The following is a 56,967-nucleotide window of genomic DNA, read 5'->3' on the forward strand; positions in this document are numbered from 1 at the left end:
GGGGCTGACCACGCGCAGGTTGCCCGGTCGCTCCGTCACCAGCATGCCCTGCTGACCAGGCAAGAATGCGACAGACCAAGGGTGCTCCAGCCCCTTGACCACGGTGGTCACTTCCACGGTGCCCTCCTCGCTCTTGAATGATTGGGTCGGCGCGCCAGCCGCCGGCGTGGCAAGGGTCAGGGCAGCGCTGGCGCAACATGCGGCCAGGAGTGTTTTACGCAACATGCACAATTCCTTCTGTGGTTTGAAAAGAGAGCGACTGCCTCCAGTACCTAGCGGTTGCCATTTTGGCTGCTCCTGGGTGGCGTAGGAGACTCGATGGTGGGGCGCGGCGAACCCGAGGGCTGGCCGGACCGGGGATAACCATTGCCGATGCCGCCGTTTTCCAGGGTCGGTGGGCGCGGTACCGGCACCGTCGGGTTGTCATGAATCGTCGGCACATTGGACCGCGTGCCCTGCATGCTGTTGGGATTGGCCCGCCGCGTCGGGCTGTTATAGGGATTGTTGTTGCCCGGCAGATTCTGGGCCAGAACCACGGGGCCTCCGCCAGGCGTGGCGGCTTGGGCGGCGGCGGTCAGCAACAGCGTCATGATGGCAATTATCAGCCTGTTCATTCGGACACCTCTTGAGTTCAGGCATATCGAAAACACGCTACGCCGCAGGTTCGCCCTTGTTAAGCGAAATGTCCGGGCGAAGATGTAACGAAGAGTCTCCGAACCAATATGGGAGCGAGCTTGCTCGCGATAGCGGCGGGCCAGCTTGCGTCAATGGCGCCTGCACCGTCGCCATCGCGAGCAAGCTCGCTCCCACAATGGAAACTTTTCCCAAGGCGCGAAGGTCACCAGAAAGACATCCACCGGCAAGGACAACACCACCATGGCACGGGCAATCTGGAAAGGCGCAATCAGTTTCGGGCTGGTCCACATTCCTGTCGCGCTGGTGTCGGCCACCTCGTCCCAGGGTGTGGATTTTGACTGGCTGGACAAACGCAGCATGGACCCGGTGGGCTACAAACGGGTCAACAAGGCCACGGGCAAGGAAGTGACCAAGGACGACATCGTCAAGGGCGTCCAGTACCAGAAAGGCCAGTACGTGCTGCTCAGCGAGGAAGAAATTCGTTCCGCCCACCCCAAGTCCACCCAGACCATCGATATCTTTGCCTTTGTCGACAGCGAGAAGATCCCGTTGCAGAACATCGACACGCCCTACTTTCTCGCCCCCGACAAACGCGGTGGCAAAGTCTATGCCCTGCTGCGCGAAACCCTGGTCAAGACCAACAAGGTCGCCCTGGCCCATGTCGTGCTGCACACCCGCCAGCACCTGGCGGCGCTCATGCCCCTTGAATCGGCGCTGGTACTGGTGATGCTGCGCTGGCCCGCGGAGGTACGCGACCTTGATGTCCTGGAGCTGGGCGACGAGGTGACGAACCCGACCCTGGCCAAGGGTGAGCTGGAAATGGCCAAGCGTCTCGTGGAAGACATGAGCGCCGACTGGGAGCCACAAGAATACCGGGACAGTTTCGAAGACAAAATCATGGAACTGGTGGAGAAAAAGGCCAACGAAGGCCGCCTCGAAGCGGTGGAAACCGACCCGGGCGAAGAACAACGCAAGACCGCCGATGTCATCGACCTCACCGAGTTGCTCAAGCGCAGCCTGGGCAGCAAGGGCAAGGCCACCGACAAATCCGCCGGGAAGCCCCTTGCAAAACCTGCGAAAGCCGGCAAATCCGCTCCTGCCAAAAAAGCCACCAAGGCCTCCCGGGGGTAAACCCTGGCGTGCGCAATACAAGGGAATCTGTCATGGCCAACGCCGAGAGTGAATCTGCTCGTTTGTCCAACGCCAAGTCGGACGCTACGACGGCCCGCAAGGCGCCTCAAAACCGCCTGCCCGAGCGCCTGGCGCCGCAATTGGCCACGCCCGTGGAAGAACCGCCCACCGGCGAATGGCGCTATGAAGTCCAATTCCACGGTTATCGACTGCTGACCCGCATCGAACATGGCGAAGTCCGCTTGTTCAATCGCAATCACCAGGACTGGACCGAGCGACTGAAGCTGCATGCCGACGCCCTGGCCGGGTTGAACCTGGGGGACAGTTGGCTCGACGGCGAACTGGTTCTGCTCGATGAGACCGGCCACGCCGATTTCGCGGCCCTGCGCCAGGCCTTCGACATCAGCCGCACCGTCGACATGGTGTATTTCCTGTTCGATGCGCCGTTCCTCAATGGTGCCGACCTGCGCCAGGCGCCGGTGGAAGAGCGTCGTGCAGCCCTGAAAAAAGCCCTCGGCAACAACGCCAGCAAGCGCCTGCGCTTTTCCGAGTGGTTTTCCGCCAGCCAGCACGACATGTTCGAAAGCGCTATCGCGCTCTCACTGGACAGCGTGGTCGGCAAGCGCCTGGGCAGCCCCTATATGTCCCAGCGAAGCGCCGATTGGGTAAAACTCAAGTGCCGGTTGCGCCAGGCTTTCGTCATCGTCGGGTTCACCCGCCCCCAAGGCAAGCGCAGCGGTTTCGGCGCGCTGTTGCTGGCTGTCAACGGGCCCTCGGGGCTGGTGTACGCCGGTCGGGTCGGGACAGGGTTCAGCCAGGCGCAAATCAAACAATTACACGCGCAACTGTGCGCGCAGCAGCGCGAGACTTCGCCACTGGCGTTGCCACTCGACGGTGTGCGGGGGCGCGGCGTGCAATGGGTCGAGCCCGGCCTGACCTGCGAGGTCGAGTTCACAGAATGGAGCCGCGACAACCAGGTGCGCCAGGCTATTTTCCTGGACTTGTCGAGCACTATGCCGGCCAACAAGGTAGTTCGCGAGCAGCCCCTGCCGATAAAGCCCGCGACGCCAGAACCCAAGCGTCGCAGCAAAGCCCGCGCGGCCAAAGTCGACGGCGTGACAATCACCCACGCCGATCGGGTCATCGACAGTGTCAGCGGTGTGCAAAAGGCCGAGCTGGCGCAGTATTACCTGGACATCGCCCCGTGGATCCTGCCGCACCTCAAGCAGCGGCCGGTCGCGCTGCTGCGGGCACCGGACGGTATCGGCGAAGAGCAGTTCTTTCAAAAACACGCCGATCGCCTGGAGATTCCCCATATCAAACAGCTGGATCCGCGACTGGACCCGGGCCATGCAGCGCTGATGGAAATCGATGACATCCACGCCCTGGTCAGCGCGGCGCAGATGGGCACGGTGGAACTGCACACCTGGACCGCGACCCACGACCGGATCGAGACCCCCGACCTGTTTGTCCTGGACCTGGACCCGGATCCTTCGCTGCCCTGGAGCGCCATGATCGAGGCGACCCACATGACCTTGGCGGTGCTCGACGAGTTGGGTTTGCAGGCTTTTCTCAAGACCAGCGGTGGCAAAGGCATGCATGTGATCGTGCCCTTGGCGAGAAGTGAAGGCTGGGACACCACCAAGGCGTTCGCCAAGGCCATCTCACAGTTCCTGACCCGGCAAATGCCAGAGCGCATCACGGCCACCATGGGACCGAAGTACCGCGTCGGGAAAATATTCGTCGACTACCTGCGCAACGCCCGCGGCGCGAGCACGGTGGCCGCCTACTCGGTGCGCGCCAGGCCCGGCCTGCCGGTCTCGGTGCCGATTGCCCGGGCCGAACTGCAGACCCTGCGCAACGCCCAGCAATGGGACATCTATACCGCCCTGGAACGAGCCAAGGGCTTGAGCGCCGATCCTTGGGAAGGCTACAACCACCGCCAGCGGATCACGGCCAGGATGTGGGAGCAACTGGATGCGCAAAAACCCACCGACTGAATGTAGGAGCTGTCGAGTGCAACGAGGCTGCGATCTTTCCACAACCCATTGAGTCCAGAGCGAACGATCAAGATCAAAAGATCGCAGGCTTCGCCAGCGCCTACATCCAGATAAAGATCACCAGCAAGCCACCAAAGAACGCCCACTTCTGCAGGTAATAAAGCGTGCGGTTGCGTTTTTTCAGGGCCTTGCCCTGCAACCGTATCTTGTAGAGCCTGGAGAACGCCCGGTTCAAGGCACCCGTCCTGTCGCCCGCGTCGTTGGGCGCACCGGCCGCCGCCATCACGGTGCGGCTGAACCAGCGGTTGAACGCGGCTGCCCAGCGAAACTTCATGGGCCGCTCCACGTCGCAGAACAGGATGATGCGATTATGGTCGGTGGAGTTCTCGGCGTAATGAATGAACGTTTCGTCGAAGATCACCGCCTCGCCATCGCGCCAATGATAAGGCTCACCATCGACATTGATGTAGCAACCAGCATCGTTGGGCGTTTCCAGGCCCAGGTGATACCGATAGGACCCGGCGTAGGGGTCGCGGTGCCGGACCAGTTTCGAGCCCGGCGGCAACTCGGCGAACATCGCTGCCTTGATCGAGCCGATGCTCTGCACCAGTTCGGTGGTGCGGGGGCACAGCTTCATGGCCGAAGGATGGCTGTCGCCGTACCACTTCAGGTAGAAACGCTTCCAACCGGTCTTGAAGAACGAGTTGAAACCCACATCGTCGTATTGCTCGGAACGTTTGATCTCCCCCGCGTGCAGCAGGCCCAGGCCTTCGGCACGGATCTCTTGCCAGTGGGCCTGCAACGGGGTCAGGTCCGGGAACTGCGCCGGGCTCAGGAACGGCCTGTTGGGCAGTTTCGAGCACAGGTACAGCAGGCAATTGATCGGCGCGAGAAACGACGAATGATCGCTCAACTGGCGTCCGAACTTATGCCGCACGCGACCGCGCAGATGAACGTAGCCAATGGAGAAGATGTAGAGCGCGACAATGATGAGCTTCACGAAAAACCATCACAATGCTGGAGTGAACAGGTCGTTTCCCCGGGCCAGCCAAGCGGCAAGGGAGATGGCATAGGGTGAGATGGCATTTTAGCCACAGTTTGTAACCGAAAGTTATCCTTCAATTGTGAAAAACTGTCTTGCCCGGGCAATACCCTATCGTTTATGCGGCCAGACCAGTACAATCGCCGCCAACTATTACGCGCCCCCTTTGGTCGATACCGCAAACGCGGCTTCGGCGCACGTCTACCGGGCCAGGCGCTCCGTATTGCTGCTGTCCTCTTATGCCGGATGGACCCTTGCGCTTGCGACCGCGACGCCTTTGCGCGGTCGGGACGTGCGCAAACAGGTACTGAACAGGTACTGCCGCACCCTTAGCTACTCTGAATGTTCCGCAGGATAAACCTTTGATCTCTACAGCTAACATCACGATGCAGTTCGGCGCCAAGCCACTGTTCGAAAACGTCTCTGTCAAATTCGGCGCGGGTAACCGCTACGGTCTGATTGGCGCCAACGGTTGCGGCAAGTCGACCTTCATGAAAATCCTCGGTGGTGACCTCGAGCCGTCCGGCGGCCAGGTCATGCTCGAACCGAACGTGCGCCTGGGTAAACTGCGCCAGGACCAGTTCGCCTACGAAGAATTCACCGTGATCGATACCGTGATCATGGGTCACGAAGAGCTGTGGAAGGTCAAGGCCGAGCGCGATCGCATCTATTCGCTGCCGGAAATGACCGAAGAAGACGGCATGGCCGTGGCCGAGCTGGAAACCGAATTTGCCGAGATGGACGGCTACACAGCCGAATCCCGTGCCGGTGAATTGCTGTTGGGCCTGGGGATTGGCATCGAGCAGCATTTCGGCCCGATGAGCGAAGTGTCGCCAGGCTGGAAGCTGCGTGTATTGCTGGCCCAGGCGCTGTTCTCCGACCCGGAAGTGCTGCTGCTCGACGAACCGACCAACCACCTGGATATCAACACCATCCGCTGGCTGGAAAACGTGCTGACCCAGCGTTCGAGCCTGATGATCATCATCTCCCACGACCGTCACTTCCTGAACAGTGTCTGCACCCACATGGCGGACCTGGACTACGGCGAGCTGCGCCTGTTCCCGGGCAACTACGACGAGTACATGACCGTGGCGACCCAGTCCCGCGAGCAACTGCTGTCGGACAACGCCAAGAAGAAAGCACAGATTTCCGAGCTGCAGTCGTTCGTCAGCCGCTTCTCGGCCAACGCCTCGAAAGCCAAGCAGGCCACCTCTCGCGCCAAGCAGATCGACAAGATCCAGCTGGCCGAGGTCAAGCCTTCTAGCCGTGTCAGCCCGTTCATTCGCTTCGAACAGACCAAGAAACTGCACCGCCAGGCGGTCATTGTCGAACGCATGGCCAAGGGTTTTGATGGCAAGCCGCTGTTCAAGGACTTCAGTTTCACCGTCGAAGCCGGTGAACGCGTGGCGATCATTGGCCCGAACGGTATCGGCAAGACCACCTTGCTACGCACCCTGGTCAATGAACTGGAACCCGATGCCGGTACCGTGAAATGGACCGACGCCGCAGAGCTGGGCTACTACGCCCAGGACCATGCCCACGACTTCGAGGACGACGTCAACCTGTTCGACTGGATGGGCCAGTGGACCCAGGGCGGCGAACAACTGGTTCGTGGCACCTTGGGCCGCATGCTCTTCTCCAACGACGAGATCCTCAAGTCGGTCAAGGTCATTTCCGGTGGTGAGCAAGGCCGCATGCTGTTTGGCAAGCTGATCCTGCAAAAACCCAACGTGCTGGTCATGGACGAACCGACCAACCACTTGGACATGGAATCGATCGAAGCGCTGAACCTGGCGCTGGAAAACTACCCGGGCACGCTGATCTTCGTCAGTCACGACCGTGAGTTCGTCTCCTCCCTGGCCACCCGCATCATCGAGCTGAGCGCCGATGGCGTGGTTGACTTCAGCGGCACCTATGACGACTACCTGCGTAGCCAGGGTGTGGTGTTCTAAGGACAGCCCTTGGCTGTTCGCTGCAAAAGCAAAGCCCTGCCCACTGTGACAGGGCTTTTTGCATTCCAAGGTAAAAACCTGTGGGAGCGAGCTTGCTCGCGATGGCGGCCTGACAGCTGGCCAGGATTTTGTTGACCTGGGTACATATCCATTGTTGTGGTAACGGCGGCTTATGGTTCCGCCCTTACGGCGGGTCACTATTGAGAAGCCCGGAAGCCGGCCCAGTCAAAAGTAACCAAAACGCTCCTGCCCCACCACTCGGTGCCTCGCTTAGGCTCGGCATGTCCTCACTCCGGCATTGCTCCGTGGACCCGCCGCGAAGGGCCATCCATGGCCCAGCGCAGCTATCCCGGTCGTGCACCCATCAGCCCTGTGGGAGCAAAGCTTGCTCGCGAGGCGGCCTTACAGCCGACCTGTTTCTCCCTGGTGAGCCCAATCCCTTGTGGGAACGGGCTTGCTCGCGAAGGGGCCGGTGCATACAACCTCAATTGAAACTGAACATCCGGCTCCCCAAGCACATTTAGTTAGCCTGCTTTCTTTTATCCCCTCCTCGCGCCATGATGAGGCTCTCTTACCGCTGCCCGCGAACGAGCCCTATGCCCACGCCCTCACCTGCCTCCAGCTCCCTGTCGGTCACCCTGCAGATCGTCTCCATCGTTTTCTACACCTTCATCGCCTTCCTCTGCATCGGCCTGCCCATTGCCGTGCTGCCGGGTTATGTCCACGAACAACTGGGCTTCAGCGCGGTGGTGGCCGGGTTGACCATCGGTTCACAGTACTTGGCGACCCTGCTCAGCCGCCCCATGGCCGGGCGGCTGTCGGACAGCGTCGGCACCAAGCGGGCAATCGTCTATGGGCTGTCGGGGATTGTGCTCAGCGGCGTACTGACTCTGCTCTCGACCTTGCTGCAAAGCTTTCCCCTACCCAGCCTGTTGATTCTGATTGTTGGGCGCTTGCTGCTCGGCGTGGCCCAAGGGCTGATTGGCGTGGGCACCATCAGTTGGTGCATGGGCCAAGTGGGTGTGGAGCACACCGCCCGCTCGATTTCCTGGAACGGCATCGCTTCGTACGGAGCCATCGCCATCGGCGCCCCGCTGGGCGTGGTGATGGTCGGTGAGCTGGGGTTCGCCAGCCTGGGCGTCGCCTTGTCGCTGCTGGCCGGGGCGGCGCTGTTGATCATTCGTAACAAGCCGTCGGTGCCGGTCATTCGCGGCGAGCGCTTGCCTTTCTGGGCGGTGTTTGGACGCATTGCGCCGTTCGGGGCGGGCCTGAGCCTGGCGTCGATCGGCTACGGCACGCTCACCACATTCATCACGCTGTTCTATATCAGTCGCGGCTGGACCGGCGCGGCCTGGTGCCTGACAGTCTTCGGTGTCTGCTTCATCCTGGCGCGGTTGTTGTTCATTTCCAGCATCGCCCGTTTCGGGGGTTTCAACTCGGCCATTGCCTGCATGAGCATCGAAACCCTTGGGCTGGTATTGCTGTGGCTGGCGCCGTCCACCGCGTTCGCCCTGGTCGGTGCCGGGCTGGCTGGTTTCGGGCTATCGTTGGTATACCCGGCGCTGGGGGTGGAGGCCATCAAGCAAGTGCCTAATACCAGCCGGGGGGCCGGCTTGAGCGCCTATGCGGTGTTCTTTGACCTGGCGCTGGCGATTGCCGGTCCGCTGATGGGGGCGGTGGCGTTGAACCTGGGCTATTCGTCGATCTTCTTCTGTGCTGCCTTGTTGTCCCTTACCGGGCTGGGTCTGACTCTGCTGCTGCGTCGCCGAGCCGTAAGCGCACCTTATTGATCGTAATACTGAAGGTCCGGTATTTACTTGTTCTTGTGTGTATATCCGTTATTTAGGTAACGGCGGCTTAGGGTTCCGCTCTGACAGCGGGTCACTTTTGGAAGAGCGCCAAAAGTAACCAAAAACGCTTTGCCCCACCACTCGGCACCTCGCCTAGGCTCGGTGTGCCCTCACTCCGGCATTGCTCCGTGGGCCCGCCGCGAAGGGCCATCCATGGCCCAGCGCGGCTACCTCGGCATCCATGCCGAGGTGCCCACTCCACAATGCCTGCGTTCGGCCAGCGTGGTTAACGGGGCGTCGAGATCAAAATCCAAAGCAAAGCAAGAGCGCGACACGTCCAGCATCTATGTAGCTGAGCCACCGCCATCGCGAGCAAGCCCGCTCCCACAGGAGAAACGCGATCACCCAGAACCAGGTCGGCTGTTAGGCCGCCTCGCGTTGGACGTTGATCTCGGCGCCCCGTTAACCACGCTGGCTGAACGAAGGCATGCCGAGCCTAAGCGAGGCACCGAGTGGTGGGGCAGAAGCGTTTTGGTTACTTTTGACTGGGCCGGCTTCCGGGCTTCTCAAAAGTGACCCGCCGTCAGGGCGGAACCCTAAGCCGCCGTTACCGCAGAAATGGATATACACACCATCCTTACGTAAAAACCATGCCCCTCGGAACAGAAGATCAGAATCTCCGGGAACGCTTAAGTGAACAGCTTATTGATCAGCCGTCCTCATCCCCGCCCGGGTTGGCTTGCCCAAGGCCTCGCCGAAGAAACGGCTGGCCTCGGAGATCATGGTGCGGTGGATGTCCTTGCGATCGACACCGTCAGCATCCGTGCACAGCGCCGGCATCGCGGCGATCTGTTCGTCGGTGCACGGTGCCAGGAAAACAAAATGCCCCGCGCCGGCCAGGGTCTTGAAGTCCGGTGCAGTGGGCAGCTTGCGGGCCAGCGCGGCGGCATTCTTGTCGAAGGCCACGAGTTTGTCGCCATCGCCGCTGTACAGCAGCACCGGCACGTGGACATCGGCCAGGGTATGACGGCCAAACTTCAGGCTCAATGGCGCCATCAACAACAATGCCCTGACCCTGGGATCAGCCACTGGTTGCAGGTCATCGCGGTCAACGATCAGTTCGCCTTGGGTATTGCAGGCGTCTCGGTCATCCGGTCGCTCCACGCAGTAGCGGCGCAGACGATTGAGGTCCGGCGTCGCACCGGACAGGATCAACGCGGTTTCGCCGCCGGCCGAATAGCCGATCACCCCGACCTGCCCGGCGTTGACGAACGGCGAGAGCATCGGGTCATTGAGCGTGGCGGTGATGGCTTCGGAAATCTGGATCGGCCGCCCGTACAGGTTGCTCAGGGTGCCAAGCCGGCTGTGATCCTGGGCGTTGTCGCCGGGGTGAATCACTGCCACCACGACAAACCCCTTGCGTGCCAGGGAGGTGGCCAGGTCATGCAGGGCCAGCGGCGTACCGGTATTGCCATGGGACAGCATCAGCAGCGGAAAGCGGCCGATGGCGATCTGGGCGTCTGGCGCGGCATCGATCTGGTAGCCACCCAGCAGGCTGGGCTGTTCCCGGTCGGTGGACGGATAAAAGGCGATGGCGTGCATCGGCTGCTGATCCAGCGGATCGAGAAAGCTCAGCTCATGGAAACCGGCGCTCCAATGCGGATGCGGCCCCGGTGCGGCCTGCACTGAACCGAGACTGGCAAACAAGCAAAGCAGCAGCGCTGCACCAAAACGCGTCATCGAATCTTCCACCTTCACCAGCGCACGGGAAGGCCCCGTCGCTCGCCGTCTTGGCCGTGCATAACCTGCGCCATAAAACCCGGCGCCGAATGCAGCAAAACCCTGCATCCCGGCCATCCAATGACGACGAGAATACAGGGTTTTACGAAGGTTGCCCCAATAGCTTTGGAGCCTTTACGCAAGCCTTACGCAGCGGCGAACTGTTCGCCGATCTGCGCCTGGGCTTCGTTCATGCCCTTATTGCGCATGTCGTCGCCCTTGGCCAGCCCTTCTGCACGAACGAATTCGATGTCGGTGATACCAAGGAAGCCGAACATCACTTTCAGGTAATCTTCATGACCCGCGCCACTAGGTTGGCCGGCATGCAAGCCACCCGCCGTGGAGACGATCACCAGTTTCTTGCCACCGCACAGGCCTTCGAAGCCGGCTTCGGTGTAGCGGAACGTCTGGCCAGCGACGGCAATGCGGTCGATCCAGGCCTTGAGTTGAGTCGGAATGCTGAAGTTGTACATCGGCGCAGCGATGACCAGCGCATCCGCCGCCTGGAATTCTGCCATCGTCTCGGCGCTAAGGTCAGCTTCGTGCTTCAGGGCCGCGTCGCGCAACTCGGCGCTGGTGCCAGCGGCGATCAAGGTCTGGGCGGAAAAATGGCTGATGGCGTCAGCGGCCAGGTCGCGATAAGTCACCGTGATGCCTGGCTCGGCGGCTTTCCAGGCTTCAACCACTTCACGGCTCAATTGGCGGGAAGCGGAGTTGTCGCCGAGGATGCTCGAATCGATGTGCAGCAGTTTCATGTCAGTGCTCTCCAAGTGAGGACCGCAACCGGGCGATCAATTGGCGACAATCCTATCGATGAAGCCAATGATCGATAAGTCAGCACAAATGCGATAGTTTGTCCCACTGACAGGACAATCGAGTTCAACATGCAAGACCTCAATGACTTGTACTACTTCGCCAAAGTCGTCGAAGCCGGCGGTTTCGCGGCGGCCGGACGGTTGCTGGGCATTCCCAAGTCACGACTGTCGCGGCGCATCGCCGAGCTGGAAGAACGCCTCGGCGCCCGGTTGCTCCAGCGCACCACCCGCCAATTGAAATTGACCGCGGTCGGCGAACGTTATCTGCGCCATTGCCAGGCCATGTTGCTGGAGGCCGAGATGGCCGACGAAGCGGTGGCGAGCATGTCCAGCGAACCCCGTGGCCGATTGCGGGTGTCGAGCCCGGTGGGGCTGGCCCACCAGTTTCTGCCGGTAGTGATCGAAACCTTCCTGGTGAAATACCCTTTGGTGCAACTGGATATGACCCTGCTCAACCGGCGGGTGGACTTGATCGGCGAAGGCATCGATGTGGCGTTGCGCGTGCGCGACCTGGGGGACGAGGATCCCTTGCTGATGACCCGGCGCCTGCGCCAGGCGCGGCTGATGATGGTTGCCAGCCCGGCCTTTGTCGAAGGACGGCGGATCGAAACCCCGGATGACCTCAAACAGTTGCCGGTGCTGGGGGCATTGGAAGCCGATCGCCAGGTGCACCTGCGCCTGGTCAGCGCAGATGGGCAGCGTGTGGAACTGGGCCTGGAAGCCCGCCTGGGCATTGACGACTTCATTGTGCGCCGCGCCTGTACCCTCGCCGGCCTGGGCTTCACTTTATTGCCGAGCATGTATTGCGAGCAGGAATTGCAGGACGGCACACTGGTGGAACTCTTGCCTGGATGGTCATCGCCCGATGGCTGGCTCCAGGCGGTCTACCCGCATCGGCGCGGCATGCTGCCAGCGGTGCGTGCATGGATCGATCATTTGGTGGAAGCCTTCGAGGGCTGTGGAGATAGAACGATATGAGGTTGAGCGAAGAGGATGTCGCGCAGTTTTGCCTGGGCCTGCCCGGCGCCAGGGAGGACTACAAATGGGGTGGCGTACGGGTATTTTCCATTGCCGGGAACAAGATGTTCGCCCTGCAGGGCCTGCGAGGCGACTCGCTGGCGTTCAAGGTCGACAAGGATCTGTTCCTGGGCCATTGCGACCGGCCGGGCATTCATCCCGCGCCTTACCTGGCGCGGGCCCAGTGGGTCATCATGCAGGTGCCCTACCCGCTGGGTGCCGAAGAGCTGCGTGGTCTGCTGCAACGCTCACACCAATTGGTGGTCAGCAAATTGCCCAAGCGCACGCAGGTGGGCTTGTTGCTCTAGCCATTCAGAACAGATAGCTGCCCAGGAACAATTGGTCGATCCAGAACACCTGGTGCAGCAGCACGATGAACCAGAACACGACCTGAAACGATACTTTGCGGGTCTTGTGGCGAAACAGCTGCTGGGCCAGCAAGGCTCCGGGCCAACCGCCGGCCAGCTCCACCGCATGCAGCACGTTCTCCGGGGTGCGCCAGGTGTCGGCGCGCGCCTTGCGCTTGTCGCTCCAGTACAGCAGGAACGCCACCACGCTGACGACGCCGTAAGCCACCATCGGCACCCACGACACCGCCCGCAGCCCGAACAGGAGCGAACCGAACAACGGCAAGGCACAGAGCAGTGCAAACACCATCAGTTTGAGCCGCAGGTGCTGCACGCTGCCTTCAGCATTGCGCCCGGCGCGTTTGCGGCTGCCTGATTCGTTCATGGCTTGGCAGCGGTCCAGTCTACCCAGCCGAACTGCCAGGTTGCCAGGATCAAGAGGCCGAAGGCGATTCGATACCAGGCGAACACGGCGTAGCTGTGGCTGGCGATGAATCGCAGCAGGCCCTTGACCGCAATCATGGCGAAAATGAACGCCGTGACGAAGCCAATGGCGAACACCGGGAAATCCGCCGGGACGAACAACTCACGGTATTTGTAGCCCGAGTAGACTGCCGCGCCGACCATGGTCGGCATCGCCAGGAAGAACGAAAACTCGGTAGCGGTTTTACGCGACAGCCCGAACAGCAGGCCACCGATGATGGTCGCACCGGAACGGGAGGTGCCTGGGATCATCGCAATGCATTGGGCCAGGCCGACCTTCAGCGCGTCCTTCCAGGATATCTCGTCCACAGTTTCAGCGTGCACCTGGTGCTGGCGCTTCTCGGCCCAGAGCATCACCAGGCCGCCCACCACCAACGCGGTGGCCACCGTGATCGGGTTGAACAGGTAGTGGTGGATCCAGTCGGCTAACAGCACGCCCAAGACCACGGCAGGCAGGAAGGCGATCAGCAGGTTGGCGGTAAAGCGGCGGGCGCTGGGTTGCGTCGGCAGGCCCAGCACCACGTCGAAGATCTTGCGCCGGAACTCCCAGACCACCGCCAGGATCGCGCCGAGCTGGATGATAATGTTGAACGCCATCGCGCGCTCGCCACCGAACTCAAGCAAGTCGGCGACAATGATCTGGTGCCCGGTGCTGGAAATCGGCAGAAACTCCGTCAAGCCTTCCACTACGCCAAGAATCAATGCCGAAAAGGCAGTCCACAAATCCATTCATCCCCCAAAAAAGACGCTGTTCAAGCAGGTCTTATCAATATTCAAGTGTCATGCAGGTACCCCCGCAGCGGGTGCACGATAACCGCGACCTTTCAAAAAAAACCAATGAAAAATGAGAACCGGCTCAGGTTTTGCGCTGCGGGGCCGAAATCCTATCAGACAAGCCCTGATAACGCTGCCGCGTTGTGACTCAGGTCAATTACCGATAGCGGCCGGGCGCTACAGTGCCGGCCGTCGATATGACAAGAATAAAAAACCGGAGTGACAGCGTATGAATAGCTTGCGCAGTGTGTCGATCAGCCGACGCTTGTGGCTCATCCTGGTCGTGGCCATCGTGATGTTGTTCACGCTCGGCGCCTTGATGCTTAAACAGATCCACACCGACCTCTACCAAGCCAAGGTGCAGAAAACCCAGCATGTGGTACAGACCGCCAGCGGCGTGCTGACTTACTACCAAGGCCTGGAAGCTGCCGGTACCCTGACCCGTGACGCCGCGCAGAAGCAGGCCCTCAGCGCCGTGCGTGGCCTGCGCTATAACCAGAGTGACTATTTCTGGATCAACGACCTGACGCCGGTCATGATCATGCACCCGGCCAACCCGAAGCTTGAAGGCCAGAACCTCTCGGCCATCCGCGACCCGAACGGCTATGCGCTGTTCAACGAGATGGTTGCCATCGCCAAGTCCAAGGGCGCCGGCATGATCAACTACCTCTGGCCGAAACCGGGCGCCGAGGCCCCGGTGGGCAAGACCTCCTACGTCCAACTGTTCGAACCCTGGGGCTGGATCATCGGCTCAGGCGTGTACGTGGATGACGTCCAGGCCGAGTTCCAATCCCAGGTAATCAAGGCCTCGGTAGTCGGTTTGATCATCACCCTGCTCATGGGCCTGCTGTTGACCCTGATCGTGCGCAGCATCGTCGGCCCGTTGCAGGAAACGGTCAACGCCATGGCCAACATCGCCAGCGGCGAGAGCGACCTGACCCGCACCCTCGACACCCACGGCCAGGACGAAGTCACGCAACTGGCGCGGCATTTCAACGCCTTTACCGCCAAGCTGCGGCAAGTGGTGACCCAACTGCAAGCTTCGGCCAGTGCGCTGGGGCAATCTTCCAGCGAATTGGGCAACGACGCGGCGCAGGCTCAGGAACGCAGCCAGCAGCAGTCGCAACAAATGGAACTGGTAGCGACCGCGATCAATGAAGTCACCTATGGCGTGCAGGACGTGGCCAAGAACGCCGAGCACGCGGCCAGTGAGATGCGCGACGCCGAATCCCAGGCCCAGCAAGGCCAGGTCAACATCGATGGCAGCTTGCAGCAGATCGACCGCCTGTCCCAGACCATCGACCAGGCAGTGGAAGTGATCCGCACCCTGGCGAGTGAAAGCACCCAGATTGGCAGCGTGCTGGAGGTGATTCGCTCCATTGCCGAGCAGACCAACCTGCTGGCTCTCAACGCCGCGATCGAAGCCGCCCGTGCCGGCGAACAAGGCCGGGGCTTTGCGGTGGTCGCCGATGAAGTGCGGCTGCTGGCCCAGCGTACGCAGAAGTCCACTGCAGAGATCCAGGCGATGATCGAGCGCCTGCAAAGCCATTCCGAAGCTGCCGTGAAAGTCATCAGCGACAGCAGCCGTGCCTCGCAACTGACGATTGAACAAGCCGGCCTGGCCGGTGCCAGCCTCAACGCCATCGGCCAGGCCCTGCGCAATCTCAACAGCCTGAACGCCTCCATCGCCAGCGCCACCCTGCAACAGGCCCATGTGGTGGAAGACATCAACCAGAACGTCACCCAGGCCGCCGGCCTGTCCCACAGCACCGCCATGGCCGCCGAACAATCCAGCCAGGCAAGCACCCGTCTCAAGGCGTTGAGTGAACAGTTGAACGGGTTGCTCACGCAGTTCCGGGTCTGAAGATCGGTAGACCACCCCTGTGGGAGCGAGCCTGCTCGCGAATGCGGTTTGATTTGATCGTTCCCACGCTCCGCGTGGGAATGCATCCCGTGACGCTCTGCGTCACATTCCAGAAGCGGAACGCAGAGCGTCCCTGGCGACATTCCCACGCAGGAGCGTGGGAACGATCGTAATCCCTTGCTCGCGATAGCGACGGTACATTCAACATTGGTATTGGAGCTGTCCACGCCATAGCGTTTACAATCGCCGCCCTCTTCTATTTCCCCAAGGAACCGCCATGTCCGGGCTTGAACTGTTTGCCGCAGCCCTCGGCGTGATCGCCGTCTGGTTGACCGTCAAGCAGAACCCCTGGTGCTGGCCGATCGGCCTGGTCATGGTGTTGCTGTACAGCTGGATTTTTTTCGAGGTGAAGTTGTACTCGGACATGCTGCTGCAGGTTGTCTACGCGGTGCTGCAACTCTACGGTTGGTGGCAATGGACCCGCGCCGGGAACAATCATGATGGACGCCAGGTCAGCCGCCTCGGCGGGTCGTCAGTGCTGTTCGGCCTGGCTATCGGTGCGGCAGGCAGCCTGCTGTTGGGCGCCGCCATGGCCCACTGGACCGATGCCGCCCAGCCCTGGCTCGATGCGGCGCTCACCGGTTTCAGCCTCGTGGCCCAGTGGTGGATGGCGCAAAAACGCGTGCAATGCTGGCCGCTGTGGATTGCCCTGGACGTGATCTTCGTCGGCCTGTTCATCTACAAGGGCTTGCACCTGACAGCGGCGCTCTACGCCCTGTTCACCCTGCTGGCCGTGCAAGGCTGGCGGGAATGGCGCGCCGATCCGGCCCTGCGCGCATGAAGGTAGTGGTGCTGACCGGCCCGGAATCCAGCGGCAAGAGTTGGCTGGCGGCGCAATTGCAGGAACACTTTGGTGGCGTGCGGGTGGATGAGTACGTGCGCCATTTCATGGAGCAGACCCAACGCGATACCTGCCTGGCCGACATCACCGACATCGCCTCCGGCCAACTGGCCTGGGAAGATGAGGCGCGTGCCCGCCGGCCGGCGCTGTTGATCCTCGATACTCACCTGTTGAGCAACATCCTCTGGAGCCAGACCCTGTTCGGCGACTGCCCGGACTGGCTCGAACCGGCCTTGCTGGCCCGCCATTACGACGTGCACCTGCTGCTGAGCCCCGAGCAGGTCGAATGGACCGGCGACGGCTTGCGTTGCCAACCTGAACTGGCTGAACGGCTGGCGTTTTTTGAAGCGATCGAGGCTTGGCTGAGCGGACACCGGCAACCGTTCCAGGTCATTGAAGGCGATTGGGCGCAACGCCAACAGCAAGTGTTCGCCGTCGTTAGCCAGCTGCTTCAAGCCTGATCGCGGGGTGATCTGTTCCATTCTTGAAACAGCGCAGTCGCTCCAAACCCGGATCCAACGCCGCTTCATCAAATTGCCATCAAGACTGTCAAGTTTCTGAAACACCCGCCCAAAAGCCTGGATCCAGAGGCCTGGGACGGTAGGTGACCGGTTGGTCACCATGCACCTTGTCTCAGCGCTGAAACAGGTTCCTTCCCCGGCATGCCCTCCGTAGCTCCAACTCGTTGAAATAAAAAACATTTCAAAATACGGCACGACACCTGCTCTCCACCTTCGCAACGCTGACTAGGGCCAGCGTACCGAAGAAGGAATCAATGCCATGGGGATTTTCGATAGGGGCATAACCTGTCTGCTGTTGATCGGCTGCGCCGCCAGCGCAACGCTCAGTCTGCCAGCGCAGGCCGAGGGCAACGGCGTCATTGTCCTCAACCGTGACGTGCAGCCCATCGCAATTGGTCGCAACGGTGGCAAAGACCCCTACCCGACCACCGTCAATGCCAACCCCTCCGAACGAATCCACCAGGCGACCGCCAGCACCGAACTGAGCGATGGCGAATTTGCCAGCGTGGCCAGCGGCTCGTCGATCCGCAACACCGTCAACCCGAATACCGGCGTGCAAGGCTTGAACGTCGTGACCAACCCCAACGGCATGCCGGGCATGAGTGCCGGTCACGGTGGCGGTAGCGGCGGCGCGATCTCCGGCACCATCAACCGCTCGTTGAGTTCAGGCCTGGCCCCGCTGGGTCGGCTCGCGGGAGGCCAGTGAGATGAAGCCAACCTTGTTTCTCCTCGCCCTGTTCATGCTTTCCCTGCTCAGCTCTTTCAACGTATTTGCCGATTCGGGTGCTGCAGCGGTCAGCAGCGCCAACCTGCAGGATTCCGGCAGCCATTACACCGGCAACTTCAACGTCAACCAGGCGGCCGGTGACCAGACCCAGCAGACCAACACCCGGGCCATCGCCATCGGCAGCCACGCCCAGGCCAGCACGAGCGTGCAGCAACGCGTCGACACGCCGGCCAACCCCTCCATGAATGCCACCGCTCGAATCGGCGGCCACTCCTTTACCAACGGCAACGGTGTGCTGGGCGTCAACCAGTCCGCCGGGGCCAACAACCAGATGGCCAATGTCATGCGGGTGGGCATCAGTGCCCATCCGCAGAGCATTGATGACAGCGCCCTGTCTCAACAGAACGTGGCGTTGCTACCGAACTCAGGAGCAACTGGCGCCCCAACCGGCAGTCGCCAGGTCGTTACCAGCGACCAGGCCTTCACCGGCAGCCGAGGGGTAATTCAAGTGAACCAGAGCGCCGGGGTGGGAAACCGTATGGCTAACACCCTGAGCATCCGAGTCGCTGATTGACCCGGAGGCTACATAAGAAAGTACCGACACTTAACCAACGACACGCAAGGAGAAACACCATGAAACCTACAATGGCACTCAAACCATTGGTTTTCGCTCTCGCCGCGGTCATGACAATGGCGGCACAGGCTGGAGGAAACGGCAACGGGCACGGTGATGATCACGGCCACCACGGTCCCAAAGGCCCAACGTGGGAAGAACAGCTGTCCATCAACGCCAGCGCAATGGCTACCGTGATGGATGAGCAGAACAGCGACGGCAACGAGGTGCTCAACCAGGGCACTAAAAACACCGCCGAAGCTACCGATTCCCTCAATGGCAGCAACGGTAACATGGGGGCGAACATCGCCGCTGGCGACGGAAACCAACAAGACAACGCCGCAGCGCTGGCTACCGCTGACGAAAGCTTCATCTTCGGCTCGGCTGTCGCCGCCTCAAGTGCCACGCAAACCAATACCAACAACTATGTAAAAAACAACTCGACCCACAACAACGCCTCGCTCACCAATGCAGGCAACAACGGCTCCGGCAACATCGGCATCAACGTGACCGCCGGTAACTTCAACCAACAGAAAAACAACCTGGCCATCGCAGTGTCGGGTGGCCGTGTCGCACAGGCCTCTGCCGAGGCCAATCAATCCTCCACCGGCCTTGTGGTCGACAACAAAGGCGTGCGGACCTACAAGACCGACACCCTCACCAGCACCTACAGCGCCTCCGGCACGTTCAAGGCCAAAGGTACCGGTACCGCCGAAGACGATCACGGCGGCTGGGACAACAAAGGCGGCGGCTATGGCGGCGGTCACGATGACGACAAGTTCAAGTTCTCCGCCGTGGGGACCTTCGAGCTGGCCGGCAGCAACACCCAGCAGGTGCTGACCCGCGACGGTTGGAAAAACCCTGTGATCAACAACGCCACCATGACCAACTCCATGAACGGCTTCTCCGGTAACGGCGGCGCCAACGTGTCGGCAGGCGTGGGCAACCAGCAGAGCAACTCGCTGTCCATCGCTGCCGGCTGCAAGGCTTGCATGTAAAAAAGTACCGCTGTAGGGGCGAGTCTGTGGGAGCAAAGCTTGCTCGCGATGAGGTCGTTACATAAAACGCCTCTGTTGGTTGTAAAACCGCTATCGCGAGCAAGCGTTGCGCCCACGGACTCGCTCCCACAGGGGGCTTTTTCCTGGATGCCCACTAGGCGTATTGATCATGCGTGTCACTGCCGTTTCCCTGCTGCTCTGTCTGGCCTGCACGGCCGAAGCAGCGCAGATGCCCGTCGCCGCCCTGCCTGGCGGCATGCTGGTCTACAAACCGGTGCAAAGCGTACGCGAACGCAAATTCAGCGACATCGTCGAACAGAAAACCGATTTCAGTTGCGGCGCCGCCGCGCTGGCCACGGTGCTGCGCCAGGCCTATTGGCTTGACGTCGATGAAGAGCACGTCATCAAAGGCATGTTGGTCAATGCCGACCAGAATCTGGTTCGCACCCAAGGGTTTTCCATGCTGGACATGAAGCGCTACGTGGAAACCATCGGCATGCGTGCCCGAGGCTACCGGATACCGCCAGAGAAACTCGAAGCGGTGACGATTCCGGTGGTGGTCCTGATGGAGATACGCGGCTACAAGCACTTCGTGGTGTTGCAGCGGGCCGACAAGCAATGGGTCTACATCGGCGACCCGGTGCTGGGCCACAAGCGCTACGCCCATGATGAGTTCGTCAAAGGCTGGAACGGCATCGTCTTTGCGATCGTCGGCCCGGGCTATGACAAGACCAATGCGCTACGCAGCCCTCCGCAACCACTGACAGCACGTAACAAGCTGGACGGTTTCAACCCGGTCAGGGATGCGGAACTGATGGATTTCGGCTTCATACAGAGCGACTTTTTTTAATCGCCGACCAACTGCCAACATAAGTACAAAAAGGAGCAGGACGCTCCGGGAGCAGCACATGAAAACCTCACACTGGCTGTCGCTGGCCTGCCTGCTCGCGACCGCCTCGGGCTACGCCCATGCGGGCTTCAAACCCATCGAAGTCAAGGACCAGGAGCTTTCCGAGCTGCGCGGTCGTTATGTCATGCCCGGCCGAGTCATCAGCTTCGGCATCGTCATGAGCAGTACCTGGCGCAACGCCAGCGGCGACTTGATCGGCGCCACCAGCGCCATGCAGATCCAGGCCGCCACCGTCAAACCCGAATTCTATGTCTCCACCATCAAGCAGACCGGTAACGGCAGCGCCCCCGAACAGGGCAGCGGCAATATTACCGGTGGCGCCGGCCTTGGCACGAGCCAGGGCGTGACCCAGAGCGTACGCGCCGCCGGAGACGGCAATACGGCCTACAACAACGTCAACATCAACGTAAAAGAGAGCAACCAGGCCCCGGCACTCGTGCCTTCCCAAGGCCAGTTGCTGACCAAGGGCCAGACCATCAGCGGCAGCAACGCCGCCGGCAGTGTCGCGGTCACCGCCACCGGCAGCGGCGTGCAAATGGCGATCCAGGCCAGCCATAACCAGGGCAGCACCCTGCAACAAGTGGCCCAAGGCGGCTTGCTGCAAAACACCCGTCTGCTGGGAAACAGCAACCTGGTCAACAACATGACGCAGCTCAACGTGGTGCTGAACAACAACGGCCCCAGTGCCGGAGCATTGGACTGCAACCTGACTCAGTTACGTGGTCTTCGAAACCTCGGATATTGATCTACATTGATCTACGTTGATCGCCGATCAATGGGCAAATAAGGACGGCATATTTCATGTATCGATCCGTATCGTTGCGCGCTGTGATGTGTTTAAGCACGTTGTTCCCGGCGGCCGTGTTGCAGGCGGCCCCGGATGCGGACATCGAGGCCCTGAAACAGGAACTTCTTGAGCTCAAGCAACGGTACGAGGTCCAGCAAAAGGCCCTGGCGGTGCTCGAACAGCGGGTTCGCCAAGTGGAGGATCAACCCGCCGCCCCACCGCCCAAACGCCTGGCCAAATCCCCGGCCGACATGAAAGGCAACCAGACCGTGGCCGGCGGCGGTGCGACAACGGCTGGCGGCAGTGGCTATGGGCAATCCCTGGCCGATGATTCCCAGCCGGCCCAGAGCGTCTCCAACCTCTATGACGAGGCCAGCGGCTTCTTCGGCGGCGGTAAATTCAGTTTCGAGACCGGCGTGACCTATTCGCGCTACGACACGCGGCAACTGATCCTCAATGGTTTCCTGGCGCTGGATTCGATTTTCCTGGGCAACATCAACCTCGACCGGATCAAGGCTGACACTTGGACGCTGGACCTCACTGGCCGTTATAACTTCGACAACCGCTGGCAGTTCGACCTCAACGTCCCGGTGGTCTACCGCGAATCCACCTATCAGTCAGGCGGCGCAAACAACGGCGCAGCCGGCGTCACCAGCGAAGAAACCGTGACCCGCGACCCGACCATCGGCGACGTCAACTTCGGCATCGCCTACAAGTTCATGGATGAGTCGATCAATTCCCCGGACGCGGTGGTCACCCTACGGGTCAAGGCCCCCACCGGCAAGGACCCATTCGGCATCAAGCTGCGCCAATCCCAGGCCAACACCAACCTGTTCGTGCCTGACGACCTGCCCACCGGCAACGGCGTATGGTCGATCACGCCAGGGCTTTCGCTGGTCAAGACCTTCGACCCGGCGGTGCTGTTCGGCACCCTCTCCTACACCCATAACCTGGAGGAGTCGTTCGACGACATCAGTTCCACGGTCAACCAGAAGATCCCAGGCAAGGTGCGGATCGGCGACAGCTTCCAGCTCGGCGCGGGCATCGCCTTCGCCTTGAACGAGAAGATGAGCATGTCGTTCTCGGTTTCTGACCTGATCCAAAAGAAAAGCAAGCTCAAACAGGACGGCGGCGACTGGGAATCGGTGGTCTCCAGCGACGCCAACGCCGGCTACTTCAACATCGGCATGACCGTCGCCGCGTCCGACAACCTGACCATCGTGCCCAACCTGTCCATCGGGCTGACCGACGATGCGCCGGATTTCACCTTTAGCCTGAAATTCCCGTACTACTTCTGATGCCCTCAGGGATATGTGATGGGCACATATCCCAAGGGAAATGCAAAACCACTGTGGGAGCGAGCTTGCTCGCGATGAGGCCCTTTCAGTCAGCATTGATACTGAATGAAAGACCGCTATCGCGAGCAAGCTCGCTCCCACAGGGGATGTGCGCAGGTTTTAGTCAGCGGATCTGATGCTTGTGCAGCAGGCGATAGAACGTCGGCCGGGACACGCCCAGCACCCTGGCGGCCACGCTCAGGTTGTCGCTGTGACGGTTGAGCACATCGCTCAGGGCCTGGCGCTCGGCGCGGGTCTTGTAGTCCTCCAGCGTACCCATCGGCACCGCGACGCCCTGGTGGCTGGCCAAGCCAAGGTCCCGGGCTTCGATTTGTCGCCCTTCGGCCAACACCAAACCGCGCCGGACGCGGTTGGCCAGTTCCCGCACATTGCCGGGCCAATCATGCATGCCCATCGCCACCAAGGCATCTTCGCTGAAGCTGCGGGGACGGCGACCGGTTTCCTGGCTGTAGAAATGGGAGAAGTGACTGGCGAGCATCGACAGGTCGCCATGACGCTCGCGCAGCGGCGCCATCACTACTTGCAATACGTTCAAGCGGTAATACAGGTCCTCGCGAAACCGCTTGTGCTCGATGGCCGCCTCAAGGTTCACATGGGTGGCCGCCAAGACCCGCACATCGACCGCGATCGGCTGGCTGCCACCAACCCGCTCAATGTGTTTTTCCTGCAGGAAACGCAGCAGATTGGCCTGCAGCTCCAACGGCAGATCGCCGATTTCATCGAGAAACAACGTGCCTCCATGGGCCGCCTCGATCCGCCCGATCTTGCGTTGGTGAGCCCCGGTGAACGCGCCCTTCTCATGCCCGAACAACTCGGACTGGATCAGGTGCTCCGGGATCGCGCCGCAGTTGATGGCGATGAACGGCTTATTACGCCGGTAAGACTGACAATGCAGGGTGCGCGCCACCAGCTCCTTGCCGGTACCGCTCTCCCCGCGAATCAATACCGGCGACTCGGCGGGCGCCAACTTGCTCAATAATTTGCGCAGTTCGCGAATCGGCTTGCTGTCGCCCAGCAGTTCATGTTCGGGCTGATCGATGTGGATCGAGCCCTGTCCCCGCAGGCGCGCCATGCCAAACGCCCGGCCCAGTGTCACCTGGACCCTGGACACGTCGAACGGCAAGGTATGGAAGTCGAAAAACCACTCGCAGACAAAATCACCGACATTTTGCAGGCGCAACACTTCCTGGTTGAGCACAGCGATCCATTCGGTGCCGCTACGGCTGATCAACTCCTTGACGGCTTCCGGGCGTTCCAGGTGAAAAGGCTGCAATCGCAAAAGACCGACGTCACACGTCCGATCGCCAGCGTGTTCGAGGGCGCAACTGTCCACCTCCCAGCCAATAGTGCGCAGAGCTGGCAACAAGCGATGGCAATCATCGCAGGGATCAACCACGAGCAGACGACGGGACGTACTGGCTTCGATCATGACTGATCCTTGGCGTCAAAATAAGGAAATATGATTAGAAACAGGCGTTTGGCAGACCTGCATGTAACAGTAGCAAGAAGTTGACACACCCTTGTATCAATTGATTATCGGGATCGCTTCAAAGTGGTTATAAGCAGGCGTTTCGTTAGTTATCACAGACCTGTTTGTTTCAGGGTGCTTTCAAACAAAAGCCCAAAAGCCTGGTCTGAAAGAAAATCGAAATTTATTTAAATAATGTGTGACCCGCCTACGGGTTCGGGACATCAGTACAAGTAACCAGCCGCACGGTACGCCCAACCGACGGCACATCATTTGTTTGGGCACACTTAAGAGAAAACGCCATGAACGCCCCGCTCCGTATCAACGAAGCTCTTTTGATTGCCGACCGCGCATTCCGTCCTTTCCAATGCGTGGCCTGGGCTCCACAAGACGGCAACGGTGAACTTAGCCTGACCGTCATCGACCGCACCAATACCCATATTGGCCGCACCCAAATTCCAAGCAGCGCCTATACCGACCCGGTCCAACTGGCCGATCTGTTGAAACAGGCTCGTGCCGAACTGAGCCAGGAAGGCTACACATTGCAATCCTGGTCGATGCCTGAATAACCACAGGTAAAGCCTGTTATCGATTGCAGGCTTGGCTCTGGGTTGTAAAGCCATCGTTATGGCACGAATCGCCGCTGTATCTGTAGAACATGACAGTTGTGCATTGTCACATTCAGGGATTGAATGTTGCCCTCATGCAGTCGTCGCCCTTTCGGGCTGCTCGACACGCAAGGAGAGGCAGGCATGCTCGATCAATTCGCGTTTGTGTCCCCCAGGGCCATGGCCCACGCTGGGCAACTTGATCCAGGCTTTGCCACCAACGGCAAAGCCTGGGTTCATTTCGAAGACAGTACCTCGAGCCTGACCACCGGATTGACCCTCGATCACGCCGGAAAAATCCTGGTGGCAGCCAGGGTCGAGACGGCCCACGGCAGTCGGTTCGGGCTGGCGCGACTCAACCACGACGGTGAGATTGACCCGGACTTCGGCACCCGCGGCTACGTGATCGGCGCGTTTGAACAGGGTTTCGAAGCGACGGCGGGCAAGGTGATCGTGTTGCCCGATGGGCATATCCTGCTGTCCGGCCTGCACTACGAAAGCAACGACCACACCCTTCCCGCCCTGGCGCTGTTCGACCAGCAAGGTTGCGCCGTTCAAAGCTTCGGCAACGCCGGCCGGCACGTCATCAGGCTTTGCGGCAATCTCTCCCAAGGCCTGCGCGACCCCTGGCTACCACCCGGCGTGCCGGGGCTTGAGGCTTGCGACATGCAAGTGCAGGCCGATGGTCGGATCCTTGTGCTCGCCAACCACCACTATCAATTTTCCGATCATGTCGGCGTACTGATCCGACTCTTGCCCGATGGGGCGTTGGATCCTTCGTTCAACGGTCGCGGCTTCGTGATGGTCCGACGCTTGTTGAAAAATACCTGGCTCGGCTGTCTGGTGCTCCAGGCTGACGGTCATATTGTCGTCGGCGGCGCCATCGACTTGCCCCAGCATGGCTTGATTGCCCGTTACGACAGCAGCGGCAAACTCGATGACAGCTTCGGCGAAAATGGCTTCCTGTCCATCCTGGCGCAGGGGCACAGCGTGATGGTCAGCCAAATCGTTCAGGATACGAGCGGTGATCTGCAGGTGTTCGGCAGCAGCCGTGATCCGATGCATAGCCTGTCACTGAAAGTACGCCCCGACGGCAAGCCGGACCGTCATTGCAACCAGGGCCAGTGCCAACTCATGGCGATCGGACGCAATGCCAGTCAGTGGACCGCCGCCCAGCTTCAAGCGGACGGAAAACTGGTGACCGCTGGCGCTACCATCGGTGGTATCGAGGCCGACTTCGTACTTGCCCGACATCTGCCAGACGCCAGCCTCGACCCGGATTTCGGCCAGGGCAAAGGCTGGGTTCGCACTCGACTCGGCTACAGCCTGGACACCGCCACCACCCTGGCTATGCAGGCTGATGGAAGAATCCTGGTGGGCGGTTATTCGCTCCAGGGGCATTATCGAGCGGTGGTTGCGCGGTATTGGGCCTGAGTCGGATTATCGCGGGTGAACGGTATTTATTCTTACTCTTGATATTCCTCATTTCTTACGGCAAGTTGCGCGCTTCTAATTAAAAGGAGCAGCCGATGTCCGGTTCAATGGCTCAGGCTTTCGCGCATAACTTTCTGGGGCATTCCCCGCGCTGGTACAAGGCGTGCATCATCACGTTCCTGATCCTCAATGCCGTGGTGCTGTGGACCCTGGGCCCGGTTGTTGCCGGCTGGATGCTGGTGGTGGAGTTCATCTTCACCCTCGCCATGGCCCTTAAATGCTACCCGCTGATGCCCGGCGGCCTGCTGCTGGTCGAAGCCCTGGTGCTGGGCATGACCACCCCCAAGGCGCTGTACGATGAGCTGCTGCACAACTTCCCGGTGATCCTGCTGCTGATGTTCATGGTGGCAGGCATCTACTTCATGAAGGATCTACTGCTGTTCCTGTTCTCACGCCTGCTCCTGGGCGTGCGCTCCAAGGCGCTGCTGGCCTTGATGTTCTGCTTTCTCTCGGCGTTCCTGTCTGCGTTCCTTGACGCATTGACCGTCACCGCGGTGATCATCAGCGCCGCGGTCGGCTTTTATGCGGTGTATCACCGTGTGGCGTCGGGCAACGATCCGCGCCAGGACAGCAATGTCGATGAAGACCACGATCTGCCGTCGAGTCATCATGAAGATCTCAATCAGTTTCGGGCGTTTCTACGCAGCCTGCTCATGCATGGCGCCGTAGGCACAGCGCTGGGCGGCGTCTGCACCTTGGTAGGAGAACCGCAGAACCTGCTGATCGGCCATGAGATGGACTGGCATTTCATCGACTTCTTCCTGAAAGTCGCGCCGGTGTCGCTGCCGGTGCTGGTGGCCGGGCTGGTGACCTGCGTAGCCCTGGAAAAACTGCGCTGGTTCGGTTACGGCACGCTGCTACCGGACAACGTACGTGCCGTGCTGGCCGACTACGCCGAGCAGGACAATCGTGAACGCACCGCACGCCAACGCGCCGCCCTGATCGTCCAGGGTATTGCCGCGCTGATCCTGATCGTGGGCCTGGCCCTGCACATTGCCGAGGTCGGTCTGATCGGCCTGATGGTCATCGTGTTGATTACCGCCTTCACCGGCATCACCGACGAGCACAGGCTCGGCAATGCGTTCAAGGACGCCATGCCGTTCACCGCGCTGCTGGTGGTGTTCTTTGCGGTGGTGGCGGTCATTCACGACCAGCAGTTGTTCACGCCGCTGATCCAGTGGGTGCTGGGCCTGCCCGCCGACCAGCAGCCCGGCATGCTGTTCATTGCAAATGGCCTGCTGTCGGCCATCAGCGACAACGTGTTCGTGGCAACCATCTACATTACCGAGGTCAAGCAGGCCTTCGTCTCCGGCCACATGAGCCGCGAACAGTTCGAGACCCTGGCGGTGGCCATCAACACCGGCACCAACCTGCCGAGCGTCGCCACACCCAACGGCCAGGCTGCATTCCTGTTCCTGCTGACCTCGGCGATCGCCCCGCTGATTCGCCTGTCCTATGGCCGGATGGTCTGGATGGCCGTGCCCTACACCGTGGTGATGGGTGGCTTGGGCTGGTATGCGGTGACTTACTGGTTGTAAAAAACTTGGAACATCGATGGCAAGGGGATCCCTCTGTGGGAGCAAGGCTTGCCCGCGATGAAGGCGATACGGTCTATCAGGAACCGAGGCGCCTGTTTCGCGAGCAAGCTTTGCTCCCACAGTGGGAATGAATTCCCCTGCCACCAAAGGCCAGGACATCCTATCGCGGCAAGATGTAGCGTTCGATCGCCAGCGCCGCACCGTCGTCAATAACCGCAGCGGTCACGACGTCCGCTTGGCGCCGGATCGCCTCTTCCGCCTGCCCCATGGCAATCGACAATCCCGCGCGATGGAACATCGCCGGGTCGTTGCCACCGTCACCCATGGCCGCCGTCTGCTCCAGCGGCACATCGAGGAAGGCTGCCAGGGTCGACAGCGCTTCTCCTTTGTTCGCCTTCATGGCCGTCACATCCAGGTAGATCGGTTGCGAGCGCGACACCTGGGCCTGGTCCTTGAGCAGCGGATGCAACCGCGCCTCCAACTCCACCAGCAGGTCCGTGTTGGCGCTGGTGGCGACGATCTTGTCGATCCGCTCCAGGTACGGCTCGAAGCTTTCGACCTCTACTGGTGGGTAGCCCAGGCCACGCGTCTCCACCGGCACCATCGGACCGTTGGCGTCGCGCACCAGCCAGTCGCCATCGGCAAATACCCAGACTTCGATGCCGGGCTGATCGGCGTACAGGGCCAGTGTGGCCAGCGCTGCTTCGGGTGGCAGGTAGTGGACGGCAAGAAAGCTGCCATCGGGATGAACCAGCGTGCCGCCATTGAACGCCGCCGTGGGCAGGTCGACACCCAGGGCCTCGATCTGCTGCAACATGGCCCGCGGTGGCCGTCCGGTGGCGAGGCTGAACAGCACACCGGCCTCACGCAATGAGCGAACCGCCTCAATGGTGCGCTGGTTCAGGCTGTGGTCGGGCAACAGCAGTGTGCCGTCCATGTCGCTGAGCAAAAAACGGATGGGATGCTTCACCAGATCACTCATCCGAGGTCGTGCCAGACGCGACTGTCGCGGGTCAGCAAGTCATCGGCGGCCGCCGGGCCATCTTCGCCGGCCTTGTAGGGCTGGAATGCCGCGTCCTGCTGCCAGGCATCGAGGAACGGCTGCACGGCGCGCCAGCCGTTTTCGATGTTGTCAGCGCGCTGGAACAGCGTCTGGTCGCCGGTCAGGCAATCGTAGATCAGGGTTTCGTAACCCGTGGATGGTTGCATTTCGAAGAAATCCTTGTAGGCAAATCCCAATTCGATATTGGCCATGTCGAGTGCCGGCCCCGGCCGCTTGGCCAGCAGGTCGAACCACATGCCTTCATTGGGCTGAATCTGGATTCTCAAGTGCGTAGGTTGCAGTTCGTCGACTTCGGTGTCGCGAAACTGCGCGTAGGGCGCGGGCTTGAAGCAGATGACGATCTCCGTGTCCCGCACGCTCATGCGCTTGCCGGTGCGCAGGTAAAACGGCACGCCGACCCACCGCCAGTTGTCGATCATGACCTTGAGGGCGACGTAGGTCTCGGTGCTGCTGTCGGGCGCCACGTTGGCCTCCTGGCGATAACCTTTCACCGCCTTGCCACCGACTTCACCGGCCGCGTACTGGCCGCGGACCGAGTTGGCCCGGGCCTGCTCCACCGACCAGGGCCGGATCGCCCCGACGACCTTGGCCTTTTCCCCACGCACTGCGTCGGCACCAAACGCCGCTGGCGGCTCCATGGCCACCATCGCCAGCAGTTGGAAAAGATGATTGGGCACCATGTCCCGCAGGGCGCCGGTATGTTCATAAAAACTGCCACGGGTTTCCACGCCGACCGTTTCGGCGGCGGTGATTTGTACGTGGTCGATGTAGTGGTTGTTCCAGAACGCCTCGAACAGGCTGTTGGAGAAACGGCTGACCAGAATGTTCTGCACCGTTTCCTTGCCCAGGTAATGGTCGATGCGATAGATCTGTTTCTCGCTCATGACCTTGAGCAGGCAGGCGTTCAGCGCTTCGGCGGTGTGCAGGTCGGAGCCGAACGGCTTTTCGATCACCACTCGCCGGAAGGCCCCCTCCTGCTCCTGAAGCAGCCCGGCCGCACCAAGGCGGCTGACCACTTCACTGAAAAAGCGCGGCGCGGTCGCCAGGTAGAAAACCGCGTTGCCGGTGCCGCTGGCGGCGATTTTCGCCGCCAGCGCCTGGTAGGTGCTCTCATCGAGGAAATCACCCTGGACGTAGCTGATGCCCCGGGCCAGCTTGGCCCACAGCACCGGATCGAGCGCCCGGTCGGCATCGCCGCCCTTGCTCGCCGCTTCGTTACGGATGAAGTCCTCGAGTTTCTTGGCAAAATCCACATCGCTGATGGCGTTGTGGTCAACCCCGATGATGCGCAGCCCATCGCCCAGCAGACCGTCGCGACTGAGGTGGTAAAGCGCCGGCATCAGCAGACGCTTGACCAGATCGCCATGGGCGCCGAACAGAAACAACGTGGTCGGCGGCGCGGGTTCTGCCTTGGATTTGCTGCCGATCGAGGTCATTTTTTCGGCGTCTCCACGTGGCCGCCGAAGCCGAAGCGCATGGCCGAGAGCATTTTGTCACCGTACGTGCTTTGCTGGCGCGAGCGGAAACGGGCAAACAACGAACTGGACAGGACCGGAACCGGCACCGCTTGCTCGATGGCAGCCTCGATGGTCCAGCGCCCTTCACCGCTGTCGGCGACCTCACCGGAAAAACCATCCAGTTTCGGATCGCTGGCCAACGCGTCGGCGGTCAAGTCCAGCAGCCAGGACGACACCACGCTGCCGCGACGCCAGACTTCAGCGATATCGGCCACGTTCAGGTCGAAGCGCTGCTCCGGTGGCAGGCTTTCGCTGGATTTGGTCTTGAGGATGTCAAAACCCTCGGCAAAGGCCTGCATCATTCCGTATTCGATGCCGTTGTGGATCATCTTCACAAAATGCCCCGAACCGGCCGGGCCAGCGTGGATGTAGCCACGTTCGGCGCGGTCATCGTCGGATTTGCGGTCACGGGTGCGCGGGATGTCGCCCATGCCCGGCGCCAGGCTGTCGAACAGCGGGTCCAGGCGCTTCACCACTTCGGCATCACCACCAATCATCATGCAGTAACCGCGTTCCAGGCCCCAAACGCCGCCGGAGGTGCCGACATCGATGTAGCTCAGGCCTTTTTCCGACAGGGCCTGGGCGCGACGGATGTCGTCCTTGTAGTACGTGTTACCGCCATCAATGATCACATCGCCCGGCTCCAGCAGTTCGCTGAGGACGTTAATGGTGTCTTCGGTGGGTGCGCCGGCCGGCAGCATGACCCAGACCGCCCGAGGCTTCTCCAGCCCGGCGACCAGTGCCGGCAGGTCCGCGACGCCCGTGGCGCCTTCCTGACGCAGGTTTTCGACAAAAGCGGCGTTGCGGTCGTAGACGACGGTGGTGTGCCCATTGAGCATCAGGCGCCGCGCAATATTGCCGCCCATGCGGCCCAGTCCAATGATCCCGAGTTGCATGTGCTGATGCTCCCTACTACAAATAAAGGTGTGTCAAAGATTTAACACTATCGACTAATGGAGGTTAGTCCAGAGCATTGCTGCATAGTTTCCGGGTAATTCGAGCGATCACAAGGGATAACGCTCAAGATCCGGCCGAAGACACAGCGACCATGAAAAATAAAAAAGTTCCAATCACAAGCAAAAGAAATCAGAATCGGCGCCGATAGTAGAGGTGTCGACCAAATACTGGCGACATCTCTATAGTTGATGTACGCCATTTGCGAGGTGAGCAATGGGCCCTGTCGTTACCGCACGTCCTCCCCAAACCCTTTATGTGACCATTCGTCGCGATGAATTGCGCCTACTCAAGGAAGAACGCGATCTACTGCTTGATGAAGTGACGCAACTGCGCATGCAGTTGCAACACGCACAGTTGTCCCACCAGAGCCAGTCCCTGGCTCGGTAACCGCCCCAGAGGCACAGCGCCAGGAAGTGACACTGGCCAAACCGGTGTCATTTCCATGCGAGTCCGCCATGCACACTTGTGGCGAGGAGATCTGTCCCCACAGGGCTGTGGGAGCAAAGCTTGCTCGCGAAACAGGCGCCTCGGTTCCTGAAGGACCACATCGTTTTCATCGCGGGCAAGCCTTGCTTCCACAGACACATCCCCTGCCACAAATAAATCCCTCCCCCCAGGTGCTCGCACCCCGTTATCGATTTGTATTCGAAAAACTCACAAACTTTTCACAACCGACTCGTGATACTCCCCGCCTTTAAGGTTGCTCGGCGTATGCCTGCGGTCACCAATCCGGTGCAGACAGCGTCGTCGACAAAGGCTGGAGCGCTTGATGAGTTTGTTCAAACGCAGCAAAACGACTGCGAAAGGTTTCGACTGGGCCGGGCTTGGCTGGCTGTTTCTGTTCTTCTGGTACTTCTCTGGCATCACCCAACTGCTCATTCTGTTGAGCGACACCTCCGGCTTCACCGGCTTTCGCCAAGCGTTCGTGATGAGCGCGGTGTGGTTGGCGCCCATGCTGCTCTTCCCCGCCCGCACGCGCGTGCTCGCGGCCTTGATCGGCGTGGTGCTGTGGGCCTGCTCCATGGCCAGCCTCGGCTACTTCTTCATTTATCAGCAAGAATTTTCCCAGAGCGTCATCTTCATCATGTTCGAATCGAACGTGTCTGAAGCCGGCGAGTACATGACACAGTATTTTGCCTGGTGGATGGTGGCGGCGTTCCTAGCCCACACCGCCGTCGGCTATTGGCTCTGGACCCGCCTGCGCCCGGTGCACCTGCCCCGGGGCCAGGCCATGGTCGCAGCAGTCGCCATTGTCTTGGCCGTGGTCGGTTATCCGCTGATCAAGCAGACCCAGCGTACCGGCAGCTTTGCCGGTGGCCTGGAGAAATTCGAAGATCGCATCGAGCCTGCGGTGCCGTGGCAGATGGTAGTGGCGTATCGTCGCTATGGTGAGCAGTTGGAGAACATGCAAGGCATGCTCCACAGCGCCAGCAAGATCGCGCCACTGCGCAACCTCAAGGACGCCATGGCCGACCAACCGGCCACTCTGGTGCTGGTGATCGGTGAATCCACCAACCGCCAACGCATGAGCCTCTACGGTTACCCGCGGGAAACCACGCCAGAGCTGGACAAGCTCAAAGGCCAGCTGTCGGTGTTCGACAACGTCATCACCCCGCGCCCCTACACCATCGAAGCGCTGCAGCAAGTGCTGACGTTCGCCGACGAACAGAACCCGGACCTGTACCTGAGCACCCCGTCGCTGGTGAGCATGATGAAACAGGCCGGCTACAAGACCTTCTGGATTACCAACCAGCAGACCATGACCAAGCGCAACACCATGCTCACGACCTTTTCCCAACAGGCCGACGAGCAGGTGTACCTGAACAACAACCGCAACCAGAATGCCGCGCAGTACGATGGCGATGTGATCGAGCCATTCAACAAGGCCTTGGCCGACAGCGCCCCGCGCAAGCTGATCGTGGTGCATCTGCTCGGCACCCACATGAGCTACCAGTACCGGTATCCGCCGACCTTCAACAAGTTCACCGACCGCCAAGGCGTACCGGCAGGCCTGCGTGATGATCAGGTCCCGACCTACAACAGCTACGATAATGCGGTGCTGTACAACGACTTCGTCGTGTCCAGCCTGATCAAGGACTACGCCAAGACCGACCCCAACGGCTTCCTGCTGTACCTGTCGGACCATGGTGAAGACGTGTTCGACTCCTCGGGCCACGGCACCCTGGGCCGTAATGAAGGCAAGCCGACCGCGCCGATGTACACCATCCCCTTCATGGCCTGGGCCTCGCCCAAGTGGCGCGAAAGCCATGACTGGAACTTTGCCGGCGACCTGTCGCGCCCCTACAGTAGCTCGCACCTGATTCACACCTGGGCGGACATGGCTGGCTTGAGTTTTGATGAACTGGACCACAGCAAGAGCCTGGTCAGCGCGGACTTCAAGGCGCGCCCGCTGTTGATTGGCGACCCCTATCAAACCCCACGCAAGGCCCTGATCGACTTCAGCCTGATGCAGCCCAAGGCACCGGCGGCTGCAGTCGTGCAGAAATAACCGAACCCCCTTAGAAGCCCGCTTTTACAGGGGCTTGATCCAGAACTCCATAGGTCCGTGGGCCGGGTCGAACATGCCGGCGGCAAAGCCGAACTTGGCATAGCTGGCCTGGGCCACGGCATTGCCCTCGAGCACTTCCAGGGTAATCTTGCAGCAACCACGCTGGCGGGCGATGTCCTCGACCTTCTGCAGCATCTTCTGGCTCAGCCCGAGCCCACGAAAATCCTTCATCACCGCCACGTCGTGGACGTTCACCAGTGGCCGGCAGGCAAAGGTTGAAAAACCTTCGAAACAATTGACCAGCCCCGCCGGTTCGCCGTTGACGAAAGCCAGCACGCTGAAGGCATGAGGGCGCTTGGCCAGTTCCTCGGGCAGATGCAGCAGCACCTCTGCCGGCAATGGATGCCCCCCGCCCATCGGGTCCTGTGCATAGCCGTTGAGCACATGACAGATCGCTTCGGCGTGAACCGGGTTGGTGTAGCTGGCTTGCAGTACAAGGATGTCCTTGGCTTCTTCCATGACCTTCCATCTCACTTCGTTAGTGCCGCCAGCTCGAAGCCGTCGGCGGGATACAGGTCAGGTTCGCTGACCAAAACGTTGCATTTGCATTTCCTGGAGGCGGCTGAGGGTACGGCGAAACGGGAATTGCAGATAGCCCTCGGTATACAACTCATCCATCGGCACCAGGGCCGAAAGGCACAACGGCACCTTGCGGTCATAACACTCGTCAACCAGGGCGATGAAGCGCCGTACACCATCGTCATGGATCGACAACTGCGGCAATTCGCGATCACCGGCCTCGACCCGTTCGACACCGTCTTCGGTGCCACGGGCAATGCGCCCTTCGCGTTGTTCGGCGCTCAGGCACGGCACGTCACTGAGCAGGATGACGCTGAAGCGGTCGCACAGCGCCATGAAATCCAGCGCCGAGAACGGTTGCTCGCACAGGTCGGAGTAACGGCTCCAGAGCACGGTATCGCTGGCCCGAACCGGTTCAAGCAGGCGATGACCGACCTCGATCGGCGCAGTGCTCGACGCTTGCCCGGTGGTCAACTGGTTGAAGACCTCCCCCAGCGGATCAGGTTGCCCGGGATCGCGCAGCCAATAACGTTGCTGTAACTGACCTGGGTGCTGGCGATGGTCTTGCCAACCGTTCACCGGCACGACCTGCATGTATCGATTGATCGCGGTGATGGTCGGCAGGAAACGCTCGCGGTTGTGGCCGTTGGCATAGAGTTCTTCCGGCGGCAGGTTGGAGGTACTGACCATCACCATGCCCAGCTCGAACATCACCTGGAACAGGCGCCCGAGGATGATTGCATCGCCGATGTCGTTGACGAACAGTTCGTCGAAACACAGCACCCGTACTTCAGCGCTCAACTCCCGGGCCAGGGCCTGCAAGGGATCCGGCGTGCCAGTGAGCTGAAATGAACGCTGATGCACCCACGCCATGAAATGGTGGAAGTGTTGTCGACGGGCCGGCACCTTGAGGCTTTCATAAAAGCGGTCCATCAGCCAGGTCTTGCCACGTCCCACCGGGCCCCAGAGATAAACGCCCTTGATCGACTTGCGACCTTCGTGCAACGCCTTGTGGCATTGCTCCAGTGTCATGATGGCCAGTTCCTGGGCCTCGTCCTGGACGAAGCCGTGGTGTTCGATGGCATGCTGCCAGGCACTCAAGGGGGAGTCGAAAGTCATACGGCCCGGGTCCGGAAAACGAAGGTGGGGAGTATGCCATGGCGGACGACTGCAGGAACCCTGCGTGGATCTGTGGCGTGGGGTTTATCTGTGGGAGCAACATCTTGTGAAAGCATGGCCTGTGGGAGCATGGCCTCTGGAAGCAATGGCCTGTGGGAGCATGGCTTGCCCGCGATAGTCGCGCCGCGGTCCAACAGCCAAACCGCGTTATCGTTCATCGCGGGCAAGCCTTGCTCCCACAGGCCTTGCTCCCACAGACCTGAGTGCAGAACCTAGATCGAGATATCCAACCGACTGATCTTGCCCTGCTCATCGAGCCGGAAGGTGTAGCGTAACTCCAACGGGCTGCCGGGGAATGTCCCGGAGATCAGGTTCTGCACCAGCACCTTGCCAGTGCGTTGCTGCACATTGAGGACTTCCACCCGCGGCTGGAAGCGCTGGGCGGTGTCTTCCATCCATTGGGCGATGGCCTGGGTGCCAACACGGTGCTGGCCTTCATCGAACACGTTGGCATCCTCGGCGAAGAAACGCGTCACCGCCGAACTGTCACGGGCATTGGCGGCCGCGATGTAGCCGGCGATGGCCGGGGCCAGGGAAGAGACGGGATTGGACATGGTACGGCTCCTTGTTTTATCGATCTGGCACTATGCTAGAACAGCGTTGTGTCAGTTTTTGTCAGGAGTGAAACGCCCGGTTTCGTCCAGCTTCATCAGCGCAAACCAGTCGCGCAGCAAGTCGCTGCGTCGGCCCGGATAGCGCTCGCCCTGCTCGGTGGCAGAGGCAATCCGGTCAGTGCGAAAAGTCCGATAGGCGCCGCGCAATTCACACCAGGCCACCACCACCCGCGCTTCATTGAAAAAGCCCAGGGCCAGCGGCCAGATCAAGCGTTGGCTCGGGGTCTTGTTCACATCGGCGTAATCGATATGCAGCTTGGCCTGGGCGCGAATGGCCTGGCGGTACACATTCAGTTCCACCGTGTTCTGCGGATAGCCATAACCCGGTGGACCGGGCAATACCGTGGGGTTGCGCAAGGCGTCTCGCACATCGGGGGCCAGCACTGCGGCGACCTTCGCCAGGGCGTCGGCGGCGGCCTTGCCCAGCACCTCGTCGGCGCGCTGATCGACGTAGCGCAAGCCCAGCACAATGGCCTCGATTTCATCGGCGGTGAACATCAGTGGCGGCAGGAACAGGCCGCTGCGCAAGACATAACCGATACCCGCCTCGCCCTGGATCGGCGCGCCGAGGGAGGTGAGTTCGGCGATGTCGCGGTACAAGGTGCGCTCGGAAACGTTCAGTTCGCCCGCCAATGTCGCAGCGGTGACCGGGCAACGCTTGCCCCGCAAGACTTGCAGCAAAGTGAGCAACCGAGAGGTACGCGACACGATGGACTGTCCGGAAAGAAAAAGTTGACGCAGATTAGCAGAGGCTGGTGTCAGAAACTGTCAGGAGCCATGATCCTTGTTTGGACCCAGAGCAAGGTGGAATCTGCCCCCGCAAGGCTGTGGGAGCAAAGTTTGCTCGCGAAACAGACACCTCGGTTCCTGAAAGACCGCATCGCCTTCGTCGCGGGCAAGCCTTGCTCCCACAGGGTGGTTTGCCGTTGTCATGGGGCCGCTGTGGGTTATCGTACTCAATCGTTTCCGAGTTTTTTCCTTTCTTGAGAGTCTATCCATGCGCAGAATCCTCGGCCTTTCCGTTTTCCTGATACTGCTCAGCCTGAGCGCCTGCGCCCTCTTCCCGCACCGTGACCCGCTGAACATCAACGTAGTCGGCATCGAACCCTTGCCCAACCAGGGCCTGGAGGTGCGTTTCGCCGTGAAACTGCGCGTGCAGAACCCCAACGAAACCGCCATCGACTACAACGGCGTGGCGCTGGACCTGGAGGTCAACGACCGTACGCTGGCAACGGGGGTCAGTGACCAGAGCGGTTCGATCCCGCGCTTTTCCGAGGCGATCCTCAGTGTCCCGGTGAGCATTTCGGCGTTTTCGGTGTTGAGCCAGACCTTGGGCCTGAGCCAGACCCAAGGTCTGGACAACCTGCCCTATGTGCTCAAGGGCAAGCTCGCCGGCGGCGTATTCGGCACCCTGCGCTTCGTCGACCGCGGAACCCTCGACCTGCCGGGTTCCGCCGCCAGCTGGTGAATCATGCCGTGAAGCGCACGCCGGGCTTGGCGCGCTCATCCACCACCAACTCGAACACATCCGGCCTGGCGTAATGCCCCACCACGTCATAGTCGTAGCGCGCCCGCACCAGTTCATCGGTGTCGATTTCGGCGGTGAGTAACCCCGCCGTGTCTTTCAGCGGCCCGGCCAGCACGTCGCCCATGGGCCCGACAATCACGCTGCCACCAGCAATCAACGGCCGCTCGGCCGGCCAGTGCGCAACCTCGATACCCAGGGCCTGCGGCGAAGCCTGGACCTGGCAGGCACTGACCACAAAGCAGCGACCTTCGTGGGCGATATGGCGCATGGTCACCTGCCACATCTCCCGCTCATCCACCGTCGGCGCACACCAGACTTCCACGCCTTTGGCGTACATCGCGGTGCGCAGCAGCGGCATCATGTTTTCCCAGCACACCGCCGCGCCGACCCGACCGACCTGGCTGTCGATCACGGGCAAGGTCGACCCATCGCCCTTGCCCCAGATCAGCCGCTCGGTGCCGGTGGGCATCAACTTGCGGTGCCGGGCTACCAGGCCTGCATCGGGTTCGAAATACAGCGCGGTGCAGTACAGGGTGCTGCCGACACGCTCGATGACGCCCAGCACCAGGCTCGCCCCTGTACGCGCCGACAGCCCGGCCAGCGCTTCGGTTTCAACGCCGGGCACGTCAATGGCATTGGCAAAATAGCGGGCAAACGCCTCGCGCCCCTCCGGCAGCCGGTAACCCAGTTGAGTCCCGAACCCCTCGCCCTTGGGATAGCCACCCAGCAGCGCTTCAGGCATCACCACCAGGCGCGCGCCGGCCTCGCGAATGGCCTCTTCGTAGGAAAGGATCTGTGCCAGGGTCTCGCCCTTGCCGCCAGGCAACGAGCCGATCTGCAGGGCAGCCACAATGGATTTGGGCATGTTTTTTCAACTCCTTGATCATCAGGTGTTGCTGATTCTCAAGCAGCGGCCGATCATGAATAAAGCCCTGAATGCTGCTAAATGATATGAGCCTTATGAATATCGCTGACATCGACCTCAATCTGCTCAAGACCTTCGAAGCCCTGCATGACGAATCCAGCGCCAGCCGCGCCGCCGTGCGCCTGGGCGTGACCCAGTCGGCCATCAGCGCTGCGCTGCGCAGGCTTCGCGGTTTGTATGACGATCAATTATTCGTGCGCACCGGCCGGGGCCTGGCGCCGACGCTGCGGGCCAATCAACTGAAGCCGGTGATCAGCGAAGCATTGGATAAATGCCGCCAGAGCCTGGCGATGGTCGACCCGGATGCCAGCCATTACGAAGGCCGCTCGGTCATCGTCGGCCTGTCGGACGATTTCGAAATTGCCCATGGGCGACGCCTGATCGAAGAAGTGGCCCACCGCGCGCCGGGCCTGCGCTTGATTTTCCGCCAGACCCACAGTCAGATCGTCGGCCGGGCCCTGATGGAGCGCGACCTTGACCTGGCGATCACAGCGGGCGGTTTCGCCCAGCGATTGCTCAGCCGTCAGGTGTTGGGCGAAGGCGATTACGCTTGCCTCCTGGACCCGGCGAGCCTGGCGCAGGGCCAGCAATCCCTCAGCCTGGAGGCGTTCGTGGCCCGTGAACACCTGCTGGTGTCTTCGGGTGGTTTCATCGGCATCACCGACGAAGGGCTGGCCGGGCTTGGCCTGAGTCGGCGAGTCTGCGCCTCGACCACCCACTTTGCCGCGTTGCCGTTCCTGCTCAAGGGCAGTCAGGCCGTGGCGACCATCCCGACCCATGCCGCCCGGGCCATCGCCGACCTCAGCGGCCTGGCCTTGCTGCCCTGCCCCCTGGCCTTGCCCCGCTACCCCATCGAGTTGGGATGGCGAACCCACACGCAAATGGAGCCGACTATGCTCAAGGTTCGCGAGGCCATTACGGCAACATTCGCCTAAGGCTTACTTGTTGGCAGCCATCAGTCGATTGACCTCACTGCGCACCATGTTGGCGTACTCCGGCGGCGACATGCCGTCCAGTTCGGCACGCACCCACTCGGCCCACTTGCCCTTGCGTTTGGAGCGCTCGCCGAACAAGCGGGCGGCATCGCCCTTGGCCTTGCCCAGGTTGTTTTGCCACAGTTCAAAAAGTCGGGATTTTTCGTCTTCCAGCGCGGCGCGCTCGGCCAGGGGCTTGTCAGCCAGATTGAAGCTCATAGGAATTACCTGTTGCGTAAATAGGCGCCATCTTACACCTTGGAGGGAAACGTCTTAACCACGATTTGTGATGGACTGCCCTGCCAGCGCCGAGCGTTGCAACTTTTTAACGGGCACGGCACTCCATTGTTCAATGCCATCATCCACACAAGGAGTACTTCCATGGCCCGTAAAGGCACCGTGCAAGCGAACGGAGAGCAAATCAAGGATCAAGCCTTCAGCGAATTGACGGCTCTGATTGAAGAATCGGAAAAGCTGCTCAAAAGCAGTGCCTCGCTGGTGGGCGAAGAGGCCGAAGACCTGCGAGGCCAGATATCCCAGAAACTGCAACAGGCGCTCGACTCAGTCACCAGCACGCGGGAACGTACCCGTCCCATGGTCGATGCCACTGAGGTCTATATTGGCGGCCACCCCTGGCAGACCGTGGCGATTTCCGCCGGTTTCGGCCTGGTGGTGGGTTTGTTGCTAGGACGGCGTTAAACACCACAAACCAGTCCCCGGACCTCATGTGGGAGCGAGCTTGCTCGCGATGACGGTGAGTCAGGCAACATCTCTGCTGCTGAACCACCGCTATCGCGAGCAAGCTCGCTCCCACAGGAGTTTGTGGATGAGCCTGCCACTTATGAACATCCACAAGGTTTTGCTTTAAGCCACAGGTCCCGCCCGCAGGATCGACACATCCTCCCCGCGATACAGCGCCTCGACCTTCCCCGCCCGCCACTGCAGCACCGCCCGTTGGTTGATCGAGCCTTTGTCAGTGATTTCACCGCGGTCGATGGACGCCGGTTCATCGAGCAAGGCGATCCACTCCACGCGACTGGCGTTGCCGCTGGCTTCGCGGTTCAGGCGTTGCAGCCAGTCGGCGAACCATTGGCGTACCGGCGGGCTGGCGAGGACCTGGGCGTCGCTGGCCTCCCCGCCCAGGCCCGACAAGCGTCGGCATTCAGCAAGCCGTGGGAACACCAGCGCCCCCAGGCACTCGCGATCCGGCGCGGTGATCACCAGGTCCTGGACGTAGGGCGTGCCCTCCAGCACCGCGCGGTTGCGCAACGGCCCGACGCTTACGAATACACCGGAAGACAATTTGAAGTCCTCGGCGATCCGCCCATCGAACATCAGCCCCAGTTGCGGATTGCTGGCATCGGCCAACTTGATCGCATCCCCCGAACAATAGAAACCGTCCTCGTCGAATACCTCGGCAGTTTGCTGCGGCGAGCGCCAGTAGCCGGGCATGATGTGCGGCCCGCGAAAACGCCCTTCGAACTTGCCGTCCACCGGCACCAGCCGGACTTCGCAGCCGGGCGCCGGAAGGCCAATGTAGCCGGCCATGGACAACGGCCCGGTGGTGAAGGTGCAGGACGGCGCCGCCTCGGTCATGCCCAGGCCCGCCATCATGCGGATACGTTCGCCGCAATGCTGTTCGGCGACCTTGTCGAGCCGGTCCCAGGTGCTTTGGGACAAACCCGCTGCCGCAAAGAAGAACAGACTGATGCGCTTGAAGAATCGCTCGCGCAACTCACCGTCCCGCTCCAGGGCGCTAACCAGCTCCTCCCAGCCCTTGGGCACGGTCAGGTAGGCGGTCGGTGAAATTTCCTTGAGGTTGCGCAGGGTTTCGGCGAAGCCCTGGGCGGTGGGTTTGCCGTCGTCCAGGTAGAACGTGCCGCCGTTGTACAACACGATGCCAACATTGTGGCTGCCACCGAACGTGTGGTTCCACGGCAACCAGTCCACCAGCACCGGGGGCGCCTCGCCGAACACCGGAAAGGTCTGCAGCAGCATCTGCTGATTGGCGCAAAGCATACGCTGGGTGGTGATCACCGCCTTGGGCAGTTTGGTGGAGCCTGAGGTAAACAGGAACTTGGCGATGCTGTCCGGGCCAGTGGCGGCGAACGCCTGCTCGGCCTCGGCGCCGCCGGGTTGGGCCAGCAGGCTGGCGAAGCTTGTCCTCGACCGGCCAGCTATCTCGCCACGCACCGTGATCAAGGGCACGTCCGCCGGCAATACGGCAGTGATTGCCCGCTCGAACGGTGCGGCTTCGCTGACAAACACCAGCCCCGGCTGCAACAGATCGCAGACGTGACGCAGCTTGGCGAAATCCTGGGACAGCAATGAATAGGCCGGCGAAACCGGGCAATAGGGAATACCGGCGTACATCGCGCCGAGGGCCATTTGCAGGTGCTCGATGTCGTTGCCGGAGAGCAGCGCCAAGGGTTTCTCGGCCGATAAGCCGTAACCGAGCAGGCTTTGGGCGATGGCCCGGACACTGTCGAGCATTTGGGCATAACTGACACGACACCAGTCACCACCGGCTTCACGGGCGGCGATAAACGTCTGCTCTGGGCGCACCTCGGCCCAGTGCACCAGGCGCTCGAGCAACCGCGCCGGCAGCGGGGCCAGAGGCTCCAGGGAGCGCATGTGCAAGATGCCACGCTCTTCCCGGACTTCGACGGCAGGATGACCAATCGACACCTGGCGATACCGCCTGGCCTCGGGTCGGGAGGACGGTCTGGACTCGAAACTCACGTACATTTCCTCCACCAAGGCACACTCGGGTCGCGATGCGAGCGGAGCGTGGCAGCACTAGGCTGCGGCCTTGTCATTATTATTCTGGCCTGCATCGGGGCGACGGTGTTCAAGGCTCCACCGCCCGCGATGCGACGGGTTTCAGATCGGGTAATGCCGGGGACCGTTCTGCAAGGTCACCCAACGCAGCTGGGTGAAATGCTCGATGGACGCCTTGCCGCCAAAGCTGCCGTAACCACTGGACTTGACCCCGCCAAAGGGCATCTGCGCCTCATCGTGCACGGTCGGCCCGTTGATGTGGCAAATGCCCGACTCGACCCGCTGGGCCAAGGCTAGAGCACGGCTCGTGTCGCGACTGAAGATGGCGGCCGACAGGCCGAACTCGGAATCGTTGGCCAGGCGCAACAGCTCTTCATCGCCGTCACCGCGCAGAAGCACCGCCACCGGCCCGAAAGACTCTTCGCGGTACAAGCGCATCTGCGCAGTGACGCCGTCGAGCAAGGTTGGTTGCAGGATGCTGCCTTCCAACTGCCCACCCGTGACCAGCGTTGCGCCTCTGGCCAAGGCATCGTCGATCAGCCCCTTGATGCGTTGACCGGCACTGACGTCAACCAACGAGCCCAGCACCGAATCAGCAGCCGTCGGATCGCCGGCGCGCAGGGTGGCGATCTTGGCGGTCAAGCGGGCGATGAACTCATCCGCCACACGGGCATCGACGATCAGTCGCTCGGTGGACATGCAGATCTGGCCCTGGTTGAAGTAGGCGCCGAAGGCCGCCGCTTGCACCGCAGCGTCCAGGTCGGCATCGTCCAGCACCAGCAGCGGCGCCTTGCCGCCCAGTTCCAGCAAGGCCGGCTTGAGGTGACGCGCCGACAGTTCGCCGACGATGCGCCCGACATGGGTCGAACCGGTGAAATTGACCCGACGCACCGCCGGGTTGGCGATCAACCGCTCGACAATGGCCGGCGCATCCGCCGGTGCGTTACAGATCACGTTGACCACGCCGTCACCCAGCCCTGCGTCCTGCAACACCTGGCCGATCAGCCGGTGCACCGCCGGGCTTATTTCAGAAGCCTTGAGCACCACGGTGTTACCACAGGCCAGGGGCATGGCGATGGCGCGGGTGGCGAGAATCACCGGAGCGTTCCAGGGCGCGATGCCCAGCACTACGCCGCAAGGCTGACGCAGGGCCATGGCGAAACTGCCAGGCACGTCCGAAGGAATGATTTCGCCATTGATCTGGGTCGTCATGGAAGCGGCTTCGCGCAGCATGTTCGCAGCCAGGTGTACGTTGAAACCGTACCAATTGGCCATGGCACCGGTTTCGCCGGCAGCAGCGACGAATTCACTGCTACGGGCCTGCAACTGCTCGGCTGCACGCAACAGTCGCGTGCGGCGTTCGTTAGGCGCCAATGCGGCCCAGGCGGGAAACGCCGCTTGGGCAGCAGCTACCGCGGCGTCGGCATCTTCCAGGGTGGCGGCGGCCACGCGAGACACCACCTCACCCGTCACCGGGTTGCAGCGTTCGAAGGTCCGGCCGTCACGGGCCGGGCACGACTGGCCGCCAATCAACAGGGGCACGTCCAGCATGGTGATTCCTCTTTATTGTCTTTATCGGGAATGCATCGCAGCGGTGTAACAGTAGCGCCAGCGCGAGGCAGCGAACAGCGGGATGCGGCCCGCCATTCGCCGGTCGATTCAGCGCTTATAGGTTTGCAAGCCAGGCTTGATGCTCTTGTCGTCCAGAAACTGTTTCATGCCCTGCTCGCGGCCACCTTCGGTGTCGAGCAGGCGCGACTGGTCGAGCTTGGCGTACAGGTAATCCTCGTTCTGCTCCCAGGTCAGTTCGCGGCAGCGTTTGAAACCATGCTTGGCGGCCCGCAGCACCACCGGGTTCTTTTCCAGCAGGTTGCGCGCCAGCTCCACCGTGACTTCACGCAGTTGCGCCAAGGGCACGCTTTCGTTGACCAGGCCCATTTCGGCGGCTTTCTGCCCGCCGAACGTCTTGCCCGTCATGATGTAGTACAGCGACTGGCGATGGCCCACGGTGTCGGCCATGGCCTTGCTCACCAGGTTGCCTGGCGGAATGCCCCAGTTGATTTCCGAGAGACCGAAGGTCGCTTCGTCGGCGCAGATCGCCAGGTCGCACGCCACCAGCGGGCTGAAACCGCCACCAAAGCACCAGCCGTTGACCATGGCGATGGTTGGCTTGGCGTACATGCGCAGCAGCTTCCATTGCCATTGCGACGCTTCGCGACGGATTTTTTCCTGGAGGATTTCCGGCCCGGCATCCACTTCGCGGAAATATTCCTTGAGGTCCATGCCGGCGGTCCAGGCATCACCGGCCCCGGTCAGCACCAATACGCCAGCGGCCGGATCCTGCTCCAGCGTCTCGAGCACGTCGATCATCTCGCGGTTGAGGGTCGGGCTCATGGCGTTGCGTTTTTCCGGGCGATTGAGGGTGACCCAGGCGATGCCCTCCTCGATATCGACCTTGACCGTTTTCCAGCGACCTTCGTAATTACTCATGATGCGTGCTCTCTTGTTCTTGGCTGAAGATGATCAAAAACTAAACCGGAAAAATAGTTATGTCAATTAACTATTAATCGATTTATCTGTATTTTTCCGGGTCTGGGTCGGCGGTTACAAATCTCGAATTTGCGCGACCCCATAGCCAGGGCGTCGCAACCCCGGCAAACTGGATAGCCTTGTTAATCACTTACCTTGAGGAAGTTCACTTCGATGGCCAAGTCTTCCAAGCTTGCCGAACCCGCCGAACCCGCCGAGCCCCTGGCCGCCGGTACCGACGCGCAAGCGCCGCTGGACTCCGCGCTGGACGACCTGATCGGTTACGCCCTGCGCCGCGCCCAGTTGAAACTGTTCCAGAACCTGATTGGCCGGCTCGCCGTCCACGATCTGCGCCCTGCCCAGTTCTCGGCGCTGGCGATCATCGACCAGAATCCCGGCCTGATGCAGGCCGACCTGGCCAAGGCCCTGACGATCGAACCGCCGCAAGTGGTGCCGCTACTGAACAAACTGGAAAGTCGGGCCCTGGCCGTGCGTGTGCGGTGCAAGCCGGATAAACGCTCCTACGGGATATTCCTGAGCAAGACTGGCGAAACCTTGCTCAAGGAACTCAAGCAAATCGCCGCACAGAGTGACCTGGATTCCACCGCGACCCTTTCAGGGGCTGAGCGGGAGGAGTTGCTGCGGTTGTTGAAGAAGGTTTACCAGTAGCAAACCTGGCGGTGCTCCCTGTGGCGAGGACGCAAGCTCCGGCTATGTGGGAGCAAAGCTTGCTCGCGACGAAGGCACCTCGATTCCTGAAAAACCGCAGCGCTTCAATCGCGGGCAAGCCTTGCTCCCACAAGAGCAAGCCAGACACCTGGGAACTCACCAGATCGGCACGCTGTACGTCACCAGGAACCGTGTCTGGTTCTCGTCGCGAAACGCCGCCGTACCCGGGAAGTTGTTGCGATAGATCGATTTGCGCGCCAGCAGCCCGACGTTTTTCAGCGGGCCGCTCTGGATCACGTACCCCAGTTCCATCTGGAACTCGCGTTCCTTGCGATCCTCGGCATTGAGGGCCGCCAGTTCGATGTGATCACCACGCACATAACGCAGCCGACTCCGCAGGCCCGGCACGCCCACGGCGGCAAAGTCGTAGTCATGGATCGCCTGCCAGGTGCGTTCCTTGGCATTGAGAAAATCCGAGCTCATGGTCATTTCGCTCAAGCCCATCAACTCGGTGCCGGACACATAAGGCGTGGCCGTATCGCCACTGGAATGCATGTAACCCAGGCTCACGCGATGGCCACCCAGGCGATAGCCGACCAGCGCCGAGACATTGCGGTTATCCACTTTTCCGGCCTTGGCCGCGCCGTCTTCGTCGCTGAAAAAACTGCGCAGGTCGGTGGTCAGGACGCCATCGCCCAAAGGAAGGTTATGCAATAACGCCAGAGTGTTCTGTTGATACAAATCCGCCACTTCGGCGTGGTAAGCCCGCAAGCTGAGGTCTTTGCTGACCTGGTAGTCGCCGCCCACGTACGCCATATGGGAAGAAGTCGCCGCACCGTTGAAACGACGGTTGGGCGAGGCGATGCTCATCGGTTGGTAGTCGGTGGAATCGCGCCGGGCGATGCGATCGATATAACCGGTGTTCAACGTCAAGCCGTCGATGTCCTTGGAACTGAGAGTCGTCCCGCGAAAGGTCTGCGGCAGCAGCCGCGATGGGCTGGCAAAGGCAAACGGCAGGAAGATCGACACATCGCCGGTCTTCACCGTGGTTTGCGCGAAACGCAGCTTGCCGGTCACTCCCAGGCGCGAATACTCATCAGCTGCGCGCTTGTCGCTGCTCGACACCGGCAACAGTTCGGTGCCGCTTCGGTCAGGTGACGAGTCGAGCTTGATGCCCAGCAATCCCCTCACGTCGAGGCCGAACCCAACCGCCCCTGGGGTAAACCCCGACTCGACGTTCATGAACACACCTTGAGCCCACTCCCTGGCCGCGGTCTTGGCGCCGTCGTCCTTGTAGTCGCGGTCCATGTAGTAATTGCGCAGGGTCAGGGTGCCGTGACTGTCGTCGATGAAGCCCTCCGCCCGCAAGGCCGGAGCCCCCAGGCTCAGCCCGAGACAAGCCAGCAGATGAACGAGCGATGAAACAGGGCGCGCCGTCAGGGCGGCCCGGGCAAGGTTTGGCATGTTCGATTCCACTTATTGTTGTTGTTTTATTCGGCCCAACCTTGGTGGTGGGGGCCGTGGGAACCAAGAATGGAAACTGCACGGGCGCTTCGTCAATCAACAATGACCGATAATCGAACATTAATATCATTAACTAATTTACCAACTGACTCGAAGATTCGTACCAAACCACTGATTTTTATAATGATCTGGCCAGTTTATGACTCCCCATTGGCAACCTTCATTTTTTAGTTAGCTTTGTTAATCTTAAATGCACCTACCGGCTATCCTCCGAGCCGGTGTCCCTCACAAAAACAATAAGAGGATTTGCCATGAACCGTCCGGCGCGTCGTGCGACGCTGACCATCGCCTTGTGTTTCATCGTCGCGCTGATCGAGGGTTTCGACCTCCAGTCAGCCGGTACCGCAGCCGCAGGTCTGCGACAGACGTTTGCCCTCGACCCGAAAATGATGGGTTGGGTATTCAGCGCCGGGATCATAGGGCTGTTGCCAGGTGCGTTCTTCGGTGGCTGGATCGCTGATCGCATCGGTCGCAAGAAAATCCTCGTCACCGCTGTCTTGCTGTTCGGCGTGTTTTCCCTCAGCACCGCTTATGTCGAACACTTCTCCAGCCTCTTGCTGGTGCGTTTCATGACCGGCCTGGGCTTGGGCGCCGCCCTGCCCAACCTCATTGCCCTGTGCGCCGAAGCCGTGGGCGAGCAGCGCCGGGGCACGGCTATCAGCGTGATGTATGCCGGCGTTCCGTTGGGTGGTGCATTGGCGGCAGTGGTCGCCATGTTGTTTGGCGAGCACTGGCAGATGACGTTTTTCATCGGTGGGCTCGCGCCCTTGCTGGTGGTCCCGCTGATGCTCCTGTGGCTCCCCGAATCGAGCGTCTTTCGCCAGGCGCAGGATGGCGGCTCATCGCGCGGCTCCACCGCCCAGGCGCTGTTCGGTGAAGGTCGCGGCCGCACCACCTTGGCGCTGTGGCTGAGTTATTTCTTCACCCTGACGGTGATGTACATGTTGCTCAACTGGCTGCCATCGTTGCTGCTGGAGCAGGGCTTCAGCAAACCCCAGGCCGGCCTGGTGCAGATGCTGTTCAACATCGGCGGTGCTCTTGGCTCGTTGCTCGGCGGCCTGTTGCTGGACCGTTGCAATGGCATCAAGGTGGTGCTGTTCGTCTATGCCGGTCTGCTGAGCGCCCTGGCCGGGGTCGGGTTGTCGGTCGGTATCGTGCCGATGGCCATTGCCGGGTTCGCCGCTGGGTTGTTTGTCATGGCTGCGCAATTGGTCCTCTACGCCTTGGCTCCGCCCTCCTACCCTACGACAGTACGTGCGACGGGGGTTGGTGCGGCGGTGGCCATCGGACGCCTGGGGTCGGTGGCCGGGCCTCTGGCTGCAGGGCAGATCCTGGCGGCAGGGGGTGGGACCACGGCCGTATTGCTGGCGACTTCGCCTGGGTTGGTGGTTGCGACGTTGGCTGTTCTTAGTGTGGTTCGTCGTTCGGTCGGGCCGCGGTTGAGGGCTACGAATCCGGTTGTGGAGCATTCCTGACTTGGGGTGAATATCCGTTATTTAGGTCACGGCTGCTTATGGTTCCGCCCTGACGGCGGCTCACTTTTGAAAAGCCCGGAAGCCGGCCCAGTCAAAAGTAAGCAAAACGCTTTTGCCCCCACCACTTGGTGCCTCGCCTAGGCTCGGCATGCCCGAACGAAGGCATTGCTCCGTGGGAGCGAGCTTGCTCGCGATGACGCCAGCACTGCACATCACCACACGCTGACCCAACGCTTTCGCGAGCAGGCTCGCTCCCACAGGGGATTGTGGGGGCTCACAGCATCCGGACACGATACAAGGTCCTTATGGGAGCAACTGTCTTGGATGATTTATTTAGCCATCTTTTCCAGGGACATCTCGCCCCGCAATAAGCGATCTAGACCTTGAACCGCGCCACCGTCTCATGCAGTGACCCGGCCATCTGCGCCAGGTCCTGGCCCGCCGTATCGGTATGCCGGGCGCCCAGCATGACTTGTTCGGACAGGTTGCGAATGCCCACCAGGTTACGATCCACCTCTCGCGCCACCAGCGCCTGCTGTTCCGTGGCGCTGGCGATCATCAGGTTGCGCTCGTTGATCTGCGAGATCGAATGGGCGATTTCATCCAGGGCATCGCCGGAGCGCTGGGCCACTAGCAGCGTGGCTTGCACCAGTTCGCTGTTGTTCTGCATGGAGCTCACCGCATGCCCGCTGTCCAGGCGGATGTTACCGATCATGCCCTCGATTTCCCGAGTCGAATCCTGGGTCCGATGGGCCAACGCCCGGACTTCATCGGCCACCACTGCAAAACCACGCCCGGCATCACCGGCGCGGGCGGCTTCGATGGCGGCGTTCAGTGCCAGGAGATTGGTCTGTTCGGCGATGCTGCGGATCACGTCCAGCACCGAACTGATGTCCTGGACCCGCCCGGCCAATTGCTGGATTCGCCCGGAACTGTCCGTCACACCTTCGGCCAGCGCGGTAATGGAAGCCACCGTTTCCTGGACCTGTTCACGACCGCGCTGGGCCGTTTGCTCGGACACTCGCGAGGCTTCGCTGGTGCTCACCGCATTGCGCGCCACTTCATCCACCGCAGCGGTCATCTGGTTCACGGCCGCGGCAGCCTGTTCGATTTCATGCCCTTGCAACTGCAAGGTGCTGCTGGTCTGGCTGCTCACCGCGCTCAGTTCTTCGGAGGAACTGGCCACCCGATCCACCGAGGCCGCAATGTGCCGGACCATGCTGTTGAGGCTCTGCTGCATGTCGTGCATGTTGCTCATCACGCTGTCATTGGCGCCAACGCCCACGGGCACGCGGATCGTCAGGTCGCCCTGGGCGATGAGATTAAGCAGCCGCGCCGCGTCATTCGGTTCACCGCCCAGGGGACGGGTCACGCTGCGGGTCACCAGGACCGCCACGGTCGTTACCAGGGCCAGGCAAGCCAGCACCAACGCCAACATGTTGCGCCGCGCATCGTTGTAGCGTGCCTGGGCCTGCTGTTCACGTTCGACAAAGACCTTGCCCTGCATCGCCATGATCCCTTCGAGGCTTTTGTACACCTCAAGCTCCGCCGGAATCACCCCTTGCTTGAGCTGCGTCATCGCCTCCTCCGTCGCGCCCTGGCGGATCAACACCTGCACCTGGACGAAAGCCGCCACATAGGCCTCGCGACGCTTTTTCAACTCGGCATACGCGGCCTTGCCTTCAGGCTGATCGAACAACGGCTCCAGCGTGGCGAAGGCCTGGGTAATCCGCTGCCGGGTGGCGTCGATGGATTGCTGGACTTGCGCGTTGTTCTTGTCGATCAACAAGTCCCGGGTATTCCTGGCGTTATCGCGCACGCCCGTGGCGATCACCATGATCGGGTCGATCTTCGGCCAATCCTGCCTGACGATCTGCTCGGCCTGGTCGCGCAGCATCGCCAGGTCGCTCAAGGCGTAAAGCGCCAAGGCGATCAAGGCCAGTGGGGCGATGGCAAAGCCGATCACGATGCGTTGGGCAGTGGTGAATCTGGTCATATCAAATGCTCCCTGTTCAACTACCTGCCGGTTGGCAGCGCATTTGAAAACCTTGAAAAAGTGCGGCCCAGTCATCCCGGGCCGCTGTCGGTCGTTCATCCCGGCGCTCGCTCAACTGCGTAAGACGAACGAGGGGAACAACTCGCGCATGGCGGCCCACAGCTCAGGTTGCAAGGCTTGTGCCGAAACGCTGGAAAGGTGGGGATCGAGCATCCGCGCGGTGCGCACCAGTTGTACGGCGAACCGCGTGACGCCGCGTTCGCTCAAGCGTCGGGCCAGGGTCAGCAACCGCTCGGGGTCGAACAGGTGCCAGTGCACCGTTGTGCGACATTCATAATCCACGCCGCTGGCCAGCAGGTGGTCGAGGCTGCGCCAGTTGGCGGCACCGCTGCCTTCGACCCGGGTCACGTCCAGGGCATCCTCGGGCAAGGCCTTGACGTCGAAACCCACCCAGTCGGCAAGCCCGACCACTTTGGCGAAGGCCGCCGGCTTGATGCCGGCGCTGTGCAGGCCGATGCGAAAGCCCATCTGCCGCACTTGCTCCATGGCCGGCGCCAGGCCGTCCTGCAAGGTTGGCTCGCCGCCGCTGAACACCACGGCGTCGAGCAGATCCTGACGGCGTTGCAGGAACGCCAATACCCGGCACCAATCCACCTCCTCGCTACCGCGCGGCGGGATCAGTTGCGGGTTATGGCAATAACGACAACGCCAGGCACAGCCCTGGCAAAACAGCACGCACGCCAGTTGGCCCGGATAATCGAGTGTGGTCAGGGGCACCATGCCCCCGACCCGTAGCACTCGACTCATGGACGCCCGGCCGCGCGTTCGGTGAAGTGCACCCGCTCACGGTGCTCGGACTGCTTGCCTGGGTTGAAGGCCGCCACCGGACGGTGATAACCCATCACTCGGGTCCAGACTTCGCAACGTTGACGCTGTGCTTGTGGAAGGCTTTGCGATGCATTCATGGGTGAAGCTCCTTGCGGTCGATGGATCGGATCAGTGAACGCTGCCCTGGCGCTGTTGTTGCAGCAGCAAGGCCTCGTCGCATTTGGGGCAAAACTCGTGTTCGCCGGCCAGGTAACCGTGCACCGGGCAGATGGAAAAGGTCGGCGTGATGGTCAGGTACGGCAGGCGGAAACGTCCCAGGGCCTTGCGCACCAACTGCTTGCAGGCCTGCGTGGAGGAAATCTGCTCGGCCATGTACAGGTGCAACACGGTGCCGCCGGTGTATTTGCATTGCAGTTCGTCTTGCAGCTCCAGGGCTTCGAACGGATCTTCGGTGAAGCCCACCGGTAGTTGCGACGAGTTGGTGTAGTACGGTGCGACCGGGCTGCCGGCCTGCAAGATGTCCGGGTAGCGCTTGAGGTCTTCCTTGGCGAAGCGGTACGTGGTGCCCTCGGCAGGCGTGGCTTCGAGGTTGTAGAGGTGGCCGGTTTCCTCCTGGAATCGCAACAGCGTGGCCCGCACGTGATCCAGCAGTTTCAGGGCGAATTCCCGGCCTTGCTCGGTGTGCAGGCCTTGCTGGTCATCGGTGAAATTGCGCAGCATTTCGTGCAGACCATTCACGCCGATGGTGGAGAAGTGATTGCGCAAGGTGCCCAGGTAGCGCTTGGTGTAGGGGTACAAACCGGCATCCATATGATGCTGGATGACCTTGCGCTTGACCTCCAGGCTCTCTTTCGCCAGTTCCATCAGGGTATCGATGCGTTGCAGCAACGCACTGGTGTCGCCCTTGTACAGATAGCCCAGGCGGGCGCAGTTGATCGTCACCACGCCCAGGGAACCGGTCTGTTCCGCCGAGCCGAACAGCCCGCCGCCACGCTTGAGCAACTCGCGCACGTCCAGTTGCAAGCGGCAGCACATCGACCGCACCTGATTGGGTTGCATGTCCGAATTGAGGAAGTTCTGGAAATACGGCAAGCCGTAGCGGGCAGTCATTTCGAACAGCCGGTCGGCGTTCTCGCTGTCCCACGGGAAGTCGTGGGTGATGTTGTAGGTCGGGATCGGGAAGGTGAACACCCGGCCTTTCGCATCGCCGGCCTGCATCACCTCGATGTAGGCGCGGTTGATCAGTTCCATTTCCGTTTGCAGGTCACCGTAGGCGAACGGCATCTCTTCGCCGCCGATGATCGGGATCTGTTCGCGCAGATCCTGTGGGCAGACCCAGTCGAACGTCAGGTTGGTGAACGGGGTTTGCGTGCCCCAGCGCGACGGCACGTTGAGGTTGTAGATGAACTCCTGCAACGACTGGCGGACTTCGTCGTAGCTGAGCTGGTCCTTGCGCACATAGGGCGCGAGATAAGTGTCGAACGAGCTGAACGCCTGGGCGCCGGCCCATTCGTTCTGCAGAGTGCCAAGAAAATTAACCATCTGCCCCAGGGCACTGCTCAGATGCTTGGGAGGCCCGGCCTCGACCCGCCCCGGCACGCCGTTGAGGCCTTCGTGCAACAAGGTGCGCAAGGACCAGCCGGCACAGTAGCCGGCGAGCATGTCCAGGTCGTGGATATGCAGGTCAGCCTCGCGGTGCGCCTCGCCGATGGCCTGGCTGTAGACCTCGTCGAGCCAGTAGTTGGCGGTGACCTTGCCCGAAACGTTGAGGATCAACCCGCCGAGGGAATACCCCTGGTTGGCGTTGGCCTGCACACGCCAGTCTTCGCGGTCCAGGTATTCGTTCATCGACGTGGCGACTTCCACCAGTGTGCGACGATCCCGACGCAGGCGTCCGTGTTGCTCGCGATACACGATGTAGGCGCGCATGGAGAGAAAGAAACCGGCGTCCATCAGTACCCGTTCGACACGGTCCTGGATCTGCTCGACGTTCAACCGCGTCTGCCCTTCCAACCGCGCCAACACCGCCTCCAGCAACGCCTCGGCCTCGACTTCGGCATATTCGCCGGTGGCCTTGCCAGCGGCGATCAACGCCTGGCGGATCTTGTCCGCATCAAAGGCAACCACACTGCCATCGCGCTTGTGCAAGCGGTTACATCCTACTGAGATCAACGTGCTCTGCATTTTGGCTCCAGACACTACATATAGGCTTTTTGAGATCTTCAAACACAATATGCAGTGGAGAGTACGGGCAAAAGGCAGGGTTGCAATTGATCGACATCAAGAATCGGAAGCGACCCACATTCAGGCTCGAAAAGTCATTTTTGCAAGCACCATAGATCCCCTGTGGGAGCGGGCTTGCTCGCGAAGAGGCCAGCACATTCAACATCAATGCAAGCTGACCCACCGTCATCGCGAGCAAGCTCGCTCCCACATTGGTTTCGGGGTGACTGCAAGGTCTGTATCCACCACAGGTCCCTTTGTGGGACCTGTGTACTGCTCACCCCCCACTCATGTTCATGAACCGCACGATCTGCACTTCCCCACCCGGGTTGAAGTCATGGCGCAGTGGCTTGCCACGCAACGCCCGTTGCACCGCCTGGATCACCGGTTGGTCGTCCAGCGGATAACGCCGCAGCAAGCCGCGAAGGTCGAGGGAGTCCTCTTGTCCCAGGCACAACAGCAAGCGCCCTTCGACGGTCATGCGCACGCGGTTGCAACTGGCGCAGAAGTTGTGGGTGTTGGGCGAAATGAAACCGATCCGGGTGTCCGGATGACGCTCCAGGCGCACATAGCGCGCTGGCCCGCCGCTGTTTTCGGTGCTGTCGAGCAGCCGGTGATGGCGGGCGATTTCGGCCCGTACCTCATCGCTGGAACAGAACGACTCGCCCCGGGAACGCCCGACCTCCCCCAGCGGCATTTCCTCGATGAAGCTGATGTCGATGCGCTGCTCGATGGCGTATTGCACCAACGCCGGGACTTCATCGAAGTTGCGCCCTTTCATCACCACGCAGTTGAGCTTGATCCGCTCGAACCCGGCGACCTTCGCCGCTTCGATGCCGGCCAGCACCTGGTCCAGGTTGCCGTTGCGGGTGATCGCCCGAAAACGATCGCCGTCCAGGCTGTCGAGGCTGATGTTCATGCGCTTGACCCCGGCCTCGACCAGCGGCTGGGCCAGTCGCCCCAGCTGCGAGCCGTTGCTGGTCATCACCAGTTCCCGCAGGCCGGGCAATGCCGCGATCTCGCGACACAGCCCGACGATGCCTGGACGGATCAGCGGCTCACCACCGGTCAGGCGGATTTTCTTCACCCCCAGGCCGACGAACAGCCGCGCCAGGCGCTGCAACTCCTCCAGGGTCAACACTTGCTGACGCGGCAGGAAAGTCATGTTTTTCGCCATGCAATACACACAACGAAAATCACAACGATCGGTCACCGACATCCGCAAATAATCGATCTGGCGCCCAAATCCGTCCTGCAACACCGCGTTCATGAAGATCTCCCGATTGAGCCCGTGTTCACTGCACCAGCGGCGAGTCGGCGCCCTGAAGGTGAATGCCGCGAATATCCGCCGCACCGATCAGGGTTTGCAGGTACTGCACCAGCGCTTTTTGCCACACGCCCTGCTGCAACTGGGTACGAATCGCCGTCGCCACTGCCTCATACGGCAATGGCTGGCCATCGATTCGCTGGTCGATGCTGATCACGTGCCAGCCGTAACGACTTTCCAGCGGTTTACCAGCCAGGCCCGCCGGCAGGGTGAACAACTGGCGCTCCAGTTCAGGCACGGTCTGGCCCTTGCTGATCTGCCCCAGCGAGCCGCCCTGCTCCTTGGATGGACACGCCGAATGCTTCAGCGCCAACTCGGCAAAACTGCCCGGGAACTGGTCCAGCCGCTCCAGCAGCAGCTCGGCCTGTACATGGGCCAGGCTGCGCGCCTCGGCATCGTCCGGCGCACACTCGAGCAGGATGTGCCGCACCGCCAGCAACGGTGCGCTGTGAAAGCGCGCCCGGTTGCTTTCGTAATAACGCAGGCAGGTGGCCTCGTCGCACTGTGGCACCAGCACCTCGCGTTCGAGCAACAACCGCGTCGCCGCCTCCTCTTCGTTTTCCCCGGCACCGACCTGCAACGCCAGGCCAAGCTCGGCGATACGCTGCTGGAGCAATTCGCGAATCACCAGCGCCCGAGCGGCCTGGTAGACCGCATCCTCGCGACTGTCAGCCGGGTGATATTGCAGCTCCTGGGCCATCGCCTGCGGGGTGACCGACACCCCGTTGACGCTGATGATCGGCCACTCTTGCTCACTGCTGGCAATCAACTGTGGCGCTTCATCCTCCGCCACCGGCCCGGCCTGGGCCGGCTCGAACTGCATCGCCCCCGCCGGTTCGGCATCGGCCAGCGGCGCGATCACCGATGCCGCTTTTGCCGAAGAACCGCAGCCGCCGCTGCCGCCACCACTACCGCCACATCCGCATCCACTCGCCATGATCTTCTCCTCAAAACTTCTGCCGAACGATTTGATAACGACGCCCCAGGTACCAGACCGGCGCACTGACGATATGGACCAGACGGGTGAACGGGAACAGCACGAACAGGGTCAGGCCCAGCACCACGTGGAGCTTGTAGACCAGGCCCACCGGCGCTATCGAGGTAGCGGCGTCGACCGGACGCAACAGCACGGTGTTCTGGGCCCAATCGGCCAGCATCACCATCACCGAGCCGTCCATATGGGCGGTGGACGCCACGATGGTCATCAGCCCCAGTACCAGTTGCACCAGCAGCACCACCAGCACGAGGATGTCCGAGACATTGGAGGTGGCGCGAACCCGTGGGTCGGTCAGGCGACGGTTGAGCAGCATCACCAGGCCGATCAGGCCCAGTACGCCGAAGAAACCGCCGGAAACCATCGCCAGCAACTGCTTGTTCTCGGTGCTCAGCACATGGTGGTAGATCGCCGAGGGTGTCAACAGGCCGACGAAGTGCCCGGCCAGCACGAACAGCACACCGATGTGAAACAGGTTGCTGGCCACGCGCATGCCGCGCTTGTTCAGCATCTGGCTGGAACCTGCCTTCCAGGTGTACTGGGACAGATCAAAGCGTGCCCAACTGCCAAGCAGGCAAATCGCCAAGGCGACATAGGGGTAGACCCCGAACAACAACAGATCCCATTTAGACATTGCCCACCTCCCCGGCTGGCGCTGCGGCCAGCCCTTCATGCTGAAAATCCACCCAGTGCAGCGGCACCGCACTTTCGTCCCGCGCCTTGCCCGGCGCGCTGGGCAGTGAACTGCAACGGTCCTGCTGTTCGGCCTTCATGAAATCCACTGCCTCTTCTTCCCAGATCTTGTCCAGGGCTTCGAGGGAGTCGTCCCGTGGTTCGGCCTTCACTTGCTCACGCAACTCGGCCACGGCCACCTGGGGCTCGGCCCCGGCGATTTGCAGCAAGGCCCGGAAGCAACTGGCGTAGGCGCTTTCACGCTCGTCCAGGCGCGCCGCGAGCAAGGCCAGCAGGTGCGCGACATCGGCCAGGCCCTCGCGGGCCTCGAGGTCTTCGCGGGTGGACAGAAACTCCAGGTACAGCGGGATGTAGTCGGGCAGTTCCTTGACGCCGATGGCGAAACCGGCCTCTTCGTACTGGGCCATCATGTCGACCATGGCCTGGCCCCGGTCGCGGGATTCGCCATGGACATGTTCGAACAGCAGCAGCGACAGCGAGCGACCGCGGCCGAACAGAGCACCGTAGTGCTCCTGGCCATCCATCAGGTC

General features: G+C 61.2%; 54 protein-coding genes (2 of these 54 running past the window's edge). 25 read left to right on the forward strand and 29 right to left on the reverse strand.

The annotated features are described in order from the left end of the window. Window positions 1-225, reverse strand: partial view of a PQQ-dependent sugar dehydrogenase gene (locus KI235_RS16800; RefSeq protein WP_212795176.1) — the 5' end (the start) only. The gene continues 924 nt to the left of window position 1, outside the view; 225 of the gene's 1,149 nt are visible here — the first part of the coding sequence; the start codon lies at window positions 223-225; the stop codon falls past the left edge of the window. Window positions 226-272: 47 nt separating this feature from the next. After that, complete coding sequence (locus KI235_RS16805) at window positions 273-614, reverse strand: hypothetical protein (protein ID WP_013693481.1); 342 nt, start codon at window positions 612-614, stop codon at window positions 273-275. Window positions 615-876: 262 nt separating this feature from the next. Between KI235_RS16805 and KI235_RS16810 the strand changes: the two genes are divergently transcribed. Both KI235_RS16810 and ligD read left to right on the forward strand, forming a co-directional pair. Then, window positions 877-1,767: a Ku protein gene (locus tag KI235_RS16810; RefSeq protein ID WP_027911599.1), complete on the forward strand. Its 891-nt coding sequence runs from the start codon at window positions 877-879 to the stop codon at window positions 1,765-1,767. 32 nt (window positions 1,768-1,799) lie between these two features. Next, window positions 1,800-3,767, forward strand: coding sequence for a DNA ligase D (ligD, locus tag KI235_RS16815; protein WP_212795177.1), 1,968 nt, complete (start codon window positions 1,800-1,802; stop codon window positions 3,765-3,767). A gap of 100 nt (window positions 3,768-3,867) precedes the next feature. On the opposite strand, the gene lpxO is transcribed toward ligD, so the two are convergent. Next, complete coding sequence (gene lpxO / locus KI235_RS16820) at window positions 3,868-4,767, reverse strand: lipid A hydroxylase LpxO (RefSeq protein ID WP_212795178.1); 900 nt, start codon at window positions 4,765-4,767, stop codon at window positions 3,868-3,870. Between the two features lie 404 nt (window positions 4,768-5,171). On the opposite strand from lpxO, the gene KI235_RS16825 reads away from it, so the two are divergent. Beyond that, window positions 5,172-6,761, forward strand: coding sequence for an ABC-F family ATPase (locus tag KI235_RS16825; protein ID WP_003181279.1), 1,590 nt, complete (start codon window positions 5,172-5,174; stop codon window positions 6,759-6,761). A gap of 596 nt (window positions 6,762-7,357) precedes the next feature. Next, window positions 7,358-8,551 (forward strand): MFS transporter, encoded by a 1,194-nt coding sequence (locus KI235_RS16830; protein ID WP_003202348.1) that lies wholly within the window; start codon window positions 7,358-7,360, stop codon window positions 8,549-8,551. A gap of 702 nt (window positions 8,552-9,253) precedes the next feature. Here the strand turns inward: KI235_RS16830 and KI235_RS16835 are convergent. Continuing rightward, the gene (locus tag KI235_RS16835) at window positions 9,254-10,291 is read right to left on the reverse strand and encodes a dienelactone hydrolase (protein WP_212795179.1); all 1,038 of its coding nucleotides are present in this window, start codon (window positions 10,289-10,291) and stop codon (window positions 9,254-9,256) included. Window positions 10,292-10,476: 185 nt separating this feature from the next. Next, the gene (locus KI235_RS16840) at window positions 10,477-11,085 is read right to left on the reverse strand and encodes an FMN-dependent NADH-azoreductase (RefSeq protein ID WP_003202352.1); all 609 of its coding nucleotides are present in this window, start codon (window positions 11,083-11,085) and stop codon (window positions 10,477-10,479) included. Window positions 11,086-11,214: 129 nt separating this feature from the next. Between KI235_RS16840 and KI235_RS16845 the strand changes: the two genes are divergently transcribed. Together KI235_RS16845 and KI235_RS16850 are read left to right on the forward strand one after the other, a co-directional pair. Continuing rightward, window positions 11,215-12,123, forward strand: a complete 909-nt coding sequence (locus KI235_RS16845; protein ID WP_003202353.1) for a LysR substrate-binding domain-containing protein — start codon at window positions 11,215-11,217, stop codon at window positions 12,121-12,123. Then, entirely contained in the window at window positions 12,120-12,470 is a 351-nt protein-coding gene (locus KI235_RS16850) for an MmcQ/YjbR family DNA-binding protein (protein ID WP_013693486.1), read from the forward strand. The genes KI235_RS16845 and KI235_RS16850 overlap by 4 nt, the downstream gene beginning before the upstream one ends. Window positions 12,471-12,474: 4 nt before the next feature. On the opposite strand, the gene KI235_RS16855 is transcribed toward KI235_RS16850, so the two are convergent. Continuing rightward, complete coding sequence (locus tag KI235_RS16855) at window positions 12,475-12,894, reverse strand: DUF1294 domain-containing protein (protein ID WP_003202356.1); 420 nt, start codon at window positions 12,892-12,894, stop codon at window positions 12,475-12,477. Beyond that, window positions 12,891-13,721, reverse strand: coding sequence for an undecaprenyl-diphosphate phosphatase (locus KI235_RS16860; protein ID WP_039012160.1), 831 nt, complete (start codon window positions 13,719-13,721; stop codon window positions 12,891-12,893). The genes KI235_RS16855 and KI235_RS16860 overlap by 4 nt, the downstream gene beginning before the upstream one ends. A gap of 274 nt (window positions 13,722-13,995) precedes the next feature. On the opposite strand from KI235_RS16860, the gene KI235_RS16865 reads away from it, so the two are divergent. The 9 genes from KI235_RS16865 to KI235_RS16905 all read left to right on the forward strand — a co-directional run bounded on the left by KI235_RS16865 (window position 13,996) and on the right by KI235_RS16905 (window position 22,385). Next, entirely contained in the window at window positions 13,996-15,630 is a 1,635-nt protein-coding gene (locus KI235_RS16865; protein ID WP_003202361.1) for a methyl-accepting chemotaxis protein, read from the forward strand. Between the two features lie 277 nt (window positions 15,631-15,907). After that, window positions 15,908-16,471, forward strand: a complete 564-nt coding sequence (gene pnuC / locus KI235_RS16870; protein WP_212795180.1) for a nicotinamide riboside transporter PnuC — start codon at window positions 15,908-15,910, stop codon at window positions 16,469-16,471. Next, complete coding sequence (locus KI235_RS16875) at window positions 16,468-16,992, forward strand: AAA family ATPase (protein ID WP_027911601.1); 525 nt, start codon at window positions 16,468-16,470, stop codon at window positions 16,990-16,992. The genes pnuC and KI235_RS16875 overlap by 4 nt, the downstream gene beginning before the upstream one ends. A gap of 319 nt (window positions 16,993-17,311) precedes the next feature. After that, window positions 17,312-17,758, forward strand: coding sequence for a hypothetical protein (locus KI235_RS16880; protein ID WP_003202367.1), 447 nt, complete (start codon window positions 17,312-17,314; stop codon window positions 17,756-17,758). Between the two features lies 1 nt (window position 17,759). Further along, window positions 17,760-18,353, forward strand: a complete 594-nt coding sequence (locus tag KI235_RS16885; RefSeq protein ID WP_003202370.1) for a hypothetical protein — start codon at window positions 17,760-17,762, stop codon at window positions 18,351-18,353. A gap of 59 nt (window positions 18,354-18,412) precedes the next feature. Further along, window positions 18,413-19,390 (forward strand): hypothetical protein, encoded by a 978-nt coding sequence (locus KI235_RS16890; protein ID WP_003202372.1) that lies wholly within the window; start codon window positions 18,413-18,415, stop codon window positions 19,388-19,390. A gap of 169 nt (window positions 19,391-19,559) precedes the next feature. Then, a complete protein-coding gene (locus tag KI235_RS16895) occupies window positions 19,560-20,240 on the forward strand; it encodes a C39 family peptidase (protein WP_003202374.1) in 681 nt (226 codons plus the stop codon). 58 nt (window positions 20,241-20,298) lie between these two features. Next, window positions 20,299-21,045, forward strand: a complete 747-nt coding sequence (locus KI235_RS16900; protein ID WP_003202376.1) for a hypothetical protein — start codon at window positions 20,299-20,301, stop codon at window positions 21,043-21,045. Window positions 21,046-21,101: 56 nt separating this feature from the next. Further along, window positions 21,102-22,385 carry a transporter gene (locus KI235_RS16905; RefSeq protein ID WP_003202378.1) on the forward strand — a complete coding sequence of 428 codons (1,284 nt, stop codon included), beginning with the start codon at window positions 21,102-21,104 and terminating at the stop codon, window positions 22,383-22,385. Window positions 22,386-22,548: 163 nt separating this feature from the next. On the opposite strand, the gene KI235_RS16910 is transcribed toward KI235_RS16905, so the two are convergent. Further along, window positions 22,549-23,874: a sigma-54 dependent transcriptional regulator gene (locus tag KI235_RS16910; RefSeq protein ID WP_003202380.1), complete on the reverse strand. Its 1,326-nt coding sequence runs from the start codon at window positions 23,872-23,874 to the stop codon at window positions 22,549-22,551. A gap of 341 nt (window positions 23,875-24,215) precedes the next feature. On the opposite strand from KI235_RS16910, the gene KI235_RS16915 reads away from it, so the two are divergent. The 3 genes from KI235_RS16915 to nhaB all read left to right on the forward strand — a co-directional run bounded on the left by KI235_RS16915 (window position 24,216) and on the right by nhaB (window position 27,553). After that, window positions 24,216-24,482, forward strand: coding sequence for a hypothetical protein (locus KI235_RS16915; RefSeq protein WP_013693488.1), 267 nt, complete (start codon window positions 24,216-24,218; stop codon window positions 24,480-24,482). Window positions 24,483-24,665: 183 nt separating this feature from the next. After that, window positions 24,666-25,955, forward strand: coding sequence for a delta-60 repeat domain-containing protein (locus tag KI235_RS16920; protein WP_212795181.1), 1,290 nt, complete (start codon window positions 24,666-24,668; stop codon window positions 25,953-25,955). Window positions 25,956-26,050: 95 nt separating this feature from the next. Continuing rightward, entirely contained in the window at window positions 26,051-27,553 is a 1,503-nt protein-coding gene (gene nhaB, locus KI235_RS16925; RefSeq protein WP_027911603.1) for a sodium/proton antiporter NhaB, read from the forward strand. Window positions 27,554-27,713: 160 nt separating this feature from the next. Here the strand turns inward: nhaB and KI235_RS16930 are convergent, their stop codons facing one another. Genes KI235_RS16930 through gnd form a run of 3 tightly spaced genes read right to left on the reverse strand, consistent with a single transcriptional unit; the run spans window position 27,714 to window position 31,053 of the window. After that, window positions 27,714-28,535: an HAD family hydrolase gene (locus KI235_RS16930; RefSeq protein WP_003202386.1), complete on the reverse strand. Its 822-nt coding sequence runs from the start codon at window positions 28,533-28,535 to the stop codon at window positions 27,714-27,716. After that, window positions 28,532-30,052: a glucose-6-phosphate dehydrogenase gene (zwf, locus tag KI235_RS16935; protein WP_003202388.1), complete on the reverse strand. Its 1,521-nt coding sequence runs from the start codon at window positions 30,050-30,052 to the stop codon at window positions 28,532-28,534. The genes KI235_RS16930 and zwf overlap by 4 nt, the downstream gene beginning before the upstream one ends. Next, entirely contained in the window at window positions 30,049-31,053 is a 1,005-nt protein-coding gene (gnd, locus tag KI235_RS16940) for a phosphogluconate dehydrogenase (NAD(+)-dependent, decarboxylating) (protein WP_223524515.1), read from the reverse strand. Before gnd ends, zwf begins: the two co-directional genes overlap by 4 nt. 250 nt (window positions 31,054-31,303) lie before the next feature. Between gnd and KI235_RS16945 the strand changes: the two genes are divergently transcribed. Further along, window positions 31,304-31,477, forward strand: coding sequence for a DUF6026 family protein (locus tag KI235_RS16945; RefSeq protein ID WP_013693491.1), 174 nt, complete (start codon window positions 31,304-31,306; stop codon window positions 31,475-31,477). A gap of 382 nt (window positions 31,478-31,859) precedes the next feature. Beyond that, window positions 31,860-33,599: a phosphoethanolamine transferase CptA gene (locus tag KI235_RS16950; protein ID WP_212795182.1), complete on the forward strand. Its 1,740-nt coding sequence runs from the start codon at window positions 31,860-31,862 to the stop codon at window positions 33,597-33,599. A gap of 24 nt (window positions 33,600-33,623) precedes the next feature. Here the strand turns inward: KI235_RS16950 and KI235_RS16955 are convergent, their stop codons facing one another. The 4 genes from KI235_RS16955 to KI235_RS16970 all read right to left on the reverse strand — a co-directional run bounded on the left by KI235_RS16955 (window position 33,624) and on the right by KI235_RS16970 (window position 36,679). Further along, on the reverse strand, window positions 33,624-34,118 hold the full coding sequence (locus KI235_RS16955; RefSeq protein WP_003202396.1) for a GNAT family N-acetyltransferase: 495 nt from the start codon (window positions 34,116-34,118) through the stop codon (window positions 33,624-33,626). A gap of 57 nt (window positions 34,119-34,175) precedes the next feature. Further along, window positions 34,176-35,297 carry a cell division protein ZapE gene (zapE, locus tag KI235_RS16960; protein WP_003202399.1) on the reverse strand — a complete coding sequence of 374 codons (1,122 nt, stop codon included), beginning with the start codon at window positions 35,295-35,297 and terminating at the stop codon, window positions 34,176-34,178. 272 nt (window positions 35,298-35,569) lie between these two features. After that, window positions 35,570-35,911: a nuclear transport factor 2 family protein gene (locus KI235_RS16965; protein WP_003202401.1), complete on the reverse strand. Its 342-nt coding sequence runs from the start codon at window positions 35,909-35,911 to the stop codon at window positions 35,570-35,572. 51 nt (window positions 35,912-35,962) lie between these two features. Beyond that, window positions 35,963-36,679 carry a YafY family protein gene (locus KI235_RS16970; protein WP_013693492.1) on the reverse strand — a complete coding sequence of 239 codons (717 nt, stop codon included), beginning with the start codon at window positions 36,677-36,679 and terminating at the stop codon, window positions 35,963-35,965. A 289-nt stretch (window positions 36,680-36,968) separates the two neighbouring features. On the opposite strand from KI235_RS16970, the gene KI235_RS16975 reads away from it, so the two are divergent. Beyond that, entirely contained in the window at window positions 36,969-37,439 is a 471-nt protein-coding gene (locus KI235_RS16975; RefSeq protein ID WP_212795183.1) for an LEA type 2 family protein, read from the forward strand. A gap of 1 nt (window position 37,440) precedes the next feature. On the opposite strand, the gene KI235_RS16980 is transcribed toward KI235_RS16975, so the two are convergent. Then, the gene (locus KI235_RS16980) at window positions 37,441-38,364 is read right to left on the reverse strand and encodes a carbon-nitrogen hydrolase family protein (protein ID WP_003202409.1); all 924 of its coding nucleotides are present in this window, start codon (window positions 38,362-38,364) and stop codon (window positions 37,441-37,443) included. Window positions 38,365-38,450: 86 nt separating this feature from the next. On the opposite strand from KI235_RS16980, the gene KI235_RS16985 reads away from it, so the two are divergent. Then, complete coding sequence (locus tag KI235_RS16985) at window positions 38,451-39,359, forward strand: LysR substrate-binding domain-containing protein (protein ID WP_027911605.1); 909 nt, start codon at window positions 38,451-38,453, stop codon at window positions 39,357-39,359. A 3-nt stretch (window positions 39,360-39,362) separates the two neighbouring features. Here the strand turns inward: KI235_RS16985 and KI235_RS16990 are convergent, their stop codons facing one another. After that, window positions 39,363-39,617: a hypothetical protein gene (locus KI235_RS16990; RefSeq protein WP_003181187.1), complete on the reverse strand. Its 255-nt coding sequence runs from the start codon at window positions 39,615-39,617 to the stop codon at window positions 39,363-39,365. Between the two features lie 162 nt (window positions 39,618-39,779). On the opposite strand from KI235_RS16990, the gene KI235_RS16995 reads away from it, so the two are divergent. After that, window positions 39,780-40,097, forward strand: coding sequence for a DUF883 family protein (locus tag KI235_RS16995; protein WP_003202414.1), 318 nt, complete (start codon window positions 39,780-39,782; stop codon window positions 40,095-40,097). 165 nt (window positions 40,098-40,262) lie between these two features. Here KI235_RS16995 and KI235_RS17000 read toward each other — a convergent pair whose 3' ends face one another. The 3 genes from KI235_RS17000 to KI235_RS17010 all read right to left on the reverse strand — a co-directional run bounded on the left by KI235_RS17000 (window position 40,263) and on the right by KI235_RS17010 (window position 44,669). Next, entirely contained in the window at window positions 40,263-42,146 is a 1,884-nt protein-coding gene (locus KI235_RS17000; protein ID WP_027911606.1) for a feruloyl-CoA synthase, read from the reverse strand. A 135-nt stretch (window positions 42,147-42,281) separates the two neighbouring features. Beyond that, complete coding sequence (locus KI235_RS17005; RefSeq protein ID WP_013693496.1) at window positions 42,282-43,730, reverse strand: aldehyde dehydrogenase; 1,449 nt, start codon at window positions 43,728-43,730, stop codon at window positions 42,282-42,284. A gap of 108 nt (window positions 43,731-43,838) precedes the next feature. Continuing rightward, window positions 43,839-44,669, reverse strand: a complete 831-nt coding sequence (locus tag KI235_RS17010) for a p-hydroxycinnamoyl CoA hydratase/lyase (RefSeq protein WP_003202420.1) — start codon at window positions 44,667-44,669, stop codon at window positions 43,839-43,841. A gap of 213 nt (window positions 44,670-44,882) precedes the next feature. Between KI235_RS17010 and KI235_RS17015 the strand changes: the two genes are divergently transcribed. Next, window positions 44,883-45,377, forward strand: coding sequence for a MarR family transcriptional regulator (locus KI235_RS17015; RefSeq protein ID WP_095962204.1), 495 nt, complete (start codon window positions 44,883-44,885; stop codon window positions 45,375-45,377). A 156-nt stretch (window positions 45,378-45,533) separates the two neighbouring features. On the opposite strand, the gene KI235_RS17020 is transcribed toward KI235_RS17015, so the two are convergent. Beyond that, on the reverse strand, window positions 45,534-46,841 hold the full coding sequence (locus tag KI235_RS17020; protein ID WP_003202424.1) for an OprD family porin: 1,308 nt from the start codon (window positions 46,839-46,841) through the stop codon (window positions 45,534-45,536). A 311-nt stretch (window positions 46,842-47,152) separates the two neighbouring features. Here KI235_RS17020 and mhpT point away from each other — a divergent pair, with 311 nt between their 5' ends. Then, window positions 47,153-48,376, forward strand: coding sequence for a 3-(3-hydroxy-phenyl)propionate transporter MhpT (mhpT, locus tag KI235_RS17025; RefSeq protein ID WP_053162812.1), 1,224 nt, complete (start codon window positions 47,153-47,155; stop codon window positions 48,374-48,376). 376 nt (window positions 48,377-48,752) lie between these two features. Here mhpT and KI235_RS17030 read toward each other — a convergent pair whose 3' ends face one another. The 8 genes from KI235_RS17030 to narJ all read right to left on the reverse strand — a co-directional run. Then, the gene (locus tag KI235_RS17030; protein WP_053162814.1) at window positions 48,753-50,372 is read right to left on the reverse strand and encodes a methyl-accepting chemotaxis protein; all 1,620 of its coding nucleotides are present in this window, start codon (window positions 50,370-50,372) and stop codon (window positions 48,753-48,755) included. Between the two features lie 111 nt (window positions 50,373-50,483). Beyond that, the gene (locus KI235_RS17035) at window positions 50,484-51,179 is read right to left on the reverse strand and encodes an anaerobic ribonucleoside-triphosphate reductase activating protein (RefSeq protein ID WP_032833023.1); all 696 of its coding nucleotides are present in this window, start codon (window positions 51,177-51,179) and stop codon (window positions 50,484-50,486) included. Further along, a complete protein-coding gene (nrdD, locus tag KI235_RS17040; RefSeq protein WP_003202433.1) occupies window positions 51,176-51,337 on the reverse strand; it encodes an anaerobic ribonucleoside-triphosphate reductase in 162 nt (53 codons plus the stop codon). The genes KI235_RS17035 and nrdD overlap by 4 nt, the downstream gene beginning before the upstream one ends. A 31-nt stretch (window positions 51,338-51,368) precedes the next feature. Beyond that, window positions 51,369-53,384 carry a ribonucleoside triphosphate reductase gene (locus KI235_RS17045; protein ID WP_003202438.1) on the reverse strand — a complete coding sequence of 672 codons (2,016 nt, stop codon included), beginning with the start codon at window positions 53,382-53,384 and terminating at the stop codon, window positions 51,369-51,371. Between the two features lie 316 nt (window positions 53,385-53,700). Beyond that, window positions 53,701-54,693, reverse strand: coding sequence for a GTP 3',8-cyclase MoaA (gene moaA, locus KI235_RS17050; RefSeq protein ID WP_003202440.1), 993 nt, complete (start codon window positions 54,691-54,693; stop codon window positions 53,701-53,703). A 25-nt stretch (window positions 54,694-54,718) separates the two neighbouring features. Next, complete coding sequence (locus KI235_RS17055; protein WP_212795184.1) at window positions 54,719-55,687, reverse strand: peptidylprolyl isomerase; 969 nt, start codon at window positions 55,685-55,687, stop codon at window positions 54,719-54,721. Between the two features lie 10 nt (window positions 55,688-55,697). Beyond that, on the reverse strand, window positions 55,698-56,378 hold the full coding sequence (narI, locus tag KI235_RS17060) for a respiratory nitrate reductase subunit gamma (protein WP_003202444.1): 681 nt from the start codon (window positions 56,376-56,378) through the stop codon (window positions 55,698-55,700). After that, on the reverse strand, window positions 56,371-56,967 hold the 3' portion of the coding sequence (gene narJ, locus KI235_RS17065; protein ID WP_013693501.1) for a nitrate reductase molybdenum cofactor assembly chaperone. It continues 159 nt past the right edge of the window; the window shows 597 of its 756 coding nt (coding positions 160-756); its start codon lies beyond the right edge, outside the window — the gene reads right to left on this strand; its stop codon occupies window positions 56,371-56,373. Before narJ ends, narI begins: the two co-directional genes overlap by 8 nt.

This window comes from Pseudomonas sp. St386 (assembly GCF_018325865.1).
GTDB classification, from domain to species: domain Bacteria; phylum Pseudomonadota; class Gammaproteobacteria; order Pseudomonadales; family Pseudomonadaceae; genus Aquipseudomonas; species Aquipseudomonas brassicacearum.

Coding starts and splice junctions, on each gene's coding strand:
- moaA (WP_003202440.1), bottom strand. CDS start 54,693: ATGAACGCGGTGTTGCAGGACGGATTTGGGCGCCAGATCGATTATTTG.
- KI235_RS16890 (WP_003202372.1), top strand. CDS start 18,413: ATGAAACCTACAATGGCACTCAAACCATTGGTTTTCGCTCTCGCCGCG.
- KI235_RS16845 (WP_003202353.1), top strand. CDS start 11,215: ATGCAAGACCTCAATGACTTGTACTACTTCGCCAAAGTCGTCGAAGCC.
- KI235_RS16990 (WP_003181187.1), bottom strand. CDS start 39,617: ATGAGCTTCAATCTGGCTGACAAGCCCCTGGCCGAGCGCGCCGCGCTG.
- KI235_RS16895 (WP_003202374.1), top strand. CDS start 19,560: ATGCGTGTCACTGCCGTTTCCCTGCTGCTCTGTCTGGCCTGCACGGCC.
- KI235_RS16945 (WP_013693491.1), top strand. CDS start 31,304: ATGGGCCCTGTCGTTACCGCACGTCCTCCCCAAACCCTTTATGTGACC.
- KI235_RS16980 (WP_003202409.1), bottom strand. CDS start 38,364: ATGCCCAAATCCATTGTGGCTGCCCTGCAGATCGGCTCGTTGCCTGGC.
- KI235_RS17055 (WP_212795184.1), bottom strand. CDS start 55,687: ATGGCGAGTGGATGCGGATGTGGCGGTAGTGGTGGCGGCAGCGGCGGC.
- KI235_RS16865 (WP_003202361.1), top strand. CDS start 13,996: ATGAATAGCTTGCGCAGTGTGTCGATCAGCCGACGCTTGTGGCTCATC.
- narI (WP_003202444.1), bottom strand. CDS start 56,378: ATGTCTAAATGGGATCTGTTGTTGTTCGGGGTCTACCCCTATGTCGCC.
- KI235_RS16840 (WP_003202352.1), bottom strand. CDS start 11,085: ATGAAACTGCTGCACATCGATTCGAGCATCCTCGGCGACAACTCCGCT.
- KI235_RS17030 (WP_053162814.1), bottom strand. CDS start 50,372: ATGACCAGATTCACCACTGCCCAACGCATCGTGATCGGCTTTGCCATC.
- KI235_RS17000 (WP_027911606.1), bottom strand. CDS start 42,146: ATGTACGTGAGTTTCGAGTCCAGACCGTCCTCCCGACCCGAGGCCAGG.
- KI235_RS16830 (WP_003202348.1), top strand. CDS start 7,358: ATGCCCACGCCCTCACCTGCCTCCAGCTCCCTGTCGGTCACCCTGCAG.
- nrdD (WP_003202433.1), bottom strand. CDS start 51,337: ATGAATGCATCGCAAAGCCTTCCACAAGCACAGCGTCAACGTTGCGAA.
- KI235_RS17010 (WP_003202420.1), bottom strand. CDS start 44,669: ATGAGTAATTACGAAGGTCGCTGGAAAACGGTCAAGGTCGATATCGAG.
- KI235_RS16975 (WP_212795183.1), top strand. CDS start 36,969: ATGCGCAGAATCCTCGGCCTTTCCGTTTTCCTGATACTGCTCAGCCTG.
- KI235_RS16860 (WP_039012160.1), bottom strand. CDS start 13,721: ATGGATTTGTGGACTGCCTTTTCGGCATTGATTCTTGGCGTAGTGGAA.
- KI235_RS16805 (WP_013693481.1), bottom strand. CDS start 614: ATGAACAGGCTGATAATTGCCATCATGACGCTGTTGCTGACCGCCGCC.
- KI235_RS16905 (WP_003202378.1), top strand. CDS start 21,102: ATGTATCGATCCGTATCGTTGCGCGCTGTGATGTGTTTAAGCACGTTG.
- KI235_RS16920 (WP_212795181.1), top strand. CDS start 24,666: ATGCTCGATCAATTCGCGTTTGTGTCCCCCAGGGCCATGGCCCACGCT.
- KI235_RS16910 (WP_003202380.1), bottom strand. CDS start 23,874: ATGATCGAAGCCAGTACGTCCCGTCGTCTGCTCGTGGTTGATCCCTGC.
- KI235_RS16835 (WP_212795179.1), bottom strand. CDS start 10,291: ATGACGCGTTTTGGTGCAGCGCTGCTGCTTTGCTTGTTTGCCAGTCTC.
- KI235_RS17020 (WP_003202424.1), bottom strand. CDS start 46,841: ATGCCAAACCTTGCCCGGGCCGCCCTGACGGCGCGCCCTGTTTCATCG.
- KI235_RS16900 (WP_003202376.1), top strand. CDS start 20,299: ATGAAAACCTCACACTGGCTGTCGCTGGCCTGCCTGCTCGCGACCGCC.
- KI235_RS16875 (WP_027911601.1), top strand. CDS start 16,468: ATGAAGGTAGTGGTGCTGACCGGCCCGGAATCCAGCGGCAAGAGTTGG.
- KI235_RS16985 (WP_027911605.1), top strand. CDS start 38,451: ATGAGCCTTATGAATATCGCTGACATCGACCTCAATCTGCTCAAGACC.
- KI235_RS16995 (WP_003202414.1), top strand. CDS start 39,780: ATGGCCCGTAAAGGCACCGTGCAAGCGAACGGAGAGCAAATCAAGGAT.
- nhaB (WP_027911603.1), top strand. CDS start 26,051: ATGTCCGGTTCAATGGCTCAGGCTTTCGCGCATAACTTTCTGGGGCAT.
- zapE (WP_003202399.1), bottom strand. CDS start 35,297: ATGACTTTCGACTCCCCCTTGAGTGCCTGGCAGCATGCCATCGAACAC.
- KI235_RS16885 (WP_003202370.1), top strand. CDS start 17,760: ATGAAGCCAACCTTGTTTCTCCTCGCCCTGTTCATGCTTTCCCTGCTC.
- KI235_RS17045 (WP_003202438.1), bottom strand. CDS start 53,384: ATGCAGAGCACGTTGATCTCAGTAGGATGTAACCGCTTGCACAAGCGC.
- KI235_RS16855 (WP_003202356.1), bottom strand. CDS start 12,894: ATGAACGAATCAGGCAGCCGCAAACGCGCCGGGCGCAATGCTGAAGGC.
- KI235_RS17035 (WP_032833023.1), bottom strand. CDS start 51,179: ATGAGTCGAGTGCTACGGGTCGGGGGCATGGTGCCCCTGACCACACTC.
- mhpT (WP_053162812.1), top strand. CDS start 47,153: ATGAACCGTCCGGCGCGTCGTGCGACGCTGACCATCGCCTTGTGTTTC.
- KI235_RS16955 (WP_003202396.1), bottom strand. CDS start 34,118: ATGGAAGAAGCCAAGGACATCCTTGTACTGCAAGCCAGCTACACCAAC.
- KI235_RS16850 (WP_013693486.1), top strand. CDS start 12,120: ATGAGGTTGAGCGAAGAGGATGTCGCGCAGTTTTGCCTGGGCCTGCCC.
- KI235_RS16810 (WP_027911599.1), top strand. CDS start 877: ATGGCACGGGCAATCTGGAAAGGCGCAATCAGTTTCGGGCTGGTCCAC.
- KI235_RS16965 (WP_003202401.1), bottom strand. CDS start 35,911: ATGTCCAATCCCGTCTCTTCCCTGGCCCCGGCCATCGCCGGCTACATC.
- zwf (WP_003202388.1), bottom strand. CDS start 30,052: ATGACCTCGATCGGCAGCAAATCCAAGGCAGAACCCGCGCCGCCGACC.
- KI235_RS16880 (WP_003202367.1), top strand. CDS start 17,312: ATGGGGATTTTCGATAGGGGCATAACCTGTCTGCTGTTGATCGGCTGC.
- ligD (WP_212795177.1), top strand. CDS start 1,800: ATGGCCAACGCCGAGAGTGAATCTGCTCGTTTGTCCAACGCCAAGTCG.
- KI235_RS17005 (WP_013693496.1), bottom strand. CDS start 43,730: ATGCTGGACGTGCCCCTGTTGATTGGCGGCCAGTCGTGCCCGGCCCGT.
- KI235_RS16950 (WP_212795182.1), top strand. CDS start 31,860: ATGAGTTTGTTCAAACGCAGCAAAACGACTGCGAAAGGTTTCGACTGG.
- KI235_RS16915 (WP_013693488.1), top strand. CDS start 24,216: ATGAACGCCCCGCTCCGTATCAACGAAGCTCTTTTGATTGCCGACCGC.
- KI235_RS17015 (WP_095962204.1), top strand. CDS start 44,883: ATGGCCAAGTCTTCCAAGCTTGCCGAACCCGCCGAACCCGCCGAGCCC.
- pnuC (WP_212795180.1), top strand. CDS start 15,908: ATGTCCGGGCTTGAACTGTTTGCCGCAGCCCTCGGCGTGATCGCCGTC.
- KI235_RS16930 (WP_003202386.1), bottom strand. CDS start 28,535: ATGAGTGATCTGGTGAAGCATCCCATCCGTTTTTTGCTCAGCGACATG.